Origin of the sequence: Cellulomonas humilata (assembly GCF_013359775.1) — a bacterium.
Classification (GTDB): domain Bacteria; phylum Actinomycetota; class Actinomycetes; order Actinomycetales; family Cellulomonadaceae; genus Cellulomonas; species Cellulomonas humilata.
Map to the genome: position 1 here is coordinate 56,336 of NZ_JABMCI010000069.1, position 56,704 is coordinate 113,039.

At 73.2% G+C, this 56,704-nt stretch carries 54 protein-coding genes and 1 pseudogene (2 of these 55 cut by a window edge); 40 read left to right on the forward strand and 15 right to left on the reverse strand.

All coding sequences use genetic code 11. The features are described from left to right. Positions 1 to 1,058: the 3' portion of a C40 family peptidase gene (locus HP550_RS16420; protein ID WP_343048224.1), read on the forward strand. 349 nt of this gene lie to the left of the window's left edge; the window shows 1,058 of its 1,407 coding nt (coding positions 350-1,407); its start codon lies off the left edge, out of view; its stop codon occupies positions 1,056 to 1,058. Between the two features lie 128 nt (positions 1,059 to 1,186). Here the strand turns inward: HP550_RS16420 and HP550_RS16425 are convergent, their stop codons facing one another. Beyond that, positions 1,187 to 1,999 (reverse strand): hypothetical protein, encoded by an 813-nt coding sequence (locus tag HP550_RS16425; RefSeq protein WP_210768208.1) that lies wholly within the window; start codon positions 1,997 to 1,999, stop codon positions 1,187 to 1,189. Positions 2,000 to 2,402: 403 nt separating this feature from the next. Then, positions 2,403 to 2,900 carry an inorganic diphosphatase gene (locus HP550_RS16430; RefSeq protein ID WP_056085756.1) on the reverse strand — a complete coding sequence of 166 codons (498 nt, stop codon included), beginning with the start codon at positions 2,898 to 2,900 and terminating at the stop codon, positions 2,403 to 2,405. A gap of 152 nt (positions 2,901 to 3,052) precedes the next feature. Between HP550_RS16430 and dacB the strand changes: the two genes are divergently transcribed. From dacB to HP550_RS16525, 19 genes are all read left to right on the forward strand, one after another. Next, the gene (gene dacB, locus HP550_RS16435; protein ID WP_175348885.1) at positions 3,053 to 4,465 is read left to right on the forward strand and encodes a D-alanyl-D-alanine carboxypeptidase/D-alanyl-D-alanine endopeptidase; all 1,413 of its coding nucleotides are present in this window, start codon (positions 3,053 to 3,055) and stop codon (positions 4,463 to 4,465) included. A 9-nt stretch (positions 4,466 to 4,474) separates the two neighbouring features. Further along, a complete protein-coding gene (locus tag HP550_RS16440; protein WP_175348766.1) occupies positions 4,475 to 5,527 on the forward strand; it encodes a zinc-dependent metalloprotease in 1,053 nt (350 codons plus the stop codon). After that, positions 5,524 to 6,546, forward strand: coding sequence for a tRNA lysidine(34) synthetase TilS (gene tilS, locus HP550_RS16445; RefSeq protein WP_175348767.1), 1,023 nt, complete (start codon positions 5,524 to 5,526; stop codon positions 6,544 to 6,546). Before HP550_RS16440 ends, tilS begins: the two co-directional genes overlap by 4 nt. A gap of 5 nt (positions 6,547 to 6,551) precedes the next feature. Then, positions 6,552 to 7,106, forward strand: coding sequence for a hypoxanthine phosphoribosyltransferase (gene hpt, locus HP550_RS16450; protein ID WP_056085754.1), 555 nt, complete (start codon positions 6,552 to 6,554; stop codon positions 7,104 to 7,106). A 119-nt stretch (positions 7,107 to 7,225) separates the two neighbouring features. Beyond that, positions 7,226 to 9,253 (forward strand): ATP-dependent zinc metalloprotease FtsH, encoded by a 2,028-nt coding sequence (gene ftsH, locus HP550_RS16455; protein ID WP_175348768.1) that lies wholly within the window; start codon positions 7,226 to 7,228, stop codon positions 9,251 to 9,253. Positions 9,254 to 9,270: 17 nt separating this feature from the next. Next, positions 9,271 to 9,885 carry a GTP cyclohydrolase I FolE gene (gene folE / locus HP550_RS16460; protein ID WP_246280964.1) on the forward strand — a complete coding sequence of 205 codons (615 nt, stop codon included), beginning with the start codon at positions 9,271 to 9,273 and terminating at the stop codon, positions 9,883 to 9,885. 101 nt (positions 9,886 to 9,986) lie between these two features. After that, complete coding sequence (gene folP, locus HP550_RS16465; protein ID WP_175348886.1) at positions 9,987 to 10,886, forward strand: dihydropteroate synthase; 900 nt, start codon at positions 9,987 to 9,989, stop codon at positions 10,884 to 10,886. Then, entirely contained in the window at positions 10,883 to 12,178 is a 1,296-nt protein-coding gene (gene folK, locus HP550_RS16470) for a 2-amino-4-hydroxy-6-hydroxymethyldihydropteridine diphosphokinase (RefSeq protein ID WP_175348770.1), read from the forward strand. Before folP ends, folK begins: the two co-directional genes overlap by 4 nt. Then, the gene (locus HP550_RS16475; protein WP_175348887.1) at positions 12,178 to 12,669 is read left to right on the forward strand and encodes a DUF3180 domain-containing protein; all 492 of its coding nucleotides are present in this window, start codon (positions 12,178 to 12,180) and stop codon (positions 12,667 to 12,669) included. Before folK ends, HP550_RS16475 begins: the two co-directional genes overlap by 1 nt. Positions 12,670 to 12,689: 20 nt before the next feature. After that, positions 12,690 to 13,211 (forward strand): PH domain-containing protein, encoded by a 522-nt coding sequence (locus HP550_RS16480; RefSeq protein ID WP_175348771.1) that lies wholly within the window; start codon positions 12,690 to 12,692, stop codon positions 13,209 to 13,211. Next, positions 13,208 to 14,896 carry a PH domain-containing protein gene (locus HP550_RS16485; RefSeq protein ID WP_343048226.1) on the forward strand — a complete coding sequence of 563 codons (1,689 nt, stop codon included), beginning with the start codon at positions 13,208 to 13,210 and terminating at the stop codon, positions 14,894 to 14,896. Before HP550_RS16480 ends, HP550_RS16485 begins: the two co-directional genes overlap by 4 nt. Next, positions 14,893 to 15,870 (forward strand): DUF2520 domain-containing protein, encoded by a 978-nt coding sequence (locus HP550_RS16490; protein WP_175348772.1) that lies wholly within the window; start codon positions 14,893 to 14,895, stop codon positions 15,868 to 15,870. Before HP550_RS16485 ends, HP550_RS16490 begins: the two co-directional genes overlap by 4 nt. Next, positions 15,867 to 16,772 carry a pantoate--beta-alanine ligase gene (gene panC, locus HP550_RS16495; protein ID WP_175348773.1) on the forward strand — a complete coding sequence of 302 codons (906 nt, stop codon included), beginning with the start codon at positions 15,867 to 15,869 and terminating at the stop codon, positions 16,770 to 16,772. The genes HP550_RS16490 and panC overlap by 4 nt, the downstream gene beginning before the upstream one ends. Then, the gene (gene panD, locus HP550_RS16500) at positions 16,769 to 17,221 is read left to right on the forward strand and encodes an aspartate 1-decarboxylase (RefSeq protein WP_343048227.1); all 453 of its coding nucleotides are present in this window, start codon (positions 16,769 to 16,771) and stop codon (positions 17,219 to 17,221) included. The genes panC and panD overlap by 4 nt, the downstream gene beginning before the upstream one ends. Next, the gene (locus tag HP550_RS16505; protein ID WP_175348774.1) at positions 17,218 to 18,912 is read left to right on the forward strand and encodes an L-aspartate oxidase; all 1,695 of its coding nucleotides are present in this window, start codon (positions 17,218 to 17,220) and stop codon (positions 18,910 to 18,912) included. Before panD ends, HP550_RS16505 begins: the two co-directional genes overlap by 4 nt. Before the next feature lie 4 nt (positions 18,913 to 18,916). Then, positions 18,917 to 19,819, forward strand: coding sequence for a carboxylating nicotinate-nucleotide diphosphorylase (gene nadC / locus HP550_RS16510; RefSeq protein WP_175348775.1), 903 nt, complete (start codon positions 18,917 to 18,919; stop codon positions 19,817 to 19,819). A gap of 9 nt (positions 19,820 to 19,828) precedes the next feature. Beyond that, on the forward strand, positions 19,829 to 21,349 hold the full coding sequence (gene lysS / locus HP550_RS16515; protein ID WP_175348776.1) for a lysine--tRNA ligase: 1,521 nt from the start codon (positions 19,829 to 19,831) through the stop codon (positions 21,347 to 21,349). Further along, on the forward strand, positions 21,346 to 21,534 hold the full coding sequence (locus HP550_RS16520; protein ID WP_175348777.1) for a hypothetical protein: 189 nt from the start codon (positions 21,346 to 21,348) through the stop codon (positions 21,532 to 21,534). The genes lysS and HP550_RS16520 overlap by 4 nt, the downstream gene beginning before the upstream one ends. A 67-nt stretch (positions 21,535 to 21,601) precedes the next feature. Beyond that, positions 21,602 to 21,934, forward strand: a complete 333-nt coding sequence (locus HP550_RS16525) for a histone-like nucleoid-structuring protein Lsr2 (protein WP_175348778.1) — start codon at positions 21,602 to 21,604, stop codon at positions 21,932 to 21,934. A 54-nt stretch (positions 21,935 to 21,988) separates the two neighbouring features. On the opposite strand, the gene xylB is transcribed toward HP550_RS16525, so the two are convergent. Both xylB and xylA read right to left on the reverse strand, forming a co-directional pair. After that, positions 21,989 to 23,392, reverse strand: a complete 1,404-nt coding sequence (gene xylB / locus HP550_RS16530) for a xylulokinase (protein ID WP_175348779.1) — start codon at positions 23,390 to 23,392, stop codon at positions 21,989 to 21,991. Positions 23,393 to 23,484: 92 nt separating this feature from the next. Next, the gene (gene xylA / locus HP550_RS16535; protein WP_175348780.1) at positions 23,485 to 24,672 is read right to left on the reverse strand and encodes a xylose isomerase; all 1,188 of its coding nucleotides are present in this window, start codon (positions 24,670 to 24,672) and stop codon (positions 23,485 to 23,487) included. Positions 24,673 to 24,748: 76 nt separating this feature from the next. On the opposite strand from xylA, the gene HP550_RS16540 reads away from it, so the two are divergent. Together HP550_RS16540 and HP550_RS16545 are read left to right on the forward strand one after the other, a co-directional pair. Continuing rightward, positions 24,749 to 25,957: an ROK family protein gene (locus HP550_RS16540; protein ID WP_175348781.1), complete on the forward strand. Its 1,209-nt coding sequence runs from the start codon at positions 24,749 to 24,751 to the stop codon at positions 25,955 to 25,957. Positions 25,958 to 26,093: 136 nt separating this feature from the next. Beyond that, the gene (locus HP550_RS16545) at positions 26,094 to 27,119 is read left to right on the forward strand and encodes a beta-propeller fold lactonase family protein (RefSeq protein ID WP_175348782.1); all 1,026 of its coding nucleotides are present in this window, start codon (positions 26,094 to 26,096) and stop codon (positions 27,117 to 27,119) included. A gap of 16 nt (positions 27,120 to 27,135) precedes the next feature. On the opposite strand, the gene HP550_RS16550 is transcribed toward HP550_RS16545, so the two are convergent. Next, positions 27,136 to 27,915: a DUF899 family protein gene (locus HP550_RS16550; RefSeq protein ID WP_175348783.1), complete on the reverse strand. Its 780-nt coding sequence runs from the start codon at positions 27,913 to 27,915 to the stop codon at positions 27,136 to 27,138. Positions 27,916 to 28,165: 250 nt separating this feature from the next. On the opposite strand from HP550_RS16550, the gene HP550_RS16555 reads away from it, so the two are divergent. The 4 genes from HP550_RS16555 to HP550_RS16570 all read left to right on the forward strand — a co-directional run bounded on the left by HP550_RS16555 (position 28,166) and on the right by HP550_RS16570 (position 35,902). Continuing rightward, on the forward strand, positions 28,166 to 33,229 hold the full coding sequence (locus HP550_RS16555) for a glycoside hydrolase family 3 N-terminal domain-containing protein (protein WP_175348784.1): 5,064 nt from the start codon (positions 28,166 to 28,168) through the stop codon (positions 33,227 to 33,229). A 92-nt stretch (positions 33,230 to 33,321) separates the two neighbouring features. Further along, a complete protein-coding gene (locus HP550_RS16560) occupies positions 33,322 to 33,708 on the forward strand; it encodes a hypothetical protein (RefSeq protein ID WP_175348785.1) in 387 nt (128 codons plus the stop codon). Between the two features lie 36 nt (positions 33,709 to 33,744). After that, positions 33,745 to 35,112 (forward strand): glycosyltransferase, encoded by a 1,368-nt coding sequence (locus tag HP550_RS16565; protein WP_175348786.1) that lies wholly within the window; start codon positions 33,745 to 33,747, stop codon positions 35,110 to 35,112. A gap of 49 nt (positions 35,113 to 35,161) precedes the next feature. After that, entirely contained in the window at positions 35,162 to 35,902 is a 741-nt protein-coding gene (locus HP550_RS16570) for a phosphoglyceromutase (protein WP_175348787.1), read from the forward strand. Positions 35,903 to 35,983: 81 nt separating this feature from the next. Here HP550_RS16570 and HP550_RS16575 read toward each other — a convergent pair whose 3' ends face one another. Together HP550_RS16575 and phoU are read right to left on the reverse strand one after the other, a co-directional pair. Next, on the reverse strand, positions 35,984 to 36,388 hold the full coding sequence (locus HP550_RS16575; protein WP_175348788.1) for an MmcQ/YjbR family DNA-binding protein: 405 nt from the start codon (positions 36,386 to 36,388) through the stop codon (positions 35,984 to 35,986). Positions 36,389 to 36,474: 86 nt separating this feature from the next. Beyond that, positions 36,475 to 37,140, reverse strand: a complete 666-nt coding sequence (gene phoU / locus HP550_RS16580) for a phosphate signaling complex protein PhoU (RefSeq protein WP_175348789.1) — start codon at positions 37,138 to 37,140, stop codon at positions 36,475 to 36,477. Positions 37,141 to 37,346: 206 nt separating this feature from the next. Between phoU and HP550_RS16585 the strand changes: the two genes are divergently transcribed. The 8 genes from HP550_RS16585 to pstB all read left to right on the forward strand — a co-directional run bounded on the left by HP550_RS16585 (position 37,347) and on the right by pstB (position 44,439). After that, positions 37,347 to 37,748: a DUF7144 family membrane protein gene (locus HP550_RS16585; protein WP_175348790.1), complete on the forward strand. Its 402-nt coding sequence runs from the start codon at positions 37,347 to 37,349 to the stop codon at positions 37,746 to 37,748. Between the two features lie 28 nt (positions 37,749 to 37,776). Beyond that, positions 37,777 to 38,259, forward strand: coding sequence for a DUF1269 domain-containing protein (locus tag HP550_RS16590; protein WP_175348791.1), 483 nt, complete (start codon positions 37,777 to 37,779; stop codon positions 38,257 to 38,259). A gap of 90 nt (positions 38,260 to 38,349) precedes the next feature. Further along, positions 38,350 to 39,552 (forward strand): ATP-binding protein, encoded by a 1,203-nt coding sequence (locus tag HP550_RS16595; protein ID WP_175348792.1) that lies wholly within the window; start codon positions 38,350 to 38,352, stop codon positions 39,550 to 39,552. Continuing rightward, positions 39,549 to 40,271, forward strand: coding sequence for a response regulator transcription factor (locus tag HP550_RS16600; RefSeq protein ID WP_175348793.1), 723 nt, complete (start codon positions 39,549 to 39,551; stop codon positions 40,269 to 40,271). Before HP550_RS16595 ends, HP550_RS16600 begins: the two co-directional genes overlap by 4 nt. A 173-nt stretch (positions 40,272 to 40,444) precedes the next feature. Next, positions 40,445 to 41,557 (forward strand): phosphate ABC transporter substrate-binding protein PstS, encoded by a 1,113-nt coding sequence (pstS, locus tag HP550_RS16605; RefSeq protein ID WP_175348794.1) that lies wholly within the window; start codon positions 40,445 to 40,447, stop codon positions 41,555 to 41,557. 118 nt (positions 41,558 to 41,675) lie between these two features. Continuing rightward, entirely contained in the window at positions 41,676 to 42,698 is a 1,023-nt protein-coding gene (gene pstC, locus HP550_RS16610) for a phosphate ABC transporter permease subunit PstC (protein WP_175348795.1), read from the forward strand. Next, positions 42,698 to 43,648, forward strand: a complete 951-nt coding sequence (gene pstA / locus HP550_RS16615; RefSeq protein ID WP_175348796.1) for a phosphate ABC transporter permease PstA — start codon at positions 42,698 to 42,700, stop codon at positions 43,646 to 43,648. Before pstC ends, pstA begins: the two co-directional genes overlap by 1 nt. Positions 43,649 to 43,659: 11 nt before the next feature. After that, a complete protein-coding gene (gene pstB, locus HP550_RS16620; protein ID WP_056085724.1) occupies positions 43,660 to 44,439 on the forward strand; it encodes a phosphate ABC transporter ATP-binding protein PstB in 780 nt (259 codons plus the stop codon). A gap of 58 nt (positions 44,440 to 44,497) precedes the next feature. Here the strand turns inward: pstB and HP550_RS16625 are convergent, their stop codons facing one another. Beyond that, on the reverse strand, positions 44,498 to 45,001 hold the full coding sequence (locus HP550_RS16625; protein WP_175348797.1) for a hypothetical protein: 504 nt from the start codon (positions 44,999 to 45,001) through the stop codon (positions 44,498 to 44,500). 228 nt (positions 45,002 to 45,229) lie between these two features. Here HP550_RS16625 and HP550_RS16630 point away from each other — a divergent pair, with 228 nt between their 5' ends. The 3 genes and pseudogenes from HP550_RS16630 to HP550_RS16640 form a co-directional block, all read left to right on the forward strand. Beyond that, positions 45,230 to 45,712 carry a CarD family transcriptional regulator gene (locus HP550_RS16630; protein WP_175348798.1) on the forward strand — a complete coding sequence of 161 codons (483 nt, stop codon included), beginning with the start codon at positions 45,230 to 45,232 and terminating at the stop codon, positions 45,710 to 45,712. A 13-nt stretch (positions 45,713 to 45,725) separates the two neighbouring features. Further along, a complete protein-coding gene (gene ispD, locus HP550_RS16635; RefSeq protein WP_175348799.1) occupies positions 45,726 to 46,472 on the forward strand; it encodes a 2-C-methyl-D-erythritol 4-phosphate cytidylyltransferase in 747 nt (248 codons plus the stop codon). A gap of 32 nt (positions 46,473 to 46,504) precedes the next feature. Continuing rightward, positions 46,505 to 46,888, forward strand: a pseudogene (locus tag HP550_RS16640) (2-C-methyl-D-erythritol 2,4-cyclodiphosphate synthase); the annotation flags it as partial. Here HP550_RS16640 and HP550_RS16645 read toward each other — a convergent pair. Then, positions 46,810 to 47,832 carry an EamA family transporter gene (locus tag HP550_RS16645; RefSeq protein ID WP_425484458.1) on the reverse strand — a complete coding sequence of 341 codons (1,023 nt, stop codon included), beginning with the start codon at positions 47,830 to 47,832 and terminating at the stop codon, positions 46,810 to 46,812. The pseudogene HP550_RS16640 and the gene HP550_RS16645 sit on opposite strands and share 79 nt — an antisense overlap. 72 nt (positions 47,833 to 47,904) lie before the next feature. Here HP550_RS16645 and HP550_RS16650 point away from each other — a divergent pair, with 72 nt between their 5' ends. Beyond that, positions 47,905 to 48,810: a LysR family transcriptional regulator gene (locus HP550_RS16650; RefSeq protein ID WP_175348801.1), complete on the forward strand. Its 906-nt coding sequence runs from the start codon at positions 47,905 to 47,907 to the stop codon at positions 48,808 to 48,810. Between the two features lie 84 nt (positions 48,811 to 48,894). After that, positions 48,895 to 49,110: a hypothetical protein gene (locus HP550_RS16655; protein WP_175348802.1), complete on the forward strand. Its 216-nt coding sequence runs from the start codon at positions 48,895 to 48,897 to the stop codon at positions 49,108 to 49,110. A 7-nt stretch (positions 49,111 to 49,117) separates the two neighbouring features. Here HP550_RS16655 and HP550_RS16660 read toward each other — a convergent pair whose 3' ends face one another. From HP550_RS16660 to HP550_RS16680, 5 genes are all read right to left on the reverse strand, one after another. Beyond that, the gene (locus HP550_RS16660; protein ID WP_175348803.1) at positions 49,118 to 50,068 is read right to left on the reverse strand and encodes an alcohol dehydrogenase catalytic domain-containing protein; all 951 of its coding nucleotides are present in this window, start codon (positions 50,066 to 50,068) and stop codon (positions 49,118 to 49,120) included. Positions 50,069 to 50,156: 88 nt separating this feature from the next. Continuing rightward, positions 50,157 to 52,052 carry a glycoside hydrolase family 127 protein gene (locus HP550_RS16665; protein WP_175348804.1) on the reverse strand — a complete coding sequence of 632 codons (1,896 nt, stop codon included), beginning with the start codon at positions 52,050 to 52,052 and terminating at the stop codon, positions 50,157 to 50,159. Continuing rightward, positions 52,049 to 52,951, reverse strand: coding sequence for a carbohydrate ABC transporter permease (locus HP550_RS16670; RefSeq protein ID WP_175348805.1), 903 nt, complete (start codon positions 52,949 to 52,951; stop codon positions 52,049 to 52,051). Before HP550_RS16670 ends, HP550_RS16665 begins: the two co-directional genes overlap by 4 nt. Positions 52,952 to 52,961: 10 nt before the next feature. Then, positions 52,962 to 53,873 carry a carbohydrate ABC transporter permease gene (locus tag HP550_RS16675; protein WP_175348806.1) on the reverse strand — a complete coding sequence of 304 codons (912 nt, stop codon included), beginning with the start codon at positions 53,871 to 53,873 and terminating at the stop codon, positions 52,962 to 52,964. Positions 53,874 to 53,949: 76 nt separating this feature from the next. Next, positions 53,950 to 55,251: an ABC transporter substrate-binding protein gene (locus HP550_RS16680; RefSeq protein ID WP_175348807.1), complete on the reverse strand. Its 1,302-nt coding sequence runs from the start codon at positions 55,249 to 55,251 to the stop codon at positions 53,950 to 53,952. 295 nt (positions 55,252 to 55,546) lie between these two features. Here HP550_RS16680 and HP550_RS16685 point away from each other — a divergent pair, with 295 nt between their 5' ends. Further along, positions 55,547 to 56,569 carry a substrate-binding domain-containing protein gene (locus HP550_RS16685; RefSeq protein WP_175348808.1) on the forward strand — a complete coding sequence of 341 codons (1,023 nt, stop codon included), beginning with the start codon at positions 55,547 to 55,549 and terminating at the stop codon, positions 56,567 to 56,569. On the opposite strand, the gene HP550_RS16690 is transcribed toward HP550_RS16685, so the two are convergent. Further along, positions 56,566 to 56,704, reverse strand: partial view of a D-arabinono-1,4-lactone oxidase gene (locus HP550_RS16690; RefSeq protein WP_175348809.1) — the end only. The gene runs 1,223 nt beyond the window's last position; only the last 139 of its 1,362 coding nucleotides appear in the window; its start codon lies beyond the right edge, outside the window; the stop codon is at positions 56,566 to 56,568. The two genes, HP550_RS16685 and HP550_RS16690, sit on opposite strands and share 4 nt — an antisense overlap.

Here is a 56,704-nt window from a genome sequence, read left to right on the forward strand (position 1 = left end):
TCGTCGCGATCGCCCGCGAGCTCGCGCGGTCCGGCGGCTCGAACGACCTGCTCCAGGCGCTCCTGTCGTCGGACGGGTTCCAGGACGTCGCCCGCCGGACCACCGCGCTGGACCGCATCAGCGGCAAGGCCGACGAGGCCGTCCAGGAGTACCGCGCGACGCAGCTGGTCGCGAACACCCTCGCCACGCTCGCCACCGAGGCCGCCGACGAGGCCAAGGCCGCCAAGGCCTCCGCCGCCGACGCCCTCGCCGCCGCCGAGCAGGCCCAGGACGACGCCACCACAGCCCTGACCGCCGCCGCCACCGAGCGCGACAGCCTCATCACCGCGCTCGCCGCCGCCCGCCAGACCAGCGCCGAGGTCGAGCGCGCCCGGCAGGACTTCGTCGACCAGCAGCGCCGCGACCGCGAGGAGGCCGCCGCCCGCGCCGCCGCCCTGCGTCCGGTCGTCGCACCCCCGGCCACGACGACGCGCCCCGCCACTGCGCCGGCGACGACCACCCCTCCGGCCGCCACCGCCCCGGCGGCCACCACACCGGCTGCCCCGGCTGCCGCGGCTCCTGCACCCGCCCCGGCTCCTGCACCCGCCCCGGCCCCTGCACCCGCCCCGGTCCCGGCTCCCGAGCCGGTCCCGGCCCCCGCTCCGACGCCCGCCAAGTACGGCCTCGGCACCGGCACGTCGCGCGGCTCGGCGGCCGGTGGCGCCGCGGCGCTGGCCTGGGCGCAGACCAAGACCGGCCTCCCGTACGTCTGGGGCGGCGTCGGACCCGACGGCTACGACTGCTCCGGCCTGTCGATGGGCGCCTGGCGCACGGCGGGGGTCAACCTCGCCCGCACCACGCGCGACCAGTACAAGCAGGTCCTCAAGATCAGCTACAACGACCTGCGCCCCGGCGACCTCGTCTTCTGGTCCACGGACGCCAACAACCCGGATGCGATCTACCACGTGGCCATCTGGGCCGGCGGCGGGCAGATCATGGAGGCCTCCAAGCCGGGCGACCCGCTGCGCACCACCAAGATGCGCTGGGGCAACACCATGCCCTTCGCCGGCCGCCCGTAGCGCACCCCGCGTCACCGCAACGTCCGCACTCGATCGGGCTGGAGCCCTCCCGAGTGCGGACGTTGTTGCGTTCCCCCGGGAGACGTCCGCACTCGTGGGTGCTCAGGGCCGTCGGAGTGCGGACGCTGTCATGCCGGGTGGCCGGGCGGTGAGGGAGTCCAGCCCGCGTGGCGCAGTGCGCGCTCCACGGCGTCCAGGTGGCGACGAGGATCGAGGCGGAGTCCGAGGCTGGGGATCCGCAGCACGGTGTCGCCCCCGAGTGCGATCTCGTTGTGCCGGAGGCTGTCGTCGATCCACCGGTCCGGCTGCAGGTGTCCGACTCCGTCCACCTCGACGACCACCCGCCACCGTCGCCACCGCACGTCGAGGTAGGAGCTGCCTCGCGCTGACGAGACCACGACCTGGCGATCAGGTTCGGGCAGGCCGCGTTCCCGGCAGTGCGCGGCGAAGTCGAGCTCGTTGAGCGAGTGGGCTCCGCCGGCGACGTCGACCAGCACGCTCCGGAGCAGTGAGCGTCTCCGATCGCGCTTCACCCTCTCGAGCACCGAGACGAGAGGGTCGATCGCCGTCAGTCGTTGCTGCACGGTCGCGACGAGCAGGAGGGTCGCCTCCCGGTCCGACCGCGCCCACAGAGCCGCCTGGACGGCCGCGACCTCAGGTCGTGCTCGCGGCACTCCCAAAATCGTCACGACGTCCTCGTCGCGCCAGCGTCGTGTCTCGTGCACGCGGACGCCTGGTGGCGGCGGGACCGGGTGCGACGACTTCGGGGCGGCGACGTGCACGAGGCCGTCGTCGGCGATTCCCGAGAGCCCGGCCGCGACCAACGCCGTCAGCCCGGCGATGGCGGCTCGAGGGCGGGTTCCGACTGCAGCCCGTGGGGCGCACTCCAGAACGGCCTGCCACCAGGCGACCGTGTCGGTCGGCCACGGCGGCGCGACCACGACCGTGTTCCTGCCGACGGATCGCCACCTGCCGGCGGCGAGCTCCGCTTCGAGCTGCGCTGCCGTGACCCCGAGGCCGCGGACCTGCGGCCGACTGAGCAGGCCGGCCTGCTCCGCGGCGTGAGCGGCGACTCGCTCACGGCGTTCCACACGAGGCTGACGATCCGTTGCCATGCCCCCACGTTCCTGGCGATCGCCCGACCGGCCGTGCAGCGCGACGACCACTGTGGGCGGTGGCCCCTCCGCAGCGTCCGGTGGGCGGCTCGGCAACGTCCGCACTCGCGAGGGTTGGAACGCACACGAGTGCGGACGTCACGCGGGGGAGAACAGCAACGTCCGCACTCCCGCGGGTTGGAACCTGCAGGAGTGCGGACGTTGCGGGTGGGGCGGTGGTTCGGCAGCCTCAGTGGCTGTAGTAGTTGGTGTCGATGGCGCGCTGGCGGCTGCGCTCGATCTCGGCTTCCGCCTCCGACCGGCCTACCCAGTGGGCGCCCTCGACCGACTTGCCGGGCTCCAGGTCCTTGTAGACCTCGAAGAAGTGCTGGATCTCGAGGCGGTGGAAGTCGGACACGTCATCGATGTCCTGGCGCCACGCGGCGCGCTGGTCGCCCGTCGGCACGCACAGCACCTTGTCGTCGCCGCCGGCCTCGTCGCGCATGCGGAACATGCCGAGCGCGCGGGCGCGGATCAGGCAGCCGGGGAACGTCGGCTCCTCGAGCAGCACCAGGGCGTCGAGCGGGTCGCCGTCCTCCCCGAGGGTGCCCTCGATGAACCCGTAGTCGTCGGGGTACCGGGTCGAGGTGAACAGCATCCGGTCGAGGCGGATGCGCCCCGTGGCGTGGTCCACCTCGTACTTGTTGCGCTGACCCTTGGGGATCTCGATCGTGACGTCGAACTCCACAGTGCTCCTCCGCCCCACGTCCGCGGCCGGCGGTCGCGACACTTGTCGTCATGCGGCGCGCCGGAGTGTCAGGGGCGCCCTTGTCTCGGACAGTAGTCTGACGCACCGCGGGACGGGGCGTCCCATCGGGGACTGAGCGGGGCGGGGTGACGATGACCACAGCGGCGAGAGTCGTCGGCACGGCCTTCCTCGTGCTGGTGCTGGCCGGCGGGGCGTACCTGACGGCGGACGCGTACGACGTGGTCCCGGGCATGGTCACGCTGGAGGACCCGCCGCCGGACCCGCTCCCGTTCCCCACCGCGCCGGGCGCGGTCGAGGCGGCGGACACCGTCACCGCGCTCGCCGACCTGGACCCGCAGGCGCCGGTCCCGGCGGCCGCGAGCGTGCAGGCGCTCGTCGACGGGCTCGTCGCGGACCCGCGCATGGGCCCGAGCGTCGGGGTGGTCGTCGCGGACCAGCTGACCGGCGACGTGCTGGGCGCCCACCTGCCGGAGGCCGGCCGCACCCCGGCGTCGACGGCGAAGCTGGTGACGGCCATCGCGGCGCTGAGCACCCTCGGTCCGGACGTGACCCTGCCGACGAGGGTCGTGCGCGGTGCGGGCAACAGCATCGTGCTGGTCGGCGGCGGCGACATGATGCTCGCGGCGGGCGCGGGCGACCCGACGGCGGTCGAGGGGCACGCGGGGCTGGCCGACCTGGCCGCGCAGGTGGCCAAGGTGCTCCAGCTCGAGGGCGCCACCACGGTGAGCCTCGGGTTCGACGACTCCCTGTTCTCCGGTCCGACGCTGAGCCCCACGTGGAACCCGGCGGACATCGCCGCGGGCTTCGTCGCCCCCGTCACGGCCCTGGCGGTCGACACCGCCAAGATCACGCCCGGCGAGTACCCGCCGCGCTACCCCGACCCGTCGCTCGCGGCGGCGAAGACGTTCGCGCAGCGGCTGACCGAGGCGGGGATCACGGTCGACGGCACGCCGCGCCGGTCGGAGACGCCGGGGGACGGGCGGGAGCTCGGCATCGTCCGGTCGGCCCCGCTGGACGGGATCGTGCACCACTTCCTCGACACGTCGGACAACACCATCACCGAGCTGGTCTCCCGGCTGGTTGCCATCGACGCGGGGCTGCCGGCGTCGTTCGAGGGCGGGACCACGGCGGTCCTGCACGCGGTGGCGGTGGCGGGGATCGACACCACCGACGCCCGGCTGTCCGACGCGTCCGGCCTCGGGTCGGGGTCGGTGCTGCCGCCCGACCTGCTGCTCGGGCTGCTGCGCCTGGCTACCGACCCCTCGCACGGTGTGCTGCGGGACGTCGCCACGGGCATGCCCATCGCCGGCCTGACCGGCACCCTGAGCGACCGGTACAGCCAGTCGACGGCCAAGGGGCTGGTCCGCGCGAAGACGGGCAGCCTGCCGCACGTGACGTCGCTGGCGGGGACGGTGCTGGACGCGGATGCGCGCCAGCTGGTGTTCGTCGTGATGGCGGACGCGACCCCCGACGGCGGTCAGTGGGGGCCGCGGGCGGCGATCGACTCCTTCGTCACCACGCTGTCCGGGTGCGGCTGCGGTTAGTTTGACCCGGTGGACACCCCCGAAGGACCGGTCGACTGGGACCTCGCCGCCCGCATCGCCGGACGGCTCGCCGCGCCGGGCCCGACGGCGGACCGTGCCGAGCTGACCGCGCTGGTCGACGAGCTGCGCGTTGCCGCCGCGCGGGCCGCGGTGCACGCCGCCGCGATCACGGGCCTGTCGGCCGCGGACGGGACCGCGCCCGAGCAGGTCTCGACGGTGCTCGTGGTGGACCGTCCGCGCTGGGCCCTGGCCAACGCCGAGGTGTTCGCTGCGATGACCGGTCCGCTGTCCGCGACGACGCCGTCCGCGGCGACGCGCTCGGCGGCCGCGGTGCAGGTGGGGGGCGTGCTCGCACTGCTGTCCGGCAAGGTGCTGGGCCAGTTCGACCCGTTCTCGTCGCGCGACGGCCGCGGGCGGCTGCTCCTGGTCGCCCCCAACGTGCTGCACCACGAGCGACGGCTGCGGGTGGACCCGTCCGACTTCCGGCTCTGGGTGGCCCTGCACGAGCAGACGCACGCCCTCCAGTTCGCCGCGGCGCCCTGGCTGGCGGACCACATGCGGAGCCGGGCGGCCGAGCTGATGACGGACCTGGTCGCCGACAAGTCGCTGGTGCCGCGTCTCGGCGAGCTGTTCCAGGCCGTCGCGCGGGCGGTGACCGGCGGTGCCGACGACGGCATCGGGGTGCTCGACCTGCTGTCCCCACGGCAGCGGGTGGTGTTCGAGGAGGTCGGCGCGGTGATGGCGCTGCTCGAGGGGCACGCGGACGTGGCGATGGACGAGGTGGGCCCCGGGGTGGTGCCGAGCGTCCGCAAGATCCGCAAGGCGTTCGAGGCCCGGCGCGACGAGGCGGCGAAGGCGCGGGGCGCCGACCGCGTGCTGCGCCGGCTGCTCGGGCTGGACACCAAGCTGGCGCAGTACCGCGACGGCGCCGCGTTCGTCCGGGCCGTGCGCAAGGACGTCGGCCTGGACGGCCTCAACGCGGTCTGGACGTCGGCCGACCGTCTGCCGCTCCCGCAGGAGATCTCCGACCCGCGCGCCTGGGTGCGACGGGTGCACGGATGAGTGGTCCCGCCCTCGCGGTGGCGCAGGTGCGGTCGGCGGTCGTCGCCGCGCTGGCCGACGTGCCGCCGGACGCGCTCGTCCTCGTCGCGTGCTCCGGCGGTCCGGACTCCCTCGCGCTCGCGGCGGGGGTCGCCTTCGTCGCCGCACGCCCGGCGACGACCTGGCGCGCGCAGGCGGTCGTCGTCGACCACGGGCTCCAGGACGGCTCCGCGCGGGTGGCCGACGAGGCGGCGCGGGCCTGCCGCGGGCTCGGGCTCGACGCCGTCGTGGTCCGCGTCGGGGTCGACGGCCCGGGCGAGGCACCCGCGCGCGCCGCCCGGTACGCAGCGCTGGAGCGGGCCGCCGACGAGCTCGGTGCCGCCGCGGTCCTGCTCGGCCACACGCTCGACGACCAGGCCGAGACCGTGCTGCTGGGACTGGCCCGGGGATCGGGGGCGCGCACTCTCGCGGGCATGGCGGACACCCGCGGACGGTTCCGGCGTCCGCTGCTGGGGCTGCGCCGCGCCGACACCCTCGCCGCGTGCGCCGCGCAGAACCTCACGCCCTGGCACGACCCCACCAACGACGGCGCCCACCCCGACGCGTCGCTGCGCAGCCGGGTCCGCAGCGAGGTGCTGCCCACCCTGGAACGCGTCCTCGGTCCGGGGGTCGCCGACGCGCTGGCGCGCACCGCGGCCCAGCTGCGCGACGACGCCGACCTGCTGGACGCGCTGGCCGCCGAGCTGCTGGCAGCGGCGTCGGCCGAGGATGGCCTCGACGTCGACGTGCTCGCCGCAGCACCCCCGGCCCTGCGCACGCGCGCGCTGCGGGCCGCCGCGATCGCCGCCGGGAGCCCCGCCGGCGCGCTCCTGCGGGTGCACGTGCTGGCGGTCGACGCGCTGGTCACGGACTGGCACGGGCAGGGTGCGGTGGCCCTGCCGGGCGGCGTCGCGGCCGGTCGGTCGTGTGGCAGGCTTGCCCTGGGTCCGGCCCCCGCCCCGCGGGAAGTGCCGGTACGGGCGGTGGATCAAGAGGAGTGACTTCGGTGGACCCTGCGGACATGGGCGACGACCTCGAGCGGGTTCTCCTCTCGGAGGAGCAGCTGCACCAGAGGCTCGACGAGATCGCGGCGCAGATCGACGCCGACTACGCGGGCAAGGACCTGCTCCTCGTGGGCGTCCTCAAGGGCGCGGTCATGGTGATGGCGGACCTCGCCCGGCGGCTGCACTCGACCGTGCAGATGGACTGGATGGCGGTCTCGTCGTACGGGTCGGGCACCAAGTCGTCCGGCGTCGTGCGGATCCTCAAGGACCTCGACGCGGACCTGACCGGCCGGCACGTGCTCATCGTCGAGGACATCATCGACTCGGGCCTGACGCTCTCGTGGCTGCTGTCCAACCTGCGCTCCCGGGGGCCGGCGACGGTCGAGATCGCGACGATGCTGCGCAAGCCCGAGGCGTCCAAGGTCGACGTCGACGTGCGTTACGTGGGCTTCGACATCCCCAACGAGTTCGTCGTCGGCTACGGCCTGGACTACGCCGAGAAGTACCGGAACCTGCCGTTCGTCGGGACGCTGGCTCCGCACGTGTACGGCGCCTGACCCGTCAGACGGCCTAGTGCGCCCTCGGTGAACACGGTCGGTCCCGCCCAGGTTCCCCGTGTAACTTCGAGGCCACCTGTCCCGCGAGCGGAGGTTGAGGGGCTCTGCCCCGATCGCCCATGAACGTCAAGCGACTAGCCCGTGGCCCCATCGTGTGGGTCGTCATCGCCGTGATCCTGCTGTACATCGGCGCGTCCACGCTCGCGGCCCCGCGCATCAGCAAGATCGACACGTCGGACGGCCTGTCGCTCATCGCGGACGGCAAGGTCGAGCAGGCGAAGATCACCGAGGGCGTCCAGCGCGTCGACCTGACCCTCACGGAGGACTTCACCAAGGGCGAGGACAACCTCGGCAAGCTGGTCCAGTTCAACTACGTCGTCCCGCAGGGCGAGTCGGTGGTCGACGCCATCGCCGACGCGAAGATGGACAAGGGCTACACCTCGATCGTCCCGCAGACGGCGTGGTGGGCCAGCATCCTCAGCTTCGTCCTGCCGCTGATCATCATCCTGGCCATCTTCTGGTTCCTCATGTCGAACATGCAGGGCGGCGGCTCGCGCGTCATGAGCTTCGGCAAGTCGAAGGCCAAGCTGGTCAACAAGGAGTCCCCGCAGGTCACGTTCTCGGACGTCGCGGGTGTCGACGAGGCGGTCGAGGAGCTCCAGGAGATCAAGGAGTTCCTCGCCGAGCCGGCCAAGTTCCAGGCCGTCGGCGCCAAGATCCCCAAGGGCGTCCTGCTGTACGGCCCTCCCGGTACCGGCAAGACCCTGCTGGCCCGCGCGGTCGCCGGCGAGGCGGGCGTGCCGTTCTACTCGATCTCCGGCTCGGACTTCGTCGAGATGTTCGTCGGCGTCGGCGCCAGCCGCGTCCGTGACCTGTTCAACCAGGCCAAGGAGAACGCCCCGGCGATCATCTTCATCGACGAGATCGACGCCGTCGGGCGCCACCGCGGCGCCGGCATGGGTGGCGGGCACGACGAGCGCGAGCAGACGCTGAACCAGATGCTCGTCGAGATGGACGGGTTCGACGTCAACGCGAACGTCATCCTCATCGCGGCCACCAACCGGCCCGACATCCTCGACCCCGCGCTGCTGCGCCCCGGTCGCTTCGACCGCCAGGTCGCCGTGGACCCGCCCGACCTCAAGGGCCGCGAGCGGATCCTCGCCGTGCACTCGCAGGGCAAGCCCATGGCGCCGCACGTGGACCTGAACGTGGTCGCGCGCCGCACCCCCGGGTTCACCGGCGCCGACCTGGCCAACGTGCTGAACGAGGCCGCCCTGCTCACCGCCCGCACGGGCCAGCAGACCATCACGGACCACACGCTCGACGAGGCCATCGACCGCGTCATCGCGGGTCCGCAGAAGCGCACGCGGATCATGAACTCCAAGGAGATCAAGATCACCGCGTACCACGAGGGCGGCCACGCCATCGTCGCGGCGGCGCTCCGGTACACGGACCCGGTCACCAAGGTGACGATCCTGCCGCGCGGCCGCGCGCTCGGGTACACGATGGTCATGCCGACCGAGGACAAGTACTCGACCACCCGCAACGAGCTGCTCGACACGCTGGCCTACGCCATGGGCGGCCGCGTCGCCGAGGAGCTCGTGTTCCACGACCCGACCACGGGTGCCAGCAACGACATCGAGAAGGCGTCGGCGACGGCCCGCAAGATGGTCACGCAGTTCGGCATGAGTGCCAGGCTCGGCGCGATCCAGCTCGGCCAGGCCTCCGGCGAGGTGTTCATGGGCCGCGACATGGGCCACGGGCGGGACTACTCGGAGGACATCGCGGCGTCGATCGACCTCGAGGTGCGCTCCCTGATCGAGCGGGCGCACGACGAGGCCTGGGAGATCCTGGTCGAGTACCGCGACGTCCTCGACGCGCTCGTGCTGGAGCTCCTGGAGAAGGAGACGCTCAACCAGGAGCAGCTGGCCACGATCTTCGCGCCGATCACCAAGCGGGAGCCGCGCCAGGTGTGGCTGTCCAGCGACCAGCGCGCGGTCTCGGACCGGCCGCCGGTGATGACCCCCGCCGAGAAGGCCGCCCAGAACGGGCACCCGATCATCCCCGAGGACGAGGCCGCCGCCGCCTTCGGGCACCCGAAGGAGCAGGTCATCGAGGTCCCGCCGGCGCAGACGCCGGACGTGTAGGGGCGACGATGGCCGAGATGCGGACGTCGGACATCGGCCCGGTGACGTTCACCGGCAAGGCAGTCGGCGAGTACGACCAGGACCGGGTCGAGGCGGCCGTCCGTGAGCTGCTCCTCGCGGTGGGGGAGAACCCCGACCGCGAGGGTCTGCGGGAGACGCCGGCGCGGGTGGCACGGGCGTACCGGGAGATCTTCGCGGGCCTGTACCAGGAACCCGGCGACGTGCTGACCACCACCTTCGACATCGGTCACGAGGAGATGGTGCTGGTCAAGGACATCGAGGTGTACTCCACCTGCGAGCACCACCTCGTGCCCTTCCACGGCGTCGCGCACGTCGGCTACATCCCCGGCACGGACGGCCGCATCACGGGCCTGAGCAAGCTCGCCCGGCTGGTCGACGTGTACGCGCGCCGCCCGCAGGTGCAGGAGCGGCTCACCTCGCAGATCGCCGACGCGCTCGTCGCGGAGCTCACGCCGCGCGGGGTGCTCGTCGTGGTCGAGTGCGAGCACCTGTGCATGTCGATGCGCGGCGTCCGCAAGCCCGGGTCACGCACCGTGACCTCGGCGGTGCGCGGGCAGATGCGCGACGTCGCCACCCGCGCGGAGGCCATGAGCCTCGTGCTCGGCCGCTGACACCCGGCAGACCCTAGGCTCACCCCGTGACAGGCCCAGGCTCCTCCGCCCGTCCGGCACCGCTGCCGGCACGGTTGCACGACCTCGGACGGACCCTCGTGATGGGCGTCGTCAACGTCACCCCGGACTCGTTCTCCGACGGCGGCCGGTGGTTCACGCCGGGCGCCGCGGTGGCGCACGGTCTGGAGCTGCTGGAGCAGGGGGCGGACCTGCTGGACGTCGGCGGCGAGTCCACCCGGCCGGGGTCGCGCCGCGTGGCCGTCGAGGACGAGCTGGCCCGGGTGCTGCCGGTGGTCGAGGAGCTGGTGGACCGGGGCGCGACGGTGAGCGTGGACACCACCCGAGCGGTGGTCGCCCGCGCGGCCGTCGAGCGCGGCGCCGTCGTCGTCAACGACGTCTCGGGCGGGCTGGCCGACGACGACATGTACTCCGTGGTGGCCGCGACGGGGGTCGTGTACGTCGCCATGCACTGGCGCGGCCATGCGGACGTGATGGATGACCACGACGACTACGACGACGTGGTGACGGACGTGCGCCGCGAGCTCGCCGCCCGTGTGGACGCGCTGCGCGCCGCGGGGGTGCACGACGACCAGGTGGTGCTCGACCCCGGCCTGGGCTTCGCGAAGGCGGGCGCCAGCAACTGGCCGCTGCTGGCGCGGCTGCCCGAGCTGGTGGCCGACGGCTTCCCGGTGCTGGTCGGAGCGAGCCGCAAGCGCTTCCTCGGGCACCTGCTGGCCGGCCCCGACGCGGAGCCGGCCCCGCCGCTCGCGCGGGACCGTGCCACGGCGGCGGTGACCGCGCTGGCCGCGGCCGCAGGAGCCTGGTGCGTCCGGGTGCACGAGGTGGCAGGCTCGGCCGACGCCGTGCGGGTGGCGGCGGCCTGGCAGGGTGCGACGGGCACGGCGACGGGTACGGCGACCGGCACCGTCGCCGGGACTGGAGCAGGCGACGACGAGCTGGCCGTCGACGAGGACGCGAGAACCGGAGGGAGCACGCGGTGACCACGAACGACGAGAGCCGACCGGACGCGCTGGACGCCAGCGGGCGCCGGCTCGACCAGATCAGGCTGACGGGCATCACGGCGCTCGGGTACCACGGCGTGTTCGAGCACGAGCGGCGCGAGGGGCAGACGTTCGTCGCGGACGTCGTCGTGCACCTGGACACCCGGCGTGCGGCGGCGCGCGACGACCTCGCGCACACCCTGGACTACGGCGCGCTGGCGCAGCAGGTGGCGGCCGTGCTGTCGGGTGAGCCGGTCGACCTGATCGAGACGGTGGCCGAGCGCATCGCGGCGACGGTCCTCGCGTCCGGCATCGTGCAGGCCGTGGATGTCGCCGTGCACAAGCCCCACGCGCCGATCCAGGTGCCGTTCGGGGACGTGGTCGTCGCCATCCACCGCGACCGCACCAAGCTCCCTGCCGCCGAGCCGTACGTCCCGCGACCGACGGCGGCGGAGCCCGCCTCCCGTCCGGTGCCGACGGCCACCGCGTCGTTCCCGGTCACCCCCGCCCCCGGTGCCCCGACGGTCGTGCCGGCCGCGCTCTCCGCCGCAGCGTGGGGGGAGTCCGTCGCGCCCGCACCCGGCGGGCTGTCGGTCGAGGGCCCCGACACCCCCTCGACGGAGCTCGAGACCGTGCCCGCCGGCGGCGTCGTCGTCGACGGCGAGATCGTCACGGACGCCCTCGACCGGGCCCCCGACGGCCCGGTGGAGATCGTCCTCGCGCTCGGCGCGAACCTCGGGCCTGCGCAGGAGACCCTGCGCGATGCCGTCAGCGACCTGGCCGGCACGCCGGGCGTGGAGGTGGTGGAGGTCTCCGCCCTCGCGCGGACCTCGGCGGTGGGCGGCCCCGAGCAGGCCGACTACCTCAACGCCGTCGTCCTGGGCACCACGACGCTGGCGCCGCGCGAGCTGCTTCGGGCGACGCAGGCGATCGAGCAGGCCCACGGGCGCGAGCGGCAGGAGCGCTGGGGTCCGCGCACCCTGGACATCGACATCGTCGTGTACGGCTCCGTGCTGGCCGTGACCGACGACCTCGAGCTGCCGCACCCGCGGGCGCACGAGCGCGCGTTCGTGCTCCAACCCTGGGCGCAGGTGGCCCCGCACGCGGTGCTGCCGGGTCTGGGCGGCGGACCGGTGGGGGCGCTGGCCGCGACCGCACCGGACCGCGACGGGGTGCGCTGGCTGGCGCTGGACTGGCTGACCGCGCCGATCCCGGCGGTGGGCAGCGACACCGCCGCCGTGCCGGCCGGCCCGCGTGCCCACCACCCGGGCCCGGAGGTCCTGGACGCGTGATGCACCGCACCCGCTGGAAGACCCTCCTGCTGATCGCCGCGACGGGGTCCGCGGTCACCTGGATCGTGCTGCGCGCGATCTCCGGGCGCGGCGGGATGCTGCCGTCGGTGCCGGGGCTCGTGGTCGCCGTCGAGGTGCTCATCGCCGCGGTGGTGTTCTCCATGGGCTGGGCCGTGCGGCAGTTCCTGCGCGGCAAGCGGCCGACGCTGGACCCCATCCGCGCCGCCCGGACGGCCGTGCTGGCCAAGGCGTCGTGCTACACGGGCGCCCTCCTGGCCGGCTGGTACGGCGGGCAGGTGCTGACGCTGGTCGGCGACCTGAGCGTGCCGGGCAACGGTGGCCGCGCCGTCGCCGCCGGGGTCGCCGCGGGCGGAGCGGTGGTGCTCGCGGTGGTCGGTCTCGTCGTCGAGTGGTTCTGCCGGGTGCCCCCGCCCGAGGAAGGGGCCGAGGCGGCGCGCGAGCATCCCGCACCGGACCCGAGTGCCACCTGACCAGGTGGAAGGATGGCCCCATGACCTCCGACGCCGTCCCGGCTGATCCTCGCAGCACCCGCGAGCCGTTCGACCCCGCCGACGTCACATGGACCCCGGTGTCGCGGCGGCTCGTCGGGGCGAGGCTGACCGTCACGGCGATCGTGCTGACCCCGGTCCTCGCGCTGCTCGTCCTCATGGCGGTGTTCGCCGGCGAGGCCTGGCTGTGGGTGTTCCCCGCGCTGGTCGCGCTGCTCGCGCTCTGGATCGTGTGGCTGGTGCCGCGCCAGGTGAACGCGATGGCCTACGCGGAGCGCGCGGACGACCTGCTGGTGCGGCGCGGCATCATGTTCCGCTCGCTCGTCGTGGTGCCGTACGGACGTATGCAGTACGTGGACGTCAACGCGGGTCCGCTCGCGCGCCGGTTCGGCATCGCCTCCGTGCAGCTGCACACCGCGTCGCCGGCCACGAGCGCGTCGATCGACGGGCTGCCGCCGCACGAGGCCGCGCGCCTGCGCGACCGGATGGCCTCCCGCGGCGAGGCGCGGCTGGCGGGGCTGTGACCACCGCACCCGGCACGCCCAACGCGCCCGGCACACCCAACGCGCCCGACGCATCCGGCACGCCCGACGCACGCGGCATGCCCGACGCCCTCGGCACGCCCCGGGCACCGGACGTCGAGGTCGAGAGCGACGAGTACGTCACCGGGTGGCGCCGGATGCACCCGGTCACGCCGGCGCTCAAGGGCTGGAAGGTCCTGGTCGCAGTGCTGGCCATCGGATGGTTCCAGGTGGGCGAGAACCTGCGGCAGGCGATCGACCTGATGCAGGGCAAGGCGTTCCTGGCGCTCCTGGGCGGCATCCTGCTGATCGGTCTGATCGGCTTCGGGTACTCCGCGGTCGCGTGGCGCGTGACCAGGTTCGCGGTCACCGACGAGGCCGTCCACCTGCGCACCGGCATCCTGTTCCGGCAGCAGCGCCAGGCGCGGCTCGACCGGCTCCAGGCGGTCGACGTGGTGCAGCCGCTGCTCGCCCGGCTGGTCGGCCTGGCCGAGCTCAAGCTCGAGGTGGCCGGCGGCAGCGGGTCCGCCGTGTCGCTCGCGTTCCTGCGCGAGTCCGAGGCGGAGGCCCTGCGCGCGGAGCTGCTCGCGCTGGCCGCCGGGCTCCAGCGCCCGGGCACCGTCGTGCCCGCCGCCGTCGCGACCCCGGAGGGCACGACGGGCACGCCCGGGACGCCAACGGCACCCGTGGCGTTCGAGGTCGCACCCGAGCGCCAGGTGTACGAGCTGCCGATGGGCCGGCTCGTGAAGTCCACGCTGCGGTCGGGGACGGTGCCGACGCTGCTGCTGATCGTGGCGGCCGCGATCGTGGTGAGCATCGCGTCGCGGGACATCAGCGCCGCGTTCGTGCTGGTCGCGCCCCTGTTCGGTGCCGTCACGTTCGTGTGGAGCCGGATCAACCAGGGCGCCAACTTCCGTGCCGCGATCTCGCCCGACGGCATCCGGCTGCGACACGGTCTGACCGAGTCACGCGCCCAGACCGTGCCGCCCGGGCGCGTGCAGGCCATCCGGCTGCGCCAGGGTCCGCTGTGGCGCGGGCCCGACTGGTGGCGCGTCGAGATCAACGTGGCGGGCTACGGCCAGAGCGACCAGCAGCAGCGGGACACCGTCCTGCACCCGGTGGCCACCCGCGAGGAGGCGATGACGGCGCTCTGGATGGTGCTCCCGGACCTCGGCGTCGACGACCCGGCGGCTCTGGTCGAGGCCGCCCTGACCGGCAAGGACACCGACGGCGGGTTCACGACGGCGCCGCGGCGCGCCCGCTGGGTGGACCCCGTCGGCTGGCGTCGGCACGGCGTGCGCGTCACCGACCGGGCGCTGGTCACACGGACCGGCCGGATCTGGCGCAGCGTCGACGTGGTGCCGCACGAGCGCACCCAGTCCCTCGGGCTGGCGCAGGGACCGCTCCAGCGGCGGCTCGGGCTCGCGTCCTTCGTCCTGCACTCCACCCCGGGACCCGTCGCGCCCCGCGTCCAGCACCTCGACGCGGGCGTCGCGGCCGCTCTGCTCGACGAGCAGGCCGAGCGCGCGCGGACTGCTCGCGCGTCCGCCACGCCGGAGCAGTGGATGCGCGCCGTCGGTGCACCGACACCCGCGGACCCGGATCCGGAGCCGACGACCGCACCCCCGGAGCCCGCGCCGGACCGCGAGGCGCCCGCAGTCCCGCCGCGCACGGGAGCGGACGCGTGACCCCACCGGACCCGGCCGACCGTCCGGGCCGGCTCGGGGTCGGTGTCATCGGCACGGGTCGGGTGGGCGCGGTGCTGGGCAGCGCGCTGCGGGCTGCGGGTCACCCGGTGGTGGCGGTCTCCGCGATCTCGGAGGCGTCCCGGGAGCGGGCGGCCGTGCTGCTGCCGGGCGTCCCGGTGCTGGACATCCCCGAGGTCGTCCGCCGCGCCGAGCTGGTGCTCCTCACCGTCCCCGACGACGCCCTCGCGGACCTGGTGCGCGGGTTGGCGGACCTGGGCGCGTGGCAGGTGGGCCAGATCGTCGTGCACACGTCCGGGCGGTACGGCGTGGACGTGCTCGCCCCCGCGCGCGCGGCCGGCGTGATCCCGCTCGCGCTGCACCCCGCGATGACGTTCACGGGCACGTCGCTGGACCTCTCCCGGCTGGTCGGCTGCTCGTTCGCGGTCACCGCACCCGGCCCGGTGCTGCCGATCGGCCAGGCGCTCGTCGTGGAGATCGGCGGTGAGCCGGTGGTGCTCGCCGAGGACGCCCGCGGGCTCTACCACGCGGCCCTCGCGCACGGCGCGAACCACCTGGTGGTGCTCGTCGCGCAGGCCGCGCAGGCCCTGGCGGCGGCGGGCGTCGCGGACCCGGGCCGCATGCTCACGCCGCTGCTCGAGGCCGCGCTCGACGGCGCGCTGCGCGCGGAGTCGACCGACGGACCCGGCGCCATCAGCGCCCTGACCGGGCCGGTCCGGCGCGGGGACGCGGGGACGGTCCGCGAGCACGGTTCTGCCCTGACCGCGTTCGCCGCGGCCACGGGGGCGGTCGACGTCGTCGCGGGATACCGTGCCCTGGCGCGCTCGGCGACCGGTCGCGCGCTCGCGGCCGGCCTGATCTCGTCGGCCGCGGCACAGGAGCTCCTTGACGGCATCAACGAGGACGCCGGGACGTTGCAGGTGGACGACGGGCCGGACCCGCAGGAGGACGAATGACCACGCAGACCACCACGCCGACGCTCGTGCACACGCGCGAGGAGCTGGCGGCGGCGCTCGCGGTGCAGGACGTGCAGGCGGTCCCGCGCACCGAGGGGCAGGCCGGCACCGCGCACACCGCCCGTCCGTACCGCCGGGCGGTCGTCATGACCATGGGCGCGCTGCACGCCGGCCACCTGTCACTGGTCGCCCGTGCGCGTGAGCTGGCCGACGCCGTCGTCGTGACGATCTTCGTCAACCCGCTCCAGTTCTCGCCGTCGGAGGACCTGTCCCGGTACCCCCGTGACCTGCACCGCGACCTCGCGCTGCTGTCCGGGCCCGGCCTGCTCGGTCCGGACGACGTCGTCTTCGCCCCCGGTCCAGAGGTCGTGTACCCGGACGGCGACCCGATCGTGCGGGTGAGCGCGGGGTCGATCGGGGACGTGCTCGAGGGCGTCAGTCGGCCGGGCCACCTCGACGGCGTGCTCACGGTGGTGCTCAAGCTGATGCACCTGACCCGCCCGGAGGTCGCACTGTTCGGTGCCAAGGACGCGCAGCAGCTGGCCGCGGTGCGCCGGATGGTCCGTGACCTCGACGCGCCGGTGACGGTGGTCGGTGCGCCGATCGTGCGCGACGAGGACGGGATCGCCCTGTCCAGCCGCAACGCCTACCTGAGCGACGACGAGCGGCGCCGCGCCCTCGGACTGTCCCGGGCACTGCATGCCCGAGGGACCGCCGACGAGATCCGCGCGGGTGCCCGGCGGGCCATGCGGGAGACCGAGGTCGACTACGTCGGTCTGGTCGATCCGGTGACCTTCGCCGAGGTGCCCGCGGACTTCGTCGGCGAGGCCCTGCTGCTCGTCGCGGCGACGGTCGGGACGACGCGGCTGATCGACAACGCGGTCGTGCAGGTGGGCGTGTGACCTCCCTGGTGCGCACGATGATGACCGGCAAGATCCACCGCGCCACCGTCACGCAGGCGGACCTGCACTACGTCGGGTCGATCACGGTGGACGCCGACCTGCTGGCGGCGGCGGACGTCCTGCCCGGCCAGCAGGTGGACGTCGTGGACGTCACCAGCGGCGCTCGGCTGACCACCTACGCGATCGCGGGCGAGCCGGGCTCCGGGCAGGTGTGCATCAACGGCGCGGCCGCCCACCTGGTGCACCCCGGCGACGTCGTCATCCTCATCGCGTACGGGCAGCTGTCCGACGCCGAGGCCCGCACGTACGAGCCCCACGTCGTGCTCGTGGACGCGCAGAACCGGATCGCCGAGCTGGGGGACGACCCCGGCCAGGTCCCCGCCGGCTGGACCGGGCTGGAACCGAGCGGTGTGCCGTTCGCGCAGGGACGTGCGATGGTCGGGCGGTGACCCGCCTCGCCACCCGCCTCGCCGCGCCCGAACCCGGCTGGACGGTGGAGGCCGACGCGGTCGTCGTCGGCTCCGGCATCGCCGGTCTGACCGCCGCGCTCGAGCTGCGCACCCGCGTGCCCCGGGTGCTGCTGGTCACCAAGGACATCCTCGCGTCCGGGTCCACCGTGTGGGCGCAGGGCGGCATCGCGGCCGCGCTGGACCCGTCGGACTCGCCCTCCGCGCACCTGCAGGACACGCTCGTCGCCGGTGCGGGCCTCTGCGACCCGCGCGCGGTCGAGGTGCTGGTCACCGAGGGTCCCGCGCGGGTGCGCGAGCTGGTCACGCGCGGCGCGGTCTTCGACACCGCCTCGGACGGCAGCATCTCGCTCACCCGCGAGGGCGGGCACCACGCCGACCGGATCGCGCACGCCGGCGGCGACGCCACCGGGGCGGAGATCTCGCGCGCGCTCGTCGCGCAGATCGAGGCGGTGCGCGAGGACCCGGGCATCGAGGTCATCGAGCACGCGCTCGTGCTGGACGTCCTCACGGGTCCGCCCGGACCGGACGGCACTCCCGGGCACGCGTGCGGCGTGACGCTGCACGTGATCGGCGAGGGGCAGCGCGACGGCGTCGGGGCCGCCCTGGGCCGCGCGGTCGTGCTGGCCACCGGCGGCATCGGCCAGGTGTACCGCTCCTCGACCAACCCCTCGCAGGCCACCGGCGACGGCATCGCCGCGGCGCTGCGGGCGGGCGCCACGCTGGGCGACGTCGAGTTCGTGCAGTTCCACCCCACCGTGCTCTGGCTCGGCTCGGGCGTGAAGGGGCAGCTGACGCTGGTCTCCGAGGCGGTGCGCGGCGAGGGCGCGCTGCTGCTGGACACCGACGGCGTGCGGTTCATGCCCGACGTGCACCCGATGGCGGAGCTGGCACCCCGGGACGTCGTCGCGCACGCGATCGTGCGGCGGATGAAGGAGACCGGCTCCGACCACGTGTGGCTGGACGCGCGGCACCTCGGCGACGACTTCCTGCGCGGCCGGTTCCCGACGATCAACGAGCGCCTGCTCGAGCACGGCATCGACCTGACCACGGACCTGGTCCCGGTCGCACCCGCCCAGCACTACCACTCGGGCGGGGTCGTCACCGACCTGGTGGGACGCACCAGCCTGCCCGGTCTGTACGCGGTCGGGGAGGTGGCCTGCACCGGCGTGCACGGCGCCAACCGGCTCGCGTCGAACTCCCTGCTCGAGGGCCTGGTGTTCGCCACCCGCGCCGCCCGCCACATCGCCGAGCAGGTGCACCAGGGCGCCCTGCCCCCGCTCGCCCCCGTGCAGCGCCCCGGCGACGAGGCCCTGGTCGCGGCGGCGTCCCGTGCGCGGGTGCAGCGGATCGCGTCGGACGGTCCCGGGCCGCTGCGGTCGGGCGACGGGCTGCGCCGCGCCGCGGACCTGCTCGCCGCGGTGCCCACCGACGCCCACCGCCGCACCGACGAGGGCCGCCTGCTGGCCGTGCCGCAGGTGGCCGAGTGGGAGACGACGAACGTGCACCAGGTGGCGACCGTGCTGACCGACGCCGCGCTGGTGCGCGAGGAGAGCCGCGGCGGGCACGCGCGCAGCGATTTCCCCGACACCGAGAAGGCCTGGCAGGTCCGGCTGGAGCTGTCGCTCGACGCCGACGGCACCCTGGTCCCCCGACGCGCGCAGATCGGCTGACGCCATGACCGCACTCGACCCCGCCTGGCTCGCCCGGACGGTGGCGATCGCCCTCGACGAGGACCTCGGACCGGAGCCCGGCCGGGACGTCACGACGCAGGCGACGATCCCGCCGGAGACCGTCGGCGCCGCGGACCTCGTGGCCCGTCAGGACGGGGTCGTCGCCGGTCTGGTGGTGATCCCCGAGGTCGTCGGACAGGTCGCTGCACGGCTCGGCCTGCCGGTGCCGACGGTGGACCACCGCGTCGCGGACGGCGCCCGGGTGGCCCGCGGTGACGTGCTCGCGGTGCTGACCGGTCCGGTGCAGGTGCTCCTCGTCGCGGAGCGCACGCTGCTCAACCTCGCGTCGCGCGCGTCGGGCGTCGCCACCCACACCCGGCGCTGGGCCGACGCCCTGGACGGCACGGGCGCCCAGGTGCTCGACACCCGCAAGACGACCCCCGGCCTGCGCGCGCTGGAGAAGTACGCGGTGCGCTGCGGCGGCGGCACCAACAAGCGCATGGGGCTGTACGACGTGGCGATGGTCAAGGACAACCACGTGGTCGCTGCGGGCTCGGTGGTGGCCGCGGTCGAGGCCGTGCGCGCGCGGTTCCCGGACGTGACCATCCAGGTGGAGGCCGACACCTTGGCGCAGGCGCTCGAGGCCGTCGCCGCCGGCGCGCGGTTCCTGCTGCTCGACAACATGCCCACGCAGCTGCTGGCGGAGGTCGTGGCGGCGGTGCGCGGGGGCGAGCTGTCGACGGGGCGCGTCGAGCTGGAGGCCACCGGCAACCTCACGCTCGACCGCGCGCGGGAGGTCGCGTCGACGGGGGTCGACTACCTGTCGGTGGGCGGGCTCACGCACTCGTCGCCGATCCTCGACCTGGCCCTCGACCTGGAGCCGGGGACGACCTCGACCCGCCGGTAAGATCGCCCGGTGAGCGAGACGCCCCAGAGCACCCCTGCCCCCGACGACGCCCCCGAGCAGATCCGGGTGCGACGCGAGAAGCGGGACCGGCTGCTCGCGGCAGGCGTCGAGGCCTACCCGGTCGGGGTGCCGCGCACCCACACGATCGCGCAGGTCCGTGCGGACCACCCGGAGCTCGAGCCGGGGCAGGAGACGGACGACGAGGTCGGCGTCGCCGGTCGCGTGGTGTTCGTGCGGATCGGCGGGAAGCTCTGCTTCGCCACGCTCCAGGACGGCGAGGGGAACCGGCTCCAGGCCATGTTCAGCCTGGCGGCCGTCGGCGAGGAGCGTCTGGCGGCGTTCAAGACCGACGTGGACCTCGGTGACCACCTGTTCGTGCACGGCCGCGTGATCAGCTCGCGGCGCGGGGAGCTGTCGGTGCTCGCCGACGCCTGGCAGCTGGCGGCGAAGTCGCTGCGACCGCTGCCCAACCTCTTCGAGGGCGCCGAGCTGTCCGAGGAGGCGCGCGTCCGGCAGCGGTACGTCGACCTGATCGTGCGCCCCGCGGCCCGGCAGACCGCCCGCCAGCGGCCGGCGCTGCTGCGGTCGCTGCGCGACAACTTCCACCGGCGCGACTTCATCGAGATCGAGACGCCGATGCTCCAGACGCAGCCCGGCGGCGCGACCGCCCGGCCGTTCATCACGCACATGAACGCGTTCGACATGGACCTGTACCTGCGGATCGCGCCCGAGCTGTTCCTCAAGCGGGCGCTCGTCGGGGGCATCGAGCGCGTGTTCGAGATCAACCGGAACTTCCGCAACGAGGGTGCGGACTCCACGCACTCGCCGGAGTTCGCCATGCTCGAGGCGTACGAGTCCTACGGCGACTACGACACGATGGCGGCCCTGACGCGGGATCTGGTGCAGACCGCCGCGCAGGACGTGCTGGGCACCTCCGTGGTCGTGATGCCGGACGGCGAGGAGTACGAGCTCGGTGGCGAGTGGGCCGAGCTGACCATGTACGGGTCGCTGTCGGAGTCGCTGGGCGAGCAGATCACCCCGCAGACCGGCCTGGACGCGCTCCAGGTGTACGCCGACAAGCTCGGCATCGAGACCGACCCCAAGCGCCTCAGCCACGGCAAGCTGGTGGAGCAGCTGTGGGAGCACCAGGTGGGCGACCACCTGTTTGCGCCCACATTCGTGCGCGATTTCCCCGTCGAGACGAGCCCGTTGGTGCGCGATCACCGCAGCATCACCGGTGTTGTCGAGAAGTGGGACCTGTATGTGCGCGGGTTCGAGCTGGCGACCGGCTATTCGGAGCTCGTCGACCCGGTGATCCAGCGGCAGCGCTTCGAGGCGCAGGCGTTGCTGGCGGCGGCCGGTGACGACGAGGCGATGCGCGTGGATGAGGACTTTCTCATGGCGGTGGAGTACGCGTTGCCGCCAGCAGGCGGGATCGGGCTCGGGATCGACAGGTTGCTGATGGCGCTCACCGGTCTGGGTATTCGGGAGACCATCCTGTTCCCGCTGGTGAAGCCGTTGAGCTCATGAACCCGCTGCTCACCGCCCTGGCGGCGCTGTTGCCGTCCATCGGCGTCGGTCTGTTGTTCTGGTTCGCCATCCGCGCGGTGGTCAATGCGGACCGCACGGAACGGCAGGCAATCGCCAGAATGGATGCCGCCGAACGTGACGCAGAATTGGCTGCCGGCAAGAAGGAATCTCCGCCAACCGTTTGACGCCTTAATGCGCCGATGCGATAGTGAGAACGACAGCATTCCCCGCATCTGTCAGATGGAGCAAGCAATGGCGCAGAAGGTTCAGGTCCTGCTGGTCGATGACATCGACGGCGGAGCTGCAGACGAGACCGTGACGTTCGGGCTCGACGGCGTCACGTATGAGATCGACCTGACCACAGGTCACGCGAGCGACCTGCGTGACGCATTCGCCCAGTGGGTCGGGCACGCACGGAAGGTCGGCGGTCGTTCCGCCTCGAAGTCGACGCCCGCGCGCGGGCGTCGTTCGTCCTCGGGCGACGCGCAGGCGATCCGCGAGTGGGCCAAGGAGCACGGGCACCACGTGTCCGAGCGCGGCCGCATCTCCGCGGAGGTCAAGGCCGCGTACGACGCAGCCCACTGATCGACGCGCGAGAGCCCGGCATCCCCCGATGCCGGGCTCTCGTCATGTCCGCGCTCAGGCGGGACGCGTCCCGGTGAGCTCGCGCACCGCGGCGTACTGCTCGCGCACCCGCGGCACGGGCTCGCCGCGGTACGTGGTGGCCTCCGAGGCGGAGCTCCACGCCGGGGGCGTCGAGGCGCCCGAGAGCACCCAGGCGGCCTGGCGGGCGGCACCGTCGGCCACGTACTCGCCGGGCGTCGGGACGCGCACGTCCAGCCCGAGCACCGACGGGGCGATCTCGCGCACGGCGGCGGACTGCGCGCCACCGCCGATGAGGAACAGCCGCTCGACCGCGACGCCCTGGGCGCGCAGCGCGTCGACGCCGTCGGCGAGCGCGCAGAGCATGCCCTCGACCGCCGCGCGAGCCAGGTGCGCCGGGGTGGTGTTGGCCAGTCGCAGGCCGTGCAGGGCTCCCGTGGCGTCGGGCTTGTTCGGGGTGCGCTCGCCCTCCAGGTAGGGCACGAGCACGAGCCCGTCGGCGCCGGCCGGTGCGGACAGGGCCAGCGCGGACAGGCCGGCGTGGTCGACGCCGAGCATCCGGGCGGCCGCGTCGAGCACGCGCGACGCGTTCAGGGTGCACGCGAGGGGCAGGAAGGCGCCCGTGGCGTCGGCGAAGCCCGTCACCAGGCCGGAGCCGTCGGCGGTCGCGGCGGACGCGATCGCGGAGACGACGCCCGAGGTGCCGATGGAGACCGCGACGTCGCCCGGCTGGAGCCCCAGCGCCAGCGCCGCGGCGGCGTTGTCGCCGGCACCCGGGCCGAGGATCGCCCCGCCGGTGGAGCGCGGTCCGGCCTCGTAGGCGCCGAGCACGCGCGGGACGAGGGCGTCGTGGCCCAGCGCCAGCTCGAGCAGGTCGTGGCGGTAGTCCTCGGTGGCAGGGGACCAGTAGCCGGTGCCCGACGCGTCCGAGCGGTCGGTCACCAGGGCGTCGAGCCCCGGCGCGCCGGCCAGGCGCCAGGTCAGCCAGTCGTGGGGGAGCGCGACGGCGGCGACGCGTGCGGCGTTGGCCGGCTCGGCGTCGCGCAGCCAGCGCAGCTTGGTCACGGTCAGCGACGCGACCGGCACCGAACCGATGGCGTCGGCCCACACCTGGGGCCCGCCCAGCTCCTCGATGAGGTCCAGGGCGGCGGGCGCCGAGCGCGTGTCGTTCCACAGGAGCGCGTCGCGGACCACCTCGCCGTCCGCGTCGAGGGCGACCATGCCGTGCTGCTGACCGCCGACGGAGATCGCGTCGACGTCGTCGAGACCCCCCGCGCTGACGATCGCGGACTGGAGGGCGTCCCACCAGTACCAGGGTGCGACCTCGGTGCCGTCGGGGTGCGACGCCCGTCCGGTGCGCACGAGCGCGCCGGTGTCCGCGTCGCGCACGACGACCTTGCAGGACTGCGTCGACGAGTCGATGCCGGCCACGAGAGCCATGAGCTACCTCCAGATGAACCCGCGACGTCCGCACTCCTGCGGGTGGGAACCCGACGGAGTGCGGACGTCGCGAGGAGACGGGACGGGACGGGTCAGCGGGCGCCGAGTGCGTGCTCGAGGGCCAGCTGGTTGAGGCGCACGAAGCCGAAGCCCCGCTCGGCGACGGCGTCGACGTCGAGGTCCTCGTAGGCGGAGGTGTCGGCCAGCAGGTCGGCCAGGGTCTCGCCCTCGGCCAGCGTCGGCTGCGACAGCTCGAGCACACCGGACTCCTCGAGCGCGGCCTTCACCTCGGGGTCGGCCCGGAACGCCTGAGCGCGCTCCTTGAGCAGCAGGTAGGCGGACATGTTCGCGGCGGCGGAGTCCCAGACGCCCTTCATGTCCTCGGTGCGCGACGGCTTGTAGTCGAAGTGGCGCGGGCCGTCGTAGCGGGGGCCGCCGGACGGGAAGCCGTTCTCGACCAGGTCCACCGTGGCGAACGCGGAGAACAGGTCGCCGTGGCCGAACACCAGGTCCTGGTCGTACTTGATGGACCGCTGGCCATTGAGGTCGATGTGGAAGAGCTTCTCCGCCCACAGCGCCTGCGCGATGCCCGAGGTGTAGTTCAGGCCGGCCATCTGCTCGTGGCCCGTCTCCGGGTTGAGGCCGACGATGTCGCCGTGCTCGAGCTTGGCGATGAGCGCCAGCGCGTGCCCGACCGTGGGGAGCAGGATGTCGCCGCGGGGCTCGTTGGGCTTGGGCTCGATGGCGATCCGGAGGCCGTAGCCCTTCTCCTTGATGTACGCGGCGACGGTGTCGATGCCCTCGGCGTACCGGTCGTGCGCGGCGTTGAGGTCCTTGGCCGAGTCGTACTCGGCGCCCTCGCGGCCGCCCCACATGACGAACGTGTCGGCGCCCAGCTCGGCAGCGAGGTCGACGTTGCGGACCACCTTGCGCAGGCCGTAACGGCGGACGCGGCGGTCGTTGGAGGTGAACGCGCCGTCCTTGAAGATCGGGTGGCTGAACGTGTTGGTGGTGACCATCTCGACCGTGATGCCGGTCTCGTCCAGGGCGCCCTTGAAGCGGGTCAGGATGCGGTCGCGCTCGGCGGCGTCGGAGCCGAAGGGCACCACGTCGTCGTCGTGGAACGTCACGTGCGCGGCGCCCAGCTCAGCGAGCTTGTGGACCGACTCCACGGGGTCCAGCCACGGGCGGCTGGCGGATCCGAACTGGTCCTGGGCGTTCCACCCGACCGTCCAGAGGCCGAACGAGAACTTGTCTGCACGGGTGGGCTGCGGTGCCATCACACGTCTCCTCATCGAGATCAACGAATTTAGTTTGCCGGATGAATTTATCCCTTCCAGCCGGTAGGGTCAAGCCATGCCGACGCCCGAGCCCCGCGATCCGTCGCGCGTGGCCCGCCAGGCGCAGATGCGGGACCAGAACCTCGGCGTCGTGCTGCGGGGGATCGTCGACGCCGACGAGCCGCTGTCCCGGGCCCAGCTCGCCGCGTCGGAGGACCTCGCGCGCGCCACGGTCTCGGGGCTCGTCGACCACCTCATCGAGGCGCGTCTGGTGCGCGAGCTCGACCCCGCCCAGACCCAGCGCGCCGGCCGCCCCGCCGTGCCGCTCGCCCCGGCGCGGGGGACCGTCGCCGGGATCGGCATGGAGGTCAACGTCGACTACCTGGGCGTCCGCGCCCTCGACCTGGCCGGTGACGTGCTCGCCGAGCACGTGGAGCTCGACGACCTGCGGGGGGTCGACGCCGCGCAGGTGCTGGACCGGCTCGCCGCGCTCGCGGAACCGGTGATCGAGGACCTGAGCTCCCGAGGCGTGCGCGTCGCCGGCACCGCCCTGGCGCTCCCCGGGCTGGTCGACCGCGTCACCGGCCCGCTGCGCATCGCCCCCAACCTCGGCTGGCGCGACGTCGACGTCGTCGGGGTCGTCTCCGCCCATCCCGCGCTGGCCGCGTTCCCGCCGCGGGTGGCCAACGAGGCCAACCTGGCGGCGCGCGCCGAGGCCCACGCCCGACGGGGATCGCCGAGCTTCGCGTACGTCTCCGGCGAGGTCGGCATCGGTGGCGCGATCGTGCTCGACGGCGAGATCTTCCCCGGTCGGCACGGCTGGAGCGGCGAGATCGGGCACATCGTCATCGACGCGTTCCGAGGTCCGCGGGCCTCCGACGGCAGCCTGGAGGCGCTGGCCGGACAGGACGCGATGCTGCGCACGGCCGGCCTCCCGCCGACCGCCCGGCTCGACGCCCTCCTCGACGCGCTGACGGTGGGCGAGCCACGGGCCACGGCCGCCGTCGCGCAGGCCGCCCGGGCGCTCGGCGTCGCGCTCGCGTCCGTGGCCAACGTGGTCGACGTCGGTGAGGTGGTGCTCGGTGGCACCTTCGGCCAGCTGTTCGACCACGTGCACGACGAGGTGTCCGCCCGGCTCGACGAGCTCGTCATCTTCGCGCCCTGGTCCCCGCTGACGGTCTCGCCCGCCCGCGCCGGCCAGTACCCGGCGATGACCGGCGGCGCGCTGGCGTCCCTGGCCCGCGTGCTGGCGGACCCGGCGGAGTGGCTGCGCGCCCAGACCTGACCCGCAACGTCCGCACTCGTGCGCGCTGGAGCGCGACGGAGTGCGGACGTCGGGCCGGTGCCACCCGCAGCGTCCGCACTCGTGCGCGCTGGAGCCCGACGGTGTGCGGACGTCCCCCGACGTAGGCTCGCTGACCGTGAGCGCGCAGCAGAGGCCCCTGTGGATCGGTACCTACCCCGTCGCCGGTGCGGGGACGCCCGTCGGGCTGGGGGAGGGGATCTGGCGGGTCGACCTCGATCCCGCGACCGGTGCCCTGAGCGCCGCGCGGCAGGTCGTCGAGACGCCGTCGCCGAGCTTCCTCGCCCTGCGCGGCACGGTCCTGTACGCCGCGAACGAGCAGGCGGACGGCACGGTCAGCGCGTTCGACGTCGTCGGCGACGCCCTGGTGCACCGCGCGACGGTCCCGTCGGGCGGCGCGGACCCGTGCCACCTGCTGCTCGACGACGACGGCCGCACCCTGTTCGTCGCCAACTACACCTCCGGCACGCTCGGCGTGCTGCCGCTCGACGCGGACGGCGGGTTCAGCGCGCTCGGGCCGGACCAGGTGTTCGGGCACGTCGGCGTGGGTCCCGACGAGGACCGGCAGGAGTCGTCGCACGCGCACTTCGTCGCGCTCGACCCGAGCGGCGCGTTCGTGCTCGTGGTCGACCTGGGCACGGACGAGATCCGCCGCTACCGCCGGGTCGACGGGCACCTCGCCGAGGACGGCATCGCGGCGGCGCTCCCCGCCGGCACGGGGCCACGGCACCTGGCGTTCAGCGCGGACGGCCGGTTCGCGTACGTGGTCGGCGAGCTCGACGTGACCGTCCGCGTGCTCGCGTGGGGGGCCGGTGTCGGGACCCTGGTGCAGACCCTCCCGGCGACGACCGTCCCCGCGCAGGAACGCCGGCTGCCGTCGCACATCGTCCTCGACGGTGACCGGGTGCTCGTCGGCGTGCGGACGTCCGACGTGCTCGCGCGGTTCGCGGTCCGCGCGGACGGCCTGCTCGACCCGGTCGCCGACGACACGCTCCCCGGTGCCTGGCCCCGGCACCTCGCGGTCGTCGACGGCTGGACCGTCGTGGCCGAGCAGGTGTCCGGCGGGCTCACCACGCTGGCCGGCGACGGCTCCGTGGTCGCCACCCTCGACCTGCCGGCACCCACCTGCGTCCTGCCGGCCTGAGGATCCCGCCGGCCCGTCAGTGGTGGTGCCCGAGCCGGCCCAGGGTCGTCTCGGGTGTCGCGCCGGGGCGGGTCCACTGGGGTGCGGGTCGGCCGGTCGGTCCGGTGTCGGGGACCCCGTCGACGTCGGTGCGCCAGTACCAGCACGGGTCGTGCCCGCCGGGCCGGCCGTCGGGGGTGTCCTCCCAGGCCTCGCCGCGGCCGTAGGGCGTCCGGTCGAGCGCGCCGAAGGGACCGGCGACGGCCTCGACGCCGCGGCCGGTCGTCGCGTAGGTGAGGAAGACGCGCTCGCCGTCGCGCAGGAAGCAGGCGAAGGACCCCATCTCGTCGCCGATCGGCGCGTCGACGTCGCGGACCGAGAACCAGGGCTGGGTGTAGCCCATGAAGTCGACGTAGGGAGCCACCTCGTCCCACCGGCCCGTGGTCACGACGGCGAACGAGACGCCGCGCGCCTGGAGGTAGACGGTGTCCCGCAGGTGCCACGCCGAGACCGTGCACCCCTCGCACTGACCCTGGTGCGGGGCCCCGTCGTGCCACATGTGCTTGTAGACCATCAGCTCGTCGCGGCCCTGGAACAGGTCCCGGAAGGGCACCGGTCCCGCGGGTCCGACGACCGCGGTGGTGCCGTCGACCTCCACCATCGGGAGCCGTCGGCGGGCTGCGGCGAGCGCGTCGCTCTCGCGGGTGTGGGCCTTCTCCCGGACGAGCAGCTGGTCGCTGGCGGCCTGCCAGGTCGCCAGGTCCACCACGGGCGGCAGCCCAGGTGTCGTGGTGGGGTCGAGGGGGGTGGTCGTCATGGCATCCTCCGAGGTCTCGCGCCGGGCGTCGTCACCCGACTCCTGATGACGTGGACAGGTGCGGGTTCTCGACACCCTCGTTCGTCCGATTCGCCCGTTACCGAATCGTGATCTTCTCCACTTACCGCCCAGTAAGTGATTGTGGTTGTCTGGCGGCAGCCGCCCGTGACGGCGGGGCAATGACGCCCTGACCGAACCCGGACGCAAGTGGCTGTGCAACGGAGCGCGGCCATGTCACGAGGGAGTGACCGTGCGTCGTGCCGACCGCCTGAACCCCGTCCCTGCGAGCCTCGCCGCCCTGGCGCTGGTCGTCCCGCTGGCCCTCGTCGGGCTCGCGTCGCCCGCTGCCGCGGCGCCGGGTGACCTGGCGCGGACCGGGACGGCGACGGCGTCGGTGTTCCAGTCGGACGGCGACGGCACGTTCCCGCCGGACGCCGCGATCGACGGCGACCCGGCCACCCGCTGGGCCAGCGGCAACGGCCCGGACGAGGACGTCGAGTACACCGCGTGGGTGCAGGTCGACCTCGGCGCGGAGGCGTCCGTCGACCACGTCGTCCTGGCCTGGGAGGCCGCGTTCGCCGCGGGCTACGAGGTCCAGGTGGCGACGACCGCACCCGACGACCCGGCGTCGTGGACGTCGGTGCACACCGAGGCGGCGGGCGACGGCGGCACCGACGACCTGACGTTCACGGCCACCGACGCCCGGTACGTGCGCGTGCAGATGAACCAGCGCACCAGCTTCACGTGGGACCCGGCGCGCCTGCACTGGTACGGCTACTCGCTGTTCTCCCTCGAGGTCTACGGCACGCCCACGCAGGTGGCCGCCGCGTTCGCCGGCTCCAGCACGACCGTCCCGGCCGGCACCGACGCCACGGTCCCGGTGATCCTCGCGATCCCCGCCGCCACCGACACCACCGTGCGCGTCCGGTCCACCGGCGGCACGGGCGTGGCCGGCACCGACTACACCGCGGTCGACCAGATGCTCACCTTCCCGGCCGGCACCACCGAGGCGAGCGTCACGGTGCCGACCGTCGACCACGGACCCCTCGGCCAGGTCCGCACCGTCGAGCTCACCCTGTCCGAGCCGTCCGCGGGCCTGGTCCTGGGCGGCCGCACGACGAGCACTGTCACCATCACGCCGCACGGCGACCTGCCCGACGTCGGCGGCGTCACGGTGCTCGACGACTACGAGTCCGGCGTCCCGGCCGGGTACACCACCTGGGGCATCAGCGCGCCGGTCACCCCGGTGCTGTCGACGGGACCGGTGGACCGGGGAGGCAGCGGACTGGTCGCGACGGTCGGCGGCACGCCCGCGGCCAGCGACTGGTTCGGGTTCACGCACGACATCGCGGCCACCGACTGGTCCGCGCACGACGGGTTCACGTTCTGGTTCCTGGGCACCGGCGGCGGCGGTCAGCTGCGGTACGAGCTGAAGAGCAACGGCCAGCTGTTCGAGCGGTCCGTCACCGACGACGCCGCGGGCTGGCGCCAGGTCAACGTCGCGTTCTCGCAGCTGCGGCTCAAGGGCAACCCGGCCTCCGACGCGCGCTTCGACCCGACCGTGAGCACCGGCTTCGCGGTCACGCTGACCGACCTGGGCGCGGGTGCGTGGACGTTCGACGACCTCGGCCTGTACGACCGCGTGAGCACGATCGAGGACGCCGAGGGTGACGTGCCACTGGCCGCGCCCGGCACCACGGTCGGCATCTTCACGTGGGGCTCGGCCGCGGACCTGGTGAGCCTGGCCGTCACGGAGCAGGAGCGCGACGGTGTGCCCGCCGGCAACCACGTGCTCTCCGGCGACTACCTGATCCCCTCGGGCGGCTGGGGCGGCTTCAGCCAGAACCTCGCCGCCGGACAGGACTGGAGCTCGTTCCGTGGCATCCGGCTGGCCTGGTACGCCTCGCAGCCGACGCGCCCCGCGAGCCCGACCGCCGGTGACGACATCAAGGTCGAGCTGAAGGACGGCGGCCCGGACGGCGAGCACTCGGAGCTGTGGGCGGCCACGTTCAAGGACAACTGGTCCAGCGACGGCAGCCGGTGGAAGATCGTCGACCTCCCGTTCTCCGCGTTCACCCTGGGCGGCTACCAGCCCGGCGACGCGGCGACGCGCAACGGCACCCTCGACCTCACGTCGGCGTGGGGCTACGCGCTGACGATGGTGCCGGGCACCGCGACCGCGGTCTCCTGGGCCGTCGACGACGTGCAGCTCTACGGCTCGGCGGTCGCCGCACCGACGGCGATGGTCACCAGCCAGGACGTCGTCCTGGTCGACCCCGGCGCGACCGCGCAGGTCCCGGTCGTCCTGACGACGACCGACGGCCAGCCGCTCGCCGCGGACGTCACCGTCGACTACGCGAACGGCGCCGGCACCGCGGTGGCCGGCACGCACTACGACGCGTTCTCCGGCACGCTCACGTTCCCCGCGGGCACGGCCACCGGCGCCACGCAGACGATCGACGTCGTCACCCACGCGACCGCCGCGGTCGACGACGCCCGCACGCTGGCGGTCGACCTGACGGCCACGGGGGCCGCGGTCGGCACCAGCCCGACGGTCGTGCTCAACGCGGTGGGCGCCGCCTACCTCGACCCGGGCGCGAGCACGGCGGACCGGGTGGAGGACCTGCTGGGCCGGATGACCCTGGCCGAGAAGATCGGCCAGATGACCCAGGCCGAGCGCCTGGGGCTCCAGTCGCCCGCGCAGATCCGCGACCTGGGCCTGGGCTCCGTCCTCTCGGGCGGCGGCTCCGTGCCGACGCAGAACACGGCGACCGGCTGGGCGGACATGATCGACGGCTTCCAGCGCCAGGCGCTGTCCACGCGGTTGCAGATCCCGCTGATCTACGGCGTGGACGCCGTGCACGGCCACAACAACGTGGTGGGCGCGACGATCTTCCCGCACAACTCGGGCCTGGGCGCCGCTCGCGACGCGGACCTGGTGGAGGAGGTCCAGCGGACCACCGCGCAGGAGGTGCGCGCCACGGGCGTGCCGTGGGCGTTCTCCCCGTGCCTGTGCGTGACGCGCGACGAGCGGTGGGGTCGCAGCTACGAGTCGTTCGGTGAGGACCCGGCGCTGGTGACCGCGATGGCGGGCGCCTCGATCGTCGGCCTCCAGGGCGACGACGCGTCCGACCTCTCCGGCCCCGACAAGGTGCTCGCCACGGCCAAGCACTGGGTGGGTGACGGCGGCACCACGTACGACCCCGCGCTGGCCGGTTCCGGCTATCCGATCGACCAGGGCACCACCCACGTCGAGAGCCTGGACGAGCTGCGGCGCCTGCACGTCGACCCGTACGTGCCGTCGATCGAGGCGGGCGTCGGCTCGATCATGCCCTCGTACTCCGCCGTCTCCGTCGCGGGCGCCGACCCGATCCGCATGCACGAGTACGGCGCCCTGAACACCGACCTGCTCAAGGGCGAGCTCGGGTTCGACGGCTTCCTCATCAGCGACTGGGAGGGCATCGACAAGCTGCCCGGCGGCACGTACGCCGACAAGGCCGCCCGTTCGGTGAACGCGGGCCTCGACATGGCGATGGCGCCGTACAACTTCGGCGCGTTCATCACGGCGATCACCGGCAAGGTGGGCTCCGGGGACGTGTCGCAGGAGCGGGTGGACGACGCCGTCCGGCGGATCCTCACGCAGAAGTTCGCGCTCGGCCTGTTCGACGCGCCCTTCGCCGACCGCTCGCTGGCCGGGGACGTCGGGTCCGACGCCCACCGCGCGGTGGCCCGGGAGGCGGCCGCGAAGTCGCAGGTGCTGCTGAAGAACGCGGACGACCTGCTGCCCCTGGCCGCCGACACCCAGGTCTACGTCGCCGGCTCCAACGCGGACGACCTGGGCAACCAGGCCGGCGGCTGGACCATCTCCTGGCAGGGCGGCTCGGGCGACATCACGCCGGGGACGTCGATCCTCGAGGGCATCCAGGCGGCCGGTCCGGCCGTCACGTACTCGAAGGACGCCTCGGCCCCGGTCGGGGATGCGCAGGTGGGCGTCGTCGTCGTCGGCGAGACGCCCTATGCCGAGGGGCAGGGCGACGTCGGCAACAACGGCAAGTCGCTGAGCCTGAGCGCCGCGGACCGCACCGCGATCGACACGGTCTGCGGCGCGCTGCCGTGCGTCGTGCTCGTCGTCGCGGGCCGTCCCCAGCTGGTCACCGACCAGCTCGGCGCGATCGACGCGCTCGTCGCGTCGTGGCTGCCGGGCACCGAGGGGGCAGGCGTGGCGGACGTCCTGTTCGGCACGCAGCCCTTCACCGGACGCCTCCCGGTGAGCTGGCCGGCCTCCGCCGACCAGGTCCCGGTGAACGTCGGCGACGACGTCTACGCACCGCTGTACCCGTACGGCTGGGGCCTGCGCACGGATGCGCAGCGCGACCGGCTCACCGCGCTGGTCGCCACCCTGCCCGCGGGCGATGCGCAGGACGCCGTCCAGGCCGTGCTCGACGCGCCGATCTGGGACGGGTCGGCACTCGACCCGGCTCGCACGGGGCAGGCGGTCCGGCTGCTGTTCGCCGCGGCGGAGGAGCTGAACGGCACCGACCGCGACACCGCGACGGCTGCGGGGATCGTCGTCTCGCTCGTGCGCGACCTCGCCCAGAGTGCCTCAGGCCCCGCCAGCGCTGACGAGGCCGCGACCACGGCCGACGCCGAGCACGCGCTGATGTCCGGCGACGCGAGCGGCGCGGTCGACCTGCTGGCCGACGTCCTCGGGGTGTCCACCGCACCGCCCGTCGCGTCGACCACCAGCCTGTCGCTCTCGCGGTCCTTCGTGGCCTTCGGGAACGCGGTCACCGCCCGGGTGGCCGTCTCGGCGGCCGGCGGTGCGCCGACCGGGTCCGTGCAGGTGCTCGTCGACGGGACGTCGGTGGCCACCGCGCCGCTGGCGGCCGACGGCACCGCCAAGGTGCGGCTGCCTGCCGCTGTCGCCACCGGCCGGCACCGGGTCACGGCCGTCTACGAGGGCGCCCCGGCGGCCGACCCGCCGGTCCTCGGTTCCACCTCCGCCGCCGTGACGCTCACCGTCACGCGCACGCTGCCGACGGTCCGCACGGACGGCACGGACTGGACCGTGCGCCGCTCCGACCCCAAGCAGGTGCACGTCCAGGTGGCCGGCGTCGCCGGTGTCACGCCCACCGGCACGGTCGACGTCTGGGTCAACGGCTCCCGCAAGGGCTCGGCCACCCTCGACGCCCGCGGCACGGCGGTCGTGACGCTGCCCACGAGCACCCGGACCGCGGTGGTGCTGGTCACCTACGCCGGTGACCCGACCTACCTGCCGTGGATCGGCGCGCCGCACCTGCTGGTGGTCCGATGACCCCCTAAAGGGTGACAACGGACCAAAGTCCTTCAGCCCCTGCCGCTACCTGTCGATCCCTCCTCGTCGACGACGAACGAGGAGGTCCCGCGATGCGCAACGGCTTCGACATCTACCGGGTCGGTCCGGACCGGAACCACCAGGAACCGCCCAGCCCGTGGGGCTGGACCGCCCGCCGCGGTGAGGTGCCCACCGGCGAGACCGTCGTGCAGGACCACGACTTCTCGTTGACCTACACCGGCAACGACCCGCAGCTGGCGGCCGCGTTCGCGCGGGGTGCCCGGCTCAAGGAGATCGTCACGATGTGGCCGGAGCTCGCGTTCTACCCGTCGACGGCCGGGGGCTTCCTCCCGGACGGGAACATCTTCCCCATCCGCGGCGACTACAAGCTGCCGAGCGGGCTCAGCGCCCTGCGCTCGAAGCTCGGCTCGCGTCGCTCCTCCGGCGCGCATGCGGCGGAGGTCACTGCCCGGCCGTAGTCCGCGGTCGCGCGGGCGTCGGTCGAGTGCGTGAGAATGGGGCACACCCGTCCGCCCACAGGAGCGCCCGTGACCCTCGAGCACAGCCCGCGCGTCGCCATGCTCTCGGTGCACACCTCTCCGCTCGACCAGCCCGGTACGGGCGACGCGGGCGGGATGAACGTCTATGTGCTCGAGCTGTCGCGCGCACTGGCCGCCCGGGGTGCGCGCGTCGAGATCTTCACGCGCGCGACCTCCTCGGACCAGGCCGAGACGGTGCTGCTTCCGGGCGCCGACGCACTCGGGTATCCCCTCGTCGGTGACGCCGCCCGCACCGTCCTGCTCGCCGACGAGGTCGGCCCCGGCGTGACGCCCCCGATCCTCGTGCACCACGTGCCGGCCGGGCCGTTCGAGCAGCTGGACAAGAACGACCTCCCCGGCGTGCTCTGCGGCATGGCCGCCGGCGTCCTGCGCTGGGAGGCCGCCCGCACACCCGGCTGGTACGACGTCGTGCACTCCCACTACTGGCTGTCCGGCCAGGTCGGGCAGATCGCGGCGGACCGCTGGGAGGTGCCGCTGGTGCACACCGCGCACACGCTCGCCCGCGTGAAGAACGCGTCGCTGGCGCCCGGCGACACCCCGGAGCCGACCGCACGGGTGGTCGGCGAGGAGCAGCTCGCGGCCGAGGCGGACGCGCTGGTGGCCAGCACGCCGGTCGAGGCCGAGGAGCTGGTCGAGCTGTACGGCGCCGACCCCGACCGCGTGCACGTCGTCGAGCCCGGGGTGGACCTGGACCGGTTCGTACCCGGCGACCAGGCGTCGGCCCGCCGCGCCCTGGGCCTGCCGGCCGACCGCCAGATCGTCCTGTTCGCCGGGCGCGTGCAGGCGCTGAAGGCCCCGGACGTGCTGGTCAGCGCGCTGGGCGTGCTGCGGGAGACCGGACGACCGGTCCCGCTGCTCGTCATCCTCGGGGGGCCCTCCGGCCGGTCCAGCGCGGTGCGCGAGCTCCAGGCGCTCGCCGCCATGACGGGCGTGGCCGACGACGTGGTCGTGCACCCGCCCGCCGACCGGGACACCCTGGCGCGCTGGTACCACGCGGCCGACGTGGTCGCGATGCCGTCGCGCAGCGAGTCGTTCGGGCTCGTGGCCGCCGAGGCCCAGGCCAGCGGCGTCCCTGTCATCGCCGCGTGCGTCGGTGGGCTGCGCACGATCGTCGACCACGACGTGTCCGGCCGGCTGGTCCGCGGGCACGACCCGGCAGTCTGGGCCGACGTGATCTCCGACGTGCTGCGCTCCACCGAGGACCGCGCTCGGTACGCGGTCGGCGCTCGCCGGGTGGCCGAGCGGTTCGGCTGGGACACCACCGCGGACCAGATGCTCAAGGTCTACGCCGTGGCCGGCGAGGTCCGGGCGTCCCGCGTCTGAGGGTCGGACGTCCCAGGCCGCCTCGGGGCGCCTGCGGCAGGATGGCCCCATGACCTACACCCTCGTGCTGCTCCGCCACGGCGAGAGCGAGTGGAATGCGAAGAACCTGTTCACCGGCTGGGTCGACGTGCCGCTGTCCGAGAAGGGCACCGCGGAGGCCGTCCGGGGCGGGACGCTGCTCACCGACGCGGGCGTGCTGCCCGACGTCGTGCACACGTCGCTGCTGCGCCGGGCCATCACCACGGCCAACCTGGCCCTCGACGCCGCCGACCGCCACTGGATCCCCGTCAAGCGCTCCTGGCGCCTGAACGAGCGGCACTACGGCGCCCTGCAGGGCAAGGACAAGAAGCAGACGCTCGAGGAGTACGGCGAGGAGCAGTTCATGCTCTGGCGCCGGTCGTACGACTTCCCGCCGCCGGACATCGCGCTGGGCTCGGAGTTCTCCCAGGATGCCGACCCGCGCTACGCCGGCGAGCCGATCCCGCGCGCCGAGGCGCTCGAGCAGGTGCTCGTGCGCGCGCTGCCGTACTGGGAGTCGGACATCGTCCCGGACCTGAAGGCCCGCAAGACCGTGCTGGTCGCGGCCCACGGCAACTCGATCCGCGCGCTGGTCAAGCACCTGGATGACGTCGACAGCAGCACGATCGCCGGCATCAACATCCCCACCGGCATCCCGCTGCTCTACACGCTCGACGAGGAGACGCTGAAGCCCACCAACCCGGGCGGCACGTACCTCGACCCGGAGGCCGCCGCGGAGGCCATCAAGGCCGTGGCCAACCAGGGCCGCTGACTCTCGGCCCACCCATCAACGTCCGCACTCGACAGGGTTCCACCCCGTTCGAGTGCGGACGTTGCTGCGTTCTCCCAGAAGTCAGCGCGCGTCGAAGCTCGCGATCGCCGACTTCGTCGCCGAGGCCCGCCAGGCCTTCTCGATCAGCTCCGCGAGGGCGTCCCAGTCGGGGTCGTGCGCGGCGTCCAGGTGCGCGGCGACCCAGCCGAACCGGCCCATGTAGGGGGCGACGAAGTACCGCACGGGATCGCGCGCGACGATCGCCTGCTGCTCGTGCCGGTCGGCCTTGCACCACAGGGCGAGCCTGCCGTCGGCGTGGTGGTCGGGCAGGATCCAGGCGAACCGACTGCCGCGCGTGAAGAACCCGGTGTTGCCGTACACGTCGACCTCCGCCGAGGTCTCGGGCAGCTGCGCGACGACGCCGCCGAGCCGCTCGCGGGCGACGGCGACGTCGTCGTCACCCCACCCGAGCACCCGCTCCGCCATGCGGCCACGCTACCGACGCGCGCGGAACGAGAGAACGGCCGCTCCCCACGGGGAGCGGCCGTTCTCGGCGTCGGCCTGAGCCGAGGTCAGCCGGCGGTGCGGTCCAGCTCCGGGCGGCCGACGCCCGTCACCAGGTAGGTCACGCGGCGGGCGACCGAGACGCCGTGGTCGCCGAACCGCTCGTAGTACCGGCCCAGCAGCGTGACGTCGACGGTCTCCTGCGTCGTGCCGGCCCAGGAGCCGCCCAGCAGCGCCGCGAAGGTGTCCTCGTGCAGCTCGTCGAGGAGGTCGTCGTCCTGCTCGATGCTCTCCGCCAGCTGGATCTCGCGGCTGTTCAGCAGCGTGGTGGTGCGCCGGGCCACGCGCACCGCGGCGTCATGCATCTCCGCGAACGTGCCGGACAGCGCCTGCGGTACCGCGTGCCGGGGGTACCGGCCGCGCGCCACCTGCGCAATGTGCCGGGCCAGGTCGCCCATGCGCTCCAGCGACGCGCTCATGCGCAGTGCGGAGACGACGATCCGGAGGTCGGTGGCGACGGGCTGCTGCTGCGCGAGCAGCAGGACACAGCGCTCGTCGAGGTCGCGCTCGATCGCGTCGATGGCCAGGTCGTCGGCGATCACGGACTCCGCGAGCGCCAGGTCGGCCGTGAGCAGCGCGATCCCGGCGTTGGTGATGGCCTGCTCGACCCGGCCGCTCATCGCCGCCAGGTCCTCGCCCAGCTGGTGCAGCTCGGCGTCGAAGATGTCCCGCATGTGCTCCCTCTCGTGCCGCGACGGCAGGTGCCGCGCGCAGCGACAGGCTGACATCGGCAGGTGAACGGACGGGCGCGTCCAGGTGAACGGACGACGGCCGTTGTGCACACGCCCCAGCACGTCATGCGAATCGGGTGAGGCAGCGGCACCTCCATCTGGGCCAGCATGGCGGAGGGGCCTCGACGGGAACGACGGAGGGACGACAGATGGCGCAGCGGGTGACGGCGTGGGTCGGCTGGGTGTGGTTCGCGGCGTTCGCGATCCTCGTCTCAGGGCTCTTCACCCTCATCGCGGGGGCCGTGGCGGTGTTCTCGCCGAAGACGGTCGTCTCCTGGACGCCGGACGGGATCGCCGTCGTGGACGTCTCGACGTGGGGCTGGGTGCACCTGGTCCTGGGCGCCCTGCTGCTGCTCGTCGGGTTCGCGCTCTTCTCCGGCAGCGGCTGGGCGCGCGTCACGGCGATCGTGCTGGTGATCCTCAACCTGCTCGCGCAGTTCGTGTCGCTGCCGGTCACCCCGTGGTGGTCGCTCGTCGCCATCGCCCTGGACCTCGTCATCCTGTGGGCGCTGACGGTGCACGGTGACGAGGTCGCGCGCGCGAACCGCTGAAGTCCGTCCGACACGAGAGGCAACGACGATGACGACGTTCACCGCCTGGAAGTTCGACACCGCCGACGGGGCCGCCAAGGCCGTCGACGCACTCAAGGCAGCGCAGGGCGACGGTCTGGTGCGGATCGTCGACCACGCGGTGATCAGCTGGCCCCAGGGCGAGGCGAAGCCCTCGATGCACCACTCCCACGACGACAAGCTCCGCGGCACCGGGTGGGGCGCGTTCTGGGGGCTGCTGTTCGGTGGCCTGTTCTTCGTGCCGCTCCTCGGCGCTGCGGTCGGGGCCGCCGCGGGAGGCATCAGCAAGGCGGTCTCCGCGGTGGGCATCGACGACGCCCAGCTGGAGAGCATCCGCGCGCAGATCACGGAGGGCACCTCGCTGCTGTGCGCGGTGACGGAGAACGCGGACATGGACCGTCTGGGTGAGCGGTTCCACGGCCTGCACAGCACGCTCGTGGCCACCAACCTCACGGACGCCGAGCGGTCGCTGCTGCTGGAGACCTTCGGCTGAGTGAACTGGCAGTGAACGCTTGACGGCGAGCGGGCCGCGCGTGCCGCCATCGGCGTGTCGCACTGCTGAGCGCGACCTAGGGTGGGGGTCGTGAACGGGATCGACGGGCTGATGCTCCTCCTCGCCGGCGGCCTCGGGCTGCTGACGGGGGTCTGGGCGACCCTGGCGTTCCGCTTCAGCGAGCGGTCGCAGCGCGGAGTGCCGGCGCAGCCCGAGCCCACGCTCGACGACGGTCTCGTCCGCATGCTCGCGGTCCTGCGCTCCGCGGCGGTGGTTCTCGACGACGCCGACAACGTGGTGCGAGCCAGCGCGCCGGCCCACGCGCTGGGCATCGTGCGCGACGGGCGCATCGCCCCGGCCGCGATCCGGGACCTGATCGCGCAGGTGCGCCGCGACGGGGTGATCCGCGACGAGGTGCTGGAGGTGCCCCGCGGACCCGTCGGACCCGGGGTGCTGCTCGTGCAGGTGCGCGTCGCGCAGGTCAGTGCCGAGCACCTGGTGGTGCTGGCGGAGGACCTGACGCAGGCGCGGCGGCTCGAGGCCATCCGACGCGACTTCGTGGTGAACGTCTCCCACGAGCTCAAGACCCCCGTCGGCGCCCTCGCGCTCCTCGCGGAGACGGTGCAGGACGCCGCCGACGACCCGGAGGCCGTGCGCCGGTTCGCCGGTCGCATGCAGGCGGAGGCCACCCGGCTGTCCGCGCTGGTGCACGAGATCATCGAGCTGTCGCGGCTCCAGGTGGCCGGCGCGCTCGGGCAGGTGGGCCTGGTCGACGTGGACACGGTCGTGGCCGAGGCCGTCGACCGCGCACGCACCACCGCCGAGTCCAAGAAGGTGCGCCTCGACATCGGCGGGGAGCAGGGCACGCGGGTGCTCGGCCAGCGCGACCTGCTGGTCACCGCGGTGCGCAACCTGCTGGACAACGCCGTGGCGTACTCCGGCGAGGCGTCGCACGTGGGCGTGGGGGTGCGCACGGACGGCGACCTGGTGGAGATCGCGGTGGTCGACGAGGGCATCGGCATCACCCCGGCCGAGCAGGAGCGGGTGTTCGAACGGTTCTACCGGGTGGACCCCGCGCGCTCGCGGGACACCGGCGGCACCGGGCTGGGCCTGTCGATCGTCAAGCACGTCGCGGCCGACCACGGCGGGGACGTCACGGTGTGGTCGCAGCCGGGCCGGGGGTCGACGTTCACGTTGCGCCTGCCCCGCGCGGAGGAGGAGCGGACCGGCAGCGTCACCCCGATGCCGGCCGTCGAGAACCTAGGAGCACCCGTGCGCCGGAGCGCGTCATGACCCGGATCCTGCTGGTCGAGGACGAGGAGTCCTACCGGGACCCGCTGACGTACCAGCTGGAGCGCGAGGGGTTCGACGTCGTCACCGCCGCGACCGGGCCCGAGGCGCTCGCGCGGTTCGACGAGTTCGGCGCCGACCTGGTGCTCCTCGACCTCATGCTCCCGGGCCTGCCCGGCACCGAGGTGTGCCGCCGACTGCGCCTGGTCAGCGACGTGCCGGTCATCATGCTCACGGCCAAGGACGACGAGATCGACAAGGTGGTCGGCCTGGAGCTGGGTGCCGACGACTACGTCACCAAGCCGTACTCGTCGCGCGAGCTGCTGGCCCGCGTCCGGGCCGTGCTGCGCCGCCGGGAGGTCGCGGTCGTCGCGGCGGGCGGCCCCGGGGTCCTCGCCGACGATCCCGACGACGACCAGCTCCTGGTCGCCGGCCCGGTCCGGATGGACGTCGAGCGGCACACCGTCCTGGTGCGCGACGAGATCGTCGCGTTCCCGCTCAAGGAGTTCGAGCTGCTCGAGCTGCTGCTGCGCAACGCCGGCCGCGTGCTCACCCGCGGGCAGCTGATCGACCGGATCTGGGGCTCGGACTACGTCGGCGACACCAAGACGCTCGACGTCCACGTGAAGCGCGTCCGGGCCAAGATCGAGGTCGACCCCGGCAACCCGACGCTCCTGCTCACCGTCCGGGGCCTGGGCTACAAGCTCACCGACGACGAGTAGCACCCTGCGCGAGCCGACGCCCCGCCCACCGACCCGGTGCGCGGGGCGTCGTGCTGTACCGCCATCGTTCACCTGGGGTTCACCCGCAGCCGCCCACCTGGTCACGTCGGCTTCCTACGGTCAGCATCGCCGCGCACACATCGGTGCGCACCTGATCGACAGGACGGAACACAGTGAAGCTCTCCCTCCACGGCCGGATCGGCGCGATCGCCCTCACGGGCGCCCTCGCCCTCTCCCTCGCGGCCTGCGGATCGGACGACCCGACCGGGTCCGGCGACACCACGGACGCCCCCGCGCAGACCTCGGAGCTCAGCGGTGACCTGAACGGCGCCGGCGCCACGTCGCAGGAGAAGGCCATGGACGCCTGGCGTGCCGGCTTCCAGAGCGCCAACCCCGACGTCAACATCAACTACGACCCCGTCGGCTCCGGCGGCGGTCGCACGCAGTTCCTCGACGGCTCGGTCCAGTACGCGGGGTCCGACTCCGCCCTGAAGCCGGAGGAGCTCGAGGCGGCGAAGGAGGTCTGCACCACCGAGGCCGTCGACCTGCCCCTGTACGTCAGCCCGATCGCCGTCGTGTTCAACCTCGAGGGTGTGACCGAGCTCAACATGTCGGCCGCCACGATCGCCGGGATCTTCGACGGCAAGATCACCTCGTGGGACGCACCGGAGATCGCGGCCGACAACCCCGACGCGACGCTGCCGGCCCAGCCCATCACGCCCGTGCACCGCTCGGACGAGTCGGGTACCACGGAGAACTTCACCGACTACCTGGCTGCTGCGTCCGAGGGCGCGTGGCCGTACGAGGCCGACGGCAACTGGCCCATCCCCGGTGGCGAGTCCGCTCAGGGCACCTCCGGCGTCATCCAGACGGTCCAGGGTGGCACGGGCACCATCACGTACGCGGACAACTCGGCCGCCGGTACGCTCGGCAAGGTGAGCCTGAAGGTCGGCGAGGAGTTCGTCGCACCGTCCGGTGAGGCCGCCGCCGCAGCCGTGGACGCCTCCCCTCGTGACGAGGAGCGTGCGGAGCACGACATCGTCGTCGAGATCGACCGTCAGACGACGGCCGCGGGCGCCTACCCGCTGGTCCTCGTGTCCTACAGCCTCGCGTGCCTGCAGTACCCCGACCAGGAGACCGCTGACCTGGTCAAGGGCTTCCTGAGCTACATCGCGAGCGCCGATGGTCAGGGTGCGTCGGAGGAGGCCGCGGGCTCCGCGCCCATCTCGGACGCGCTGCGCGCGGACGTGCAGGCCGCGATCGACGCGATCACCGCAGCCGCCTGACGTCCGATCCGGTGGGGGCGGAGACGCCCCCACCACCCCGCCGGTGGCGGGCCCGCCTCGGGGGGAGGACGGGCCCGCCGCCGGCGGCGCACCACCCACCACGAGCAGCAGGAGAGAAGTGACCAGCACCCAGAGCCCGCCGACGCAGGACGGTGTGCGCCCGACCAAGGACGTCGAGTCCCCGCGCCCGGGCCGCCGCCCTCGCACGCGTGTGGCCGACAAGGGCGCGAGCCGGCTGTTCCGGTGGACGGCGACGGGGGCCGGTGCCCTCATCCTCGTCCTGCTCGTCGCGGTCGCCGCCTTCCTGGTCCTGCGCGCGTTGCCGGCACTGACCACCCCGGCGGCCGAGCTGACCGAGGAGGTCTCGTGGATGGGCGAGGCGACCTCGCTCCTCGACTTCGTGGGGCCGTTGATCTTCGGCACGATCCTCGCTGCGGCCCTCGCCCTGGTCATCGCGACACCGATCGCGCTGGGTATCGCGCTGTTCACCTCGCACTACGCGCCGCGCCGGCTGGCGTCGGGCCTCGGCTACCTCGTCGATCTGCTGGCGGCCATCCCGTCGGTGGTCTACGGCCTCTGGGGCGGCCTGGTGCTCGCGCCGATGGTGAAGCCGATCTGGGCATGGCTGAACGAATACCTCGGCTTCATCCCGTTCTTCGCCGGAACCGTGTCGCCGACCGCCCGCGTGCTCATGACCGTGGGCCTGGTCCTCGCCGTGATGATCCTGCCGATCATCACGGCCGTGAGCCGCGAGGTGTTCCTGCAGACCCCGCGCCTGCACGAGGAGGCGGCCCTCGCCCTCGGCGCCACGCGCTGGGAGATGATCAGGGTCGCGGTCCTGCCGTTCGCGCGCTCGGGCATCGTGTCCGCTGCGATGCTCGGGCTCGGCCGCGCGCTGGGCGAGACGATGGCGGTCCTCATGATCCTGTCGCCCGGCTTCCTGTACTCGTTCAAGCTGCTCGAGGCAGGGCAGCAGCAGACGATCGCGGCCAACATCGCCGCGCAGTTCCCCGAGGCCAACCCCCTGGGCGTCTCGGCGCTGATCGCGACGGGCCTCGCCCTATTCGTCATCACGCTCGTCGTCAACATGGCCGCCCGCGCGATCGTCGCGCGCCGCAAGGACTTCTCGGGAGCCAACTGATGAGCGCCACGACCCTCCCCGAGGGCAACGCCGAGCTCCGTGCGCTCCTGCACCAGGTCGACAAGGGCCGGCACCGCCGGGATCGCCTGATGAAGGGGCTCATCTACGCCGCCTTCGCGCTGGCGATGCTGCCGCTGATCTCGGTCTCCTGGACCGTGCTGGTGAACGGCATCGAGCGCTTCAACGCCTACTTCCTCACGCACTCGATGCGCGGTGTGTTCGGCGGCATGGACGCCGGGGGGATCTACCACGCCATCATCGGCACCCTTGAGATCACGCTGGCTGCGACCGTCATCTCCGTGCCCATCGGCCTGCTCACCGCCATCTACCTGGTGGAGTACGGCCGCGGCTCGCTCGCGAGGTCGGTCACCTTCTTCGTCGACGTGATGACGGGCATCCCGTCGATCGTGGCCGGCCTGTTCGCCTATGCGCTGTTCGCCGTGGTCCTCGGTCCTGGCGTCCGCATGGGCATCGTCGGCGCGGTGGCCCTGAGCGTGCTGATGATCCCGGTGGTCGTGCGCTCCTGCGAGGAGATGCTGCGGCTGGTGCCCAACGAGCTGCGCGAGGCCGCTCTGGCCCTCGGCGTGCCCCGATGGCTCGTCGTCATCAAGGTGGTCCTGCGCACCTCGATCGCGGGGATCGGCACCGGGATCACGCTCGCTATCGCGCGCATCATCGGCGAGACCGCACCGCTGCTCATCACCGTCGGCGTCATCGACTCGATCAACTTCAACCTGTTCGAGGGCCGGATGATGACGCTCCCGGTCTACGTGTACCGGCAGTACTCGCAGGGTCTGGTGCCCTGCACCCCCGGCGCCACCGACTGCATCGCGACCATCAACTACGACCGGGCCTGGGCCGCAGCGCTGACGCTGATCCTCATCGTCATGCTGCTCAACCTGGTCGGCCGCCTCATCACCCGCTTCTTCGCCCCCAAGAACCTCGGCTGAAAGACACTTCCATGGCACAGCGCATCGACGTCAAGGACCTGAACATCTTCTACGGCGAGTTCAAGGCCGTGGCCGACGTGGAGATGTCGGTCGAGCCTCGCTCGGTCACCGCGTTCATCGGCCCGTCCGGCTGCGGGAAGTCGACCTTCCTGCGCACGCTGAACCGCATGCACGAGGTCATCCCCGGCGCGCACGTGCAGGGCAGCGTCGCGATGGACGGCGTGGACCTGTACGGGTCCGACATCGACCCGGTCGCGGTCCGGCGCCAGGTGGGCATGGTGTTCCAGCGCCCCAACCCGTTCCCGACGATGTCGATCGCGGAGAACGTGCTGGCCGGCATCAAGCTGAACAACAAGCGGATCTCCAAGAGCGACGCGGACGACGTGGTGGAGCAGTCGCTGCGCCACGCGAACCTGTGGAACGAGGTCAAGGACCGCCTGAACCGGCCCGGCTCCGGGCTGTCGGGGGGCCAGCAGCAGCGCCTCTGCATCGCCCGGGCGATCGCGGTCAAGCCGCAGGTGCTCCTCATGGACGAGCCGTGCTCGGCCCTGGACCCGATCTCCACGCTCGCGATCGAGGACCTCATCGCGGAGCTGAAGTCCGACTACACGATCGTGATCGTCACGCACAACATGCAGCAGGCCGCCCGCGTCTCGGACCGGACCGCGTTCTTCAACCTCGCCGCGACGGGCGAGCCGGGTCGGCTGGTGGAGATCGACGAGACGTCGACGATCTTCTCCTCGCCGCGCGTGCAGGCCACCGAGGACTACATCTCGGGCCGCTTCGGCTGAGTCGCAGGTGCATGCAGAAGGGGCCGCCGGTTCGCCGACGGCCCCTTCTGTCGTCTGATCAGCTGGACGCGGTGGGCACCGCGGAGGCGTACTCCGGGAGGGTGCCGTCGAGCACGGGCACCTGCACGTCGACCGAGCCGGCCTCGGGCGTGGACACGGTGATCGGCAGGAGGCCGCCCGGGGGGACCTCGATGGCGGGGAACGTCACCTCGGCGAACCCCTCCTCCTGCGCGCGGCCCGCGCCCAGGAGGACAGTCTCCTTCGGGCCGAGCTCGACGGTCGTCTGCTCGTCGCCGACGGCGAGCGTGACCGTGCGGTCCTCGCTGCTCTCGTTGACCAGCCCGCCCTGCAGGCTCCCGACGTCTCCCTCGGCCGCGGAGAGCACCAGGAGGTTGGACGCACGGACGTCACCGAGCGTGACGCGGACGCCGTCGGACGCCGAGTACTGGTCCTCGGTGGTCATCGGGTTGGTCGCGGAGCACCCGGCGAGCACGAGCCCCGCGACAGCGAGACCGGCGGCGAGGGCGGTTGCCCGCAGGGTGCGGGGGCGGGGCGAGGTCACGATGACTCCTCGGGGCGTCGGGCGCTGCGGGCTGATCGGCGGGTGTGTCCGTCCGGAGGCAAGCCTAGCCGCCGCACGGGGGTCCGCCCGGCCTGCGGGGCACCGGACGGAGCCTCGCACGGCGTCCGTCGCGATGGGCGGTTGACCTGCGCGGATGCCGGTAATCACGCGGCAAAATGCCAAAAACGGCGTGGTAAGATACCCCTCTGCGAAAGGGGACACCTGCAGATGACTTTCACTGTTGGGGAGACCGTTGTCTATCCGCACCACGGTGCGGCATTGATCGAAGAGATCAAGAGCAGGACCATCCGCGGCGAGGAGAAGCTGTACCTCAAGCTGAAGGTCGCTCAAGGAGATCTCACCATCGAGGTCCCGGCGGAGAACGTCGATCTGGTGGGCGTGCGCGACGTCGTGGGGCAGGAAGGTCTCGACAAGGTGTTCGAGGTCCTCCGGGCGCCCTACACCGAAGAGCCGACCAACTGGTCCCGTCGCTACAAGGCGAACCTCGAGAAGCTCGCGTCGGGCGACGTCATCAAGGTGGCGGAGGTCGTGCGCGACCTCTCGCGCCGGGACGCCGACCGCGGCCTGTCTGCGGGCGAGAAGCGCATGCTCGCCAAGGCCCGCCAGATCCTCGTCTCGGAGCTCGCACTCGCGGAGCACACCGAAGAGGAGAAGGCCGAAGCGATCCTCGACGAGGTCCTCGCGTCCTGACGCCCTCCGCCAGGTGAGCGTCGCTGCTGTCCTGACTGCCGCCGGGAGCGGCAGCAGGCTCGGTCATTCCCTCCCGAAGGCACTGGTGCCTCTGGGAGGTCAGTCGCTCGTCGTGCACGCCGCCCGCAACCTGCTGGCAGCGCGCGCGGCGGGCGACGATCGCGTCCGGGTGCTGGTGGTCACCGCGCCCGCGTTCCACCTCGCCGCCATCGAGCGCGAGCTGGCACCCTTGTCCGACCAGGTGGCGCTGCTCGTCGTCGCCGGCGGGGCCACCCGGCAGGCCTCCGTCGCCGCCGGGCTGGCCGCGCTGGTGGCGGACCCGCGCGCCGAGGGCGTCGACGTCGTGCTCGTGCACGACGCCGCACGCCCGCTGGCGCCGCCGTCCCTGGTCGCGCGCGTGGTCGAGGCGGTCCGCGAGGGACACCCCGCCGTGGTCCCGGGCCTGCCGGTCACCGACACCATCAAGCGCGTCGCGCCTCACCGGGGCGTGCACGTCGAACCCGTGCTCGAGACGGTCCCGCGTGCCGAGCTGCGCGCCGTCCAGACGCCGCAGGGGTTCACGCGTGAGCTGCTGCTGCGCGCGCACTCCGCCGGGGCCGCGCACGCCCACGACGAGGCCCTGGCCGCCTCGGACGACGCCGGCCTGGTCGAGCGGCTCGGCGAGCCCGTCTGGGTGGTCGCGGGCGACGAGCGAGCCGCCAAGATCACCACCGCGCGCGATCTGCTGATCGCCGCCCTGCCGACGGAGAGCGCCGAGTGAGCACCCTGCCCCGCACCGGGATCGGCGTCGACGTGCACGCCTACGACCCCGACCCCGCGCCGGACGCCGTCCTGCACCTGGCGGGGCTGGCGTGGCCGGGGGAGCGACCGCTCGCCGGGCACTCCGACGCGGACGTCGCCGCGCACGCCGCCGCCGACGCCCTGCTGTCCGCCGCCGGCCTGGGGGACCTGGGCTCGAACTTCGGCACGTCGGAGCCGCAGTGGGCGGGAGCCGCGGGAGCAGTCCTGCTGGGCGAGGCCGCGCGCCGGGTGCGCGAGGCGGGGTTCACCATCGGCAACGTCACGGTCCAGGTGATCGGGAACCGGCCGAAGATCGGTCAGCGGCGGGCGGAGGCCGAGGCCGCGCTGTCCGCGGCCGCGGGGGCGCCCGTGAGCGTCTCGGCCACCACGACCGACGGGCTGGGGCTCACCGGCCGCGGCGAGGGCGTCGCGGCGATCGCGACGGCACTGGTCGTCTGACGCCGGCGGGTGCTGCCCAGCAGCACGCCGCCGATCACGAGGGCGCCCCAGGCCAGCTCGGTGACCGAGGTGCGCTCGCGCAGGAGCAGCCAGGACGCGCCGATGCCCACCACGGGCACCAGCATCGAGAACGGCGCCACGGTGCTCGACGGGTGCCGGCCCATGAGCACGGTCCACAACCCGGAGCCGACGAGCGTCGCCACGACGACCGTGAAGAGCAGCCCGCCGAGCGCGAGCAGCCCCTGCGTGGAGCCCAGCCCCTGGAACGACCTGGCGATCCGCGCCGGACCTTCGACGGCCAGCGACAGGGCCAGCAGCGGCAGTGGCGGCACCACCGACATCCAGAGCATCAGCCGGAACGGCTCTCCGGGCTGCGCCTGGACGGCTCGACGGTTGCCGAGGTTGCCGATCGCCCAGCCGAGCCCGCCGCACAGGGTGAGCAGCACGGGGACCAGCGCGGCGCCCCCGTCGAGCCCCGCCCGGTGCCAGGCGATCCCGCCCAGGCCGGCGACGGCGAGCAGGATGCCGACGCCCTGCCGCGCGGTGATCCGCTCCCGCAGGAAGACCCCCGCCAGCACCACGGTGAACGGCGCCGAGGACTGGAGCACCAGCGAGGCGAGACCGGTCGGCATGCCGGACGACATCGCCAGGTAGAGGAACACGAACTGGAGGACGCCGAACCCGAGCCCGTACAGGCCGATCCAGCGCCACGGCGCGGTGGGCCGGGGGACCAGCAGCAGGGTGGGGACGGCGATGAGGGCGAATCGGAGCGCGACCAGGAAGAACGGGGGGAACTGCTCCAGCGAGAGGTGGATCGCGGGGAAGTTCAGACCCCAGCACAGGGCGACGAGCGCGGCGAGCAGGCGGTCGCGGGTGGGCATGGGTCGAGCATGCGACGAGCAGACGGTGAAGGACCAGCGAAGAGTTCTGACGTGACGATGTAGCGTCGCTGCATGGATCCTCGTGCGCTGGAGACACTCCGGACGGTCGGGACGCAGGGCGGGGTGACGGCCGCGGCGGCGGTGCTGCACCTGACGCCGTCGGCGGTGTCGCAGCAGGTGGCCCTGCTCCAGCGCGAGGTCGGGGTGCCCCTCACCGAGCGCGTCGGACGCGGTCTGCGGCTCACGCCGGCGGGGGAGGCCCTGGCGGAGGCCGGTGTGGGTGTGGCGGTGGCGCTCGAGCGGGCACGTGCCGCGTGCGACGAGTTCCTGGTCCGGCCGCAGGGGGTGGTGCGCGTGTCCGCGTTCCAGAGCGGCGCGCTGCTGCTGCTGCCGGCGCTGCTCACGCGGATGGCCGCGGTCGAGGGGATCACCGTCGAGCTCACCGACCAGGACGTCGCGCAGGACGACTTCCTGGGCCTGACCGACCGGATGGACGTCGTCGTCGCGCACCGGCCCGACGACGGCGCCGGGTGGGCGGCCGGCGGGGCCGTCCGGGTGGTGCCGCTGTTGCGCGAGCCGCTCGACGTGGCGGTCCCGCTGGACCATCCGCTGGCGCAGCGCGCCGAGGTCCGCCCGGAGGACCTCCTCGACGTGCCGTGGATCGCGGTGCACGAGGGCTTCCCCGTCGCCGAGGTGCTCGCCGCGGTCGGTGCCCGGTCCGGAGCGGCCCCGCGGATCGTGCACCGAGTGAACGACTTCCACGTGGTCCAGGCCCTCGTCGCGGCCGGTCACGGGGTGTCGCTGCTGCCGCGGTACACCTTCGGCGGCGCTCGCGGCGTGCGACTCGTCCCGCTGGCCGGTGTACGTGCGGGGCGGCGGATCGACGCGTTGCTGCGCCGGGACCGCGCCGAGCGCCTGGTGGTCCGCCGGGTGCTGGAGGAGCTGCGCGCGCTGGCTGCGGAGATCGATATCGCGTGACGACGCGGCACGCGGCTCTCGGTCTGTGACGCCTCCGAGAACCAGGGCTGGCGCCAGCCGAATTGTCCGGGTACCGTCCCCGGCGTGACACAGTCGTCTGACGCCAAGACCGAGCTGCTCCCGGTCGTGGGAGCGCTCCACCATTCCCACCTGCCCACCCGGGACAACGGCGTCCAGGCCATCCGGATCCGGGTCCGTGTCCCGCTCGACGTGCTCGAGGCCACCAGCGCCGGCCTGCGGGAGCTCGACGACCAGCACCGCCGCGAGATCACCGAGACGCCACCGCCGCTGCCGTTCTGAGCGGCCGCTACGGGATCAGGACGAGCTTGCCTGCCGAGTGCCCCGCCTGGCCGTCCCGGTGCGCCTGCGCGACCTCGGAGAGCGGATAGGTCTGGGCCACCCGGACGTCGAGGGTGCCGTCGGAGGCCAGCTCCACCAGCTGCGCCCGCGCGGCCTCGCGCACCGCGGTGCCGGGGTCCGCGCCCCGCCCGCCGCCGAGCGCCTTGATGCCCAGCTCGCCCGCGCGGCCGAAGCCCGCGATGGTCGCGATCCGCTGCCGGTCCTCGACCAGCGCGACCGACGTGTCGAGGGCCTCGTCGGTGCCGACGGCGTCGATCGCCACCGTCACCGGCCCGGTGCTCCGCACGGCCTCGTGGATCCGGTCCAGCAGGCCCTCGCCGTACGCGACGGGCATCGCGCCCAGGGTCTTGAGGTCGTCGTGGTGCCACGGGGAGGCCGTCGCGATCACCTGGGCGCCGCGCAGGATCGCCAGCTGCACGGCCATGCGGCCCACGCCGCCGGAGCCGCCGTGCACCAGCACCACGTCGCCGTCGTGGGTGCCGGTCGCGCTCAGGGTGTGCACGGCCGTGGCGCCCGCGAGCAGCAGCCCGGAGGCGGCGGGCCAGTCGAGGGTCGGCGGGCGGCGGACCGTGACCAGCTCGGACACGATGATCTGGTCCGCGTACCCGCCGCTCACGCGCCACGCGATGATCTCGTCGCCCGGCGACAGCCAGCGCACCGACGGGCCGACCGCGCTGACCACGCCCGACACCTCGTAGCCCAGCCGCATCGGCAGCTTGGCGGGGTCGGTCCCGTAGGCGCCGGCGTAGCCCTTCCAGTCGGTCGGGTTGACCCCCGCGGCCCGGACCTCGACGAGCACGTTGCCCGGACCGGGGTCGCCCGGGGCGACGTCGATCAGGCGGAGGACGTCGGGCCCGCCGTACGCAGTTGCGACGACGGCTCTGCTGGTGAGTGCCACCGGCACACTCTGCACCTGACGCGCGTCCCAGGGCCAGAGCAGCGCCGTCCCGAGGGGTGGGATCACCCCCTCGGGTGAGCGTCATGCCTCAGGCCAGGGGCAGCCACACCCGCATGGTCGACGGTCCCCGGTTCGCCCAGTCGTGGTACGGGATCAGGGGGACGTCGGCGGTCGTGCCGGCAGGCTCCGGACGTTCCCCGTACGGCCAGGCGGCGTCGTCGTGCGCGGCGATGACCATGGTCGCCAGCACCCGACCGTCCACCTCCCGCACACGGCTGAGCCGGGCGCTCTCGACGTCGGCCCCGAGGTCGACGGACTCGACGCAGAGCACCTCCGGCCCGCGCTCGACCACGACGCACCCGCGGACCGCGTCGATGCGCGGGTCGGCGCTCGAGACGCGCGGGGCCATCGGCAGGCGCAGCTCGACCACGTCGCCCGCGGCGAACGTCCGCGTGACGGCGACGGTCCCGGCAGGTGCGGGCTGCTCGCCCTCGGGCGTGACCAGCGTCGCGCCCTGCGCCCACGCGGGCACCCGCAGGGTCAGCGTCCAGGGCCGGTCCTCGGTGGTCGCGACCGTCACCCGCACGACGCCGTCGCGGGGGTACGCGGTCTCGACGTCGAGCTCGACGCGGCGGCCGTCGGCCAGGGTCGTGCGGATCCGGGACGGCGCGTACTGGTGCAGCTGGAGGCCGTCGTCGTCGGTGGTCGCCACGTAGGCGGCCAGGCTGGCCAGCGTGCGGGCGACATTGGGCGGGCAGCACGACACGGCGAACCACGGCGCCCGCAGCGACGACGACGCCCGCGGGCTCGCCACGTCGGTCGGCGGGACCGTTCCCGGCACCCGCTGGTGCAGCGTGTTCGTGTAGTAGAACTCGGTGCCGGCGTGGGACGGGGACGTGGCGACGACGTTGAACAGGGTGCGCTCGATCAGGTCGGCGTACCGCGGCAGCCCCTGCGCCAGCAGCAGCCGCCACGAGAACATCACCGACCCGACGCCCGCGCACGTCTCGGAGTACGCGCGGTCCGGGGGCAGGACGAAGTCGTCGCTGAAGGCCTCGCCCTCGTGCTGCGACCCCTGGCCCCCGGTCACGTAGGTGCGCCGGGACACGGTGTGCTCCCACTGCCGGGTCAGCGCCGCGAGCAGCTCCCCGTCGTCGGTCTCCACCGCGACGTCGACCGCCCCGGCGGCCAGGTAGTTGGCCCGCACGGCGTGCCCGCGCAGCACGGTCGCCTGCCGGACCGGGACGTCGTCCTGGTAGTACGCGCGGCCCAGCTCGATGTCCGCGAGCGTCCCCGTGCCGCGGCGCTCGACGAACAGCGCGGCCTGCTCGACGTAGCGGCGGTCGCCGGTGGCCCGGCCCAGCTCGGCCAGCGCCGGCTCGATCTCGGCGTGCCCGCACACGGACTCGATCCCGCCCGGGCCGAACGTCTCGACCACGTGGTCGGCCGCGCGGCGGGCGATCGCCAGCAGGCCGTCGTCCGCGTCGGGACGCGTCCGCGCCCGGGCGACCGCGGCCTGGAACAGGTGGCCGTAGCAGTACAGCTCGTGGCCCCACTCCAGGTCGCTGTACCGCGGGCGCTGACCCGTCCGGCCGAACATGGTGTTGAGGTAGCCGTCGGGCTCCTGCGCGGCCCCGATGCGTCCGACGAGCGCCCGGAAGCGACCGTCCAGGTCGGCGTCGTCGGTGCGGCCGATCTCCCACGCCATGGCCTCGAGCAGCTTGTAGACCTCCGAGTCGGAGAACTCCCGGCCGCCGCGGTCCAGCGGCAGCGTGCCGGCCACCGCCCGGTCGAAGTTGCCGATCCAGCCCTCCCGCTCCATCCAGTGCTCGATGTGCCCGAGGCTCGCGGTCGCGTTGACGGCCTGCCGCTGCGCCCAGAACCCGCCCGTGATCTCCACCTCGCGCAGGCCCAGCGGGCGCAGGGTGCCGCGGGACGGGGCGACGGGGGTGGCGGCGGTCGTGGTGGTGGTGGTCATCGTCATCCCTTGAGCGCACCCGACATGAAGCCGCGCACGTAGTGTCGTTGGAGCAGGAGGAAGAGCACGATGCAGGGCAGCGCCAGCACGACGACGCCCGCCTCGGTGGCGCCGTAGTCGACGACGCCCTGCACCTGCACGCGCAGGTTGGCCACCGCGAGCGGGAGCGTCAGCTTGTTGGAGTCGTTGATGAGGATCAGCGGTGCGAAGAAGTCGTTCCAGGCGGCCAGGAACGCGAACAGCCCGACGGTGATCAGGCCGGGTCGGACCGCGGGCAGCAGCACCCGCCACAGCGCGGAGAACGACGAGCAGCCGTCCACCATCGCGGCCTCGTCCAGCTCCCGCGGCACCGACTCGAACGAGATGCGCATCATGAAGGTGGAGAACGGCAGCTGGAACATGGTGAGCACGAGGGCCACGCCCACCAGCGAGTTCTGCAGGCCGAGCGTGTTGAGCAGCACGTAGAGCGGGATCAGCAGGGTGGCGTACGGGACCATGAGGATGGCCAGCGTGAGCATGAACAGCGCGTTGCGGCCGGGGAACCGGAACCGCGCGAACGCGTAGCCACCCAGCGTCGAGATGGCGAGCGTGAGGATCACGCACAGCCCGGAGACGATCACGGAGTTGGCGAGGTACTGCCAGATGCCGGCCTGGTAGTGGGCGAGCGTGACGTAGTTGCCGAAGCCCCAGCCGTCGACCTGACCCGTTCCCGGCTTCGGCGACACCGAGGCCACCGACGTCCAGACCAGCGGGAACAGGAAGATCACAGCGAGCGCGCCGGAGAACACCCAGAACGGCGTGCGCAGAGCCAGGCCGGCGATCGTGGTCGGCGGGGCCGACCGGCGGGCCGGCTGGCTGAGCGGGAGGTCCGCGTCGGGGTGGTGCTGCACGGTGGCGATGGTCATCGTCGGCCTCTCAGCTCTCGTCCGAGCCGCGGAACGCGCGGAGCTGGACGACGTTGATGACCACGAGCGCGGCCAGGACGAGCACGGAGAGCGCCGCGGCGACGCCCAGGTCGTTCTGGCCCTGGAACGCGACCGAGTAGATGAGCTGGACCACGGTGATCGTGCTGTTGTCCGGGCCGCCCTTGGTGAGGATGTAGAACTGCTCGAACGCCAGCAGCGACCCCGTGACGCACAGGATCGTGGTCAGCGCGAGGGTGGGCTTGAGCAGCGGGATCGTGATCTTGCTGAACGTGTGCCACCGGTTGGCGCCGTCCATGCGCGCGGCCTCGTAGATGTCTCCGGGGATGGACTGGAGCCCGACGAGCATGAGCAGCATGTAGAACCCGGCGTACCGCCACACGATGAGGAACAGGGTCGAGGCCAGTGCCGCGTCGGGCGAGCCGAGGAAGCTCCAGCCCATCCGCTCCATGAAGGGCGCCAGCGGCCCGGCCAGCGGGGAGTACAGCACGTAGAAGAGCAGCGACGCCGACGCCAGGCCGAGCGCGCTGGGCACCAGGAACGACGTCCGCAGCAGGCCCTTCCACCGCGACGACTCCTGCACCATCAGCGCCAGCCCGAGGCCGAACGCGATCAGCAGGACGGTCGCCAGGACCGTGTACTTCAGTGTGAAGACCACGGAGTCGACGAAGAACCGGTTGTCGACCGCGGCGGTGAAGTTGTCGGGGAAGTTGATCCCCTGGTCGCCCGACAGCAGCGGCCAGTCCGACGCGCTCATCCGGAACACGAGGCCCAGCGGCACCACGAACAGGACGAGGACGAACAGCGCGGTCGGTGACGCGTAGGCCCAGCCGCGCAGGCGGTGGCCGTTCGTGCGTCTGCGGGTGGGGGGTGGTGCCGTGGTGGTGGCCGTCTGGACGGTCATCGGGTGCCTCTCGAGCGGGGTTCAGGGGCGGGAGGGGTGGGGTGCCGCCGTGCCCAGCGGCACCCCACCGCGGGCGCTACTGCCCGAGCACCGCCGTGATCTCGTCGTTGTCCGCGTCGATGTTCGCGCCGTCGCCGAGGACTGCGTCGCGCACCAGGGTCAGCCAGGGGCTGCTGGGTGCGTTGAACGCCTGCTGGAAGTTGAGCGCGACGGGGGTGTCGCCCTGCCCGGCCACCTCGTTGATCGTGATCAGGCGGGGGTCCTTGGACGAGTACTCGTTGTCCGCCAGGTCGCCGCGCGAGACCACGTCGTTGTTCTTGGCCAGCACGCCCACCTGCGCGTCCTCGGACATCATCCAGGACAGGAAGTTCCAGGCCTGGGCCGCGTTCTCCGAGTCCTTGGAGACGCCGATGCCGTCACCGCCGACGAACGTCGAGGCGCCGCCCTCCGGTCCGGGGATGCCGGCGACGCCGACGTCGAACCCGGTGGTCGACGACAGCAGCGTGGCCGGGTAGAACATCAGCCCGACCTTGCCCTCGGTGAACCCTGCGGTCCACGTCGGTCCCGCCTCGTCCTCCGAGGACGGGAGCACCGCACCGGAGTCCCACAGGTCCTTCCACGTGGAGTAGACGGTCTTGGCGGTGTCGCTGTTCAGCAGCGACTCGGTGCCGTCCTCGCTCATCACCTGCTCGCCGTCGGCCCAGACCGACGGGAACCAGGTGAACACCAGGCAGCCGCCGCAGTTCAGGCCGGTCGCCGTGCCGTAGGTGTCGGGCTTGTTCAGCGCCTGGACCGCCTTGGCCGCCTCGGCGTACTCGGTGAGGTTGGCCGGCGCCTTCTCCGGGTCGAGCCCGGCCTCGGCGAACAGGTCCTTGTTCCAGAACAGCATCGACAGGTCCAGCACGAAGGGCAGCACGTGCTCCTTGCCGTCGACGGTCCCGGCCGAGAGGTGCCCCTGGTTGATCTCGTCCTTGAACTCCAGGCCGTCGATCTGCGCGGTCAGGTCCTGGAACAGGCCCTGCTCGACCCAGTTGGGCACGTAGACGATGTCCGCGGCGAACAGGTCGGGCAGGCCGTCCGAGCCCGCAGCGGCGCCGACCTTGGCGACGTAGTCGTCGTTGGGCACGACCGTCAGCTCGACCTGGTTCTCGTGCGTGTCGTTGTAGGCCGCGACCAGCAGCTTGGCCTGCTTCTCCAGGGGTGCGCGGGTCCAGAGCGTGAGCGTGGTGCCGTCGTCGGTGCCGTCGGGGCCCGCACTGACCGCGGGCCCGTCCTCGCCTCCGTCGTCGGCGCTGCTGCACGCCGCCAGACCGACCAGCAGGCCGGCCGTCACGATCCCGGCGGCCAGACGGGCCGACCGGGTGCGGGTGATCCTCATGGGCATCTCCTCGTGCTCTTCGTCGAGCGGGTGCCGTCATCGGCACCTCGGGGGGGATCTCTTGCAAGGCGAAACCCTTGTCGGCCAGCGAGTTCGAGGCGGCGGAGCTGGCGGCTCGTCGGCGAGCCGGCGACGCCATGACGTGCACGTCCAGCAGCTGCGCGACGGACCGACCGATTCCCGAAACTCACCGAAAAGGTTTTCTGAACATAGCCAGGCTGGGCTGGCGCGTCAACGGGGTTCGGCAGTTACAGTTCGATCACGAACGGCTCGAGGACGCGCGAGGAGGTAGCCGGTGGCACGCGCCGAACCTGCCCGCGCAGTGACGCTCTCTGACGTCGCACGCCTCGCCGGCGTCTCCGTGGCGACCGCCTCCAAGGCCCTGAACGGCCGCGACCAGGTGAAGGACAGCACGCGCCAGCGCGTCGTCGAGGCCGCCGACCAGCTGTCGTTCAGCCCCAACCCGCTCGCCCGCGGCCTGCTCGCCGGGCGCACCGGCACGGTCGGCCTGCTCACCAGCGACCTCGAGGGCCGGTTCGTCATCCCCATCCTCATGGGCGCGGAGGACGCGTTCGGCGCCGGCCAGGTCAACGTGTTCCTCTGCGACGCCCGCGGCGACACCATCCGCGAGCAGTACCACCTGCGCGCGCTGCTCAGCCGCCGCGTGGACGGGCTGATCGTCGTCGGCCGGCAGACCGACCCCCGACCGTCGCTCGGGCACGACATCCCGGTCCCGGTGGTCTACGCCTACGCACCGTCCGACGACCCCGCCGACCTGTCGATCACGCCGGACAACGTGAGCGCCGGGCGGCTCGCGGTCGAGCACCTGGTGGCCTGCGGGCGCACGCGCATCGCGCACATCACCGGCGAGCACGCCTACGCGGCCGCCCGCGACCGGGCCGAGGGGGTGCAGGCGGCCCTGCACGCCGCGGGTCTCGAGCTGGTCGGTGACGTCATGTACAGCGAGTGGTCGGAGCGGTGGGGGCGCGACGCCGCCGCGGTGCTGCTGACCCGGCACCCCGAGATCGACGCGGTGCTCTGCGGCTCCGACCAGATCTCCCGCGGGGCGCTCGACACCGCCCGTGACCTCGGCAGGACGGTCCCCGACGACGTCGCGGTGATGGGCTTCGACAACTGGGAGGTGCTGACCACCAACGCCCGCCCGGAGCTGACCAGCATCGACGCCAACCTCCAGCAGCTCGGTCGCACCGCCGCGCAGCGGGTGTTCGCCGCGCTCGACGGCGTGGACATCGGCTCGGGCACCGAGTACGTCGCGGGCCGCCTGGTGATCCGCGGCTCCACGGTCGCGCGACGCTAGGCCGCCCGGGAGGTGGGCGGGCGGGAGCGGCCGAGCAGCCGGTCGAGGTACCTGTTGCTGAAGACCCCGTCCGGGTCGGCCTCCGCGCGGACGCGCTGGGCGTCGGCGAAGCGGGGGTAGAGCTCGCCGAGCCGG

Bases quoted from the DNA above. Each gene is read 5' to 3' on its own strand.
- pstB (WP_056085724.1), top strand. From the start codon at position 43,660: ATGGCACAGCGCATCGACGTCAAGGACCTGAACATCTTCTACGGCGAG.
- HP550_RS16525 (WP_175348778.1), top strand. From the start codon at position 21,602: ATGGCGCAGAAGGTTCAGGTCCTGCTGGTCGATGACATCGACGGCGGA.
- HP550_RS16480 (WP_175348771.1), top strand. From the start codon at position 12,690: ATGACCTCCGACGCCGTCCCGGCTGATCCTCGCAGCACCCGCGAGCCG.
- HP550_RS16645 (WP_425484458.1), bottom strand. From the start codon at position 47,832: ATGCCCACCCGCGACCGCCTGCTCGCCGCGCTCGTCGCCCTGTGCTGG.
- HP550_RS16650 (WP_175348801.1), top strand. From the start codon at position 47,905: ATGGATCCTCGTGCGCTGGAGACACTCCGGACGGTCGGGACGCAGGGC.
- HP550_RS16565 (WP_175348786.1), top strand. From the start codon at position 33,745: ATGGGGCACACCCGTCCGCCCACAGGAGCGCCCGTGACCCTCGAGCAC.
- HP550_RS16585 (WP_175348790.1), top strand. From the start codon at position 37,347: ATGGCGCAGCGGGTGACGGCGTGGGTCGGCTGGGTGTGGTTCGCGGCG.
- HP550_RS16520 (WP_175348777.1), top strand. From the start codon at position 21,346: ATGAACCCGCTGCTCACCGCCCTGGCGGCGCTGTTGCCGTCCATCGGC.
- pstA (WP_175348796.1), top strand. From the start codon at position 42,698: ATGAGCGCCACGACCCTCCCCGAGGGCAACGCCGAGCTCCGTGCGCTC.
- panC (WP_175348773.1), top strand. From the start codon at position 15,867: ATGACCACGCAGACCACCACGCCGACGCTCGTGCACACGCGCGAGGAG.
- tilS (WP_175348767.1), top strand. From the start codon at position 5,524: ATGAGTGGTCCCGCCCTCGCGGTGGCGCAGGTGCGGTCGGCGGTCGTC.
- HP550_RS16600 (WP_175348793.1), top strand. From the start codon at position 39,549: ATGACCCGGATCCTGCTGGTCGAGGACGAGGAGTCCTACCGGGACCCG.
- HP550_RS16560 (WP_175348785.1), top strand. From the start codon at position 33,322: ATGCGCAACGGCTTCGACATCTACCGGGTCGGTCCGGACCGGAACCAC.
- xylA (WP_175348780.1), bottom strand. From the start codon at position 24,672: ATGGCACCGCAGCCCACCCGTGCAGACAAGTTCTCGTTCGGCCTCTGG.
- HP550_RS16630 (WP_175348798.1), top strand. From the start codon at position 45,230: ATGACTTTCACTGTTGGGGAGACCGTTGTCTATCCGCACCACGGTGCG.
- nadC (WP_175348775.1), top strand. From the start codon at position 18,917: ATGACCGCACTCGACCCCGCCTGGCTCGCCCGGACGGTGGCGATCGCC.
- HP550_RS16550 (WP_175348783.1), bottom strand. From the start codon at position 27,915: ATGACGACCACCCCCCTCGACCCCACCACGACACCTGGGCTGCCGCCC.
- ftsH (WP_175348768.1), top strand. From the start codon at position 7,226: ATGAACGTCAAGCGACTAGCCCGTGGCCCCATCGTGTGGGTCGTCATC.
- HP550_RS16665 (WP_175348804.1), bottom strand. From the start codon at position 52,052: ATGACGATGACCACCACCACCACGACCGCCGCCACCCCCGTCGCCCCG.
- HP550_RS16590 (WP_175348791.1), top strand. From the start codon at position 37,777: ATGACGACGTTCACCGCCTGGAAGTTCGACACCGCCGACGGGGCCGCC.
- folE (WP_246280964.1), top strand. From the start codon at position 9,271: ATGCGGACGTCGGACATCGGCCCGGTGACGTTCACCGGCAAGGCAGTC.
- HP550_RS16675 (WP_175348806.1), bottom strand. From the start codon at position 53,873: ATGACCGTCCAGACGGCCACCACCACGGCACCACCCCCCACCCGCAGA.
- HP550_RS16570 (WP_175348787.1), top strand. From the start codon at position 35,162: ATGACCTACACCCTCGTGCTGCTCCGCCACGGCGAGAGCGAGTGGAAT.
- folP (WP_175348886.1), top strand. From the start codon at position 9,987: ATGGGCGTCGTCAACGTCACCCCGGACTCGTTCTCCGACGGCGGCCGG.
- HP550_RS16540 (WP_175348781.1), top strand. From the start codon at position 24,749: ATGCCGACGCCCGAGCCCCGCGATCCGTCGCGCGTGGCCCGCCAGGCG.
- HP550_RS16575 (WP_175348788.1), bottom strand. From the start codon at position 36,388: ATGGCGGAGCGGGTGCTCGGGTGGGGTGACGACGACGTCGCCGTCGCC.
- phoU (WP_175348789.1), bottom strand. From the start codon at position 37,140: ATGCGGGACATCTTCGACGCCGAGCTGCACCAGCTGGGCGAGGACCTG.
- HP550_RS16475 (WP_175348887.1), top strand. From the start codon at position 12,178: ATGCACCGCACCCGCTGGAAGACCCTCCTGCTGATCGCCGCGACGGGG.
- HP550_RS16670 (WP_175348805.1), bottom strand. From the start codon at position 52,951: ATGACCATCGCCACCGTGCAGCACCACCCCGACGCGGACCTCCCGCTC.
- dacB (WP_175348885.1), top strand. From the start codon at position 3,053: ATGACCACAGCGGCGAGAGTCGTCGGCACGGCCTTCCTCGTGCTGGTG.
- xylB (WP_175348779.1), bottom strand. From the start codon at position 23,392: ATGGCTCTCGTGGCCGGCATCGACTCGTCGACGCAGTCCTGCAAGGTC.
- HP550_RS16680 (WP_175348807.1), bottom strand. From the start codon at position 55,251: ATGAGGATCACCCGCACCCGGTCGGCCCGTCTGGCCGCCGGGATCGTG.